Raw genomic sequence first — 56,587 nt, 5'->3', positions numbered from 1 at the left:
TGCGCCGGGGACAGTGCCCGGTCGAGGAAGGCCAGGCCGTCCATCCGGCAGTCGCACGGGTTGGCCTCGGCCGTGTCCTGCGGGAAGCTGCCGCCGATCTTGAGGCCGGCCGGGTCGGTGGGGCTGGTCCGGTCGGGTTCGGGCGGGCCGGCGATCGCCCACGGGTCACCGGCGACGGTGTACCGGCCGGGCAGCGCGCGACCGTCACGGTAGAGGGCCAGTTCGCCGGTGTCGAAGTCGAAGGTGGCGGCCAGGTGGACCCAGGTGTCGCGCGGCAGCAGGGTCTGCCAGTCGGCGTCGGCGGCGAAGGTCTGGGAGGCGGCGCCGTCGACCCGACGGCCCAACGCCACGACCTTCGGCTCGCCGCCGACGTCGATGACCTCCAGCAGCGCGCGCACCGCGTGCCCGTCGGAGCCGCCGGAGAGCACCCCGGCCAGGCCGATGGCGTTGTAGCGGTCGTCGGGGTCGGGGGTGGTGGAGTTGGGCGCCGGCAGGTCACCGGTGACCTTGAACCAGCCCAGCACGGTGATCTCGCGGGCCGCGTTGAACGCGCGCAGCGTCGGCACCCCGCCGGCCGCGTACACGCCGGCCTTCCAGTCGTCGTTGCCGGCGACGGCCGGCTGGACCTGCCGGGTGCGCAGGACCTGCCCGCCCCGGTCGGGCACCCGCATCCGGTGGCCGCCGTTGACCAGCGCGATGTCCGTGCCGGAACGGCCCAGGTCCCTTTCCAGGGCGGGGTTTCCGGCGACCGGGTGCTCGAAGTCGTAGTAGGCGACGAGGTGTCGGGCGAGACCGGGGAGCACGGGGCCGGCGTCCGCCGGAGTGGCGGTGGCGGACACCGGCCCCGTCAGCACCGCCGCCGACGCGCACAGCAACGCTGCCGCGAACGCCGGGAACCGGTGCCCTCTCACTGGTTTCACCCCCGGACCGAGGTGGCGGCGACCGTGAGGTCCCGCACCCGCCCGATGTTGTCGAACGAGCCGAACCCGACCCGCCCCTGGGCGAAGGTCCGGTCGAGCGCGGTCATCACCAGCTCACCGTCGACCCGCACGGCGATCTCGCCGGTGTCCGCGCAGTGCGTGACGGCCACGTCGTGCCAGTCGGCGTCGGTGATGGCCGGGGCGGCGCCGTAGGACAGGGTCTGGTCCCACTGGTCGTCGATGCGCAGCCGGTCGGCGTCGTCGACCACGAAGATGCCGTTGTGCGGGTAGATCGTGTTGTCGGTGGACAGGTGGGCGTAGTAGTAGCGCGTGTCCGACTGGTACCCGAAGACGACGATCACGTCCCGGTTGCTGACCTCGACCGGCGTGTCCAACCGGACCTCGGCACTGATCCTGGCCGAGGTCAGCTCGGGCCCGTCGGTGAGCACCGCGTACTCGAACGGCCGGCGCGGACCGGGCCTTGCCTCCCCGGCCTCCGCCAGGATCGCCTGGTCACCCCGGAAGCGCCACTTCGCCGGCGTCACCGGGGCCCAGTCCCGCGGGCCGTCGGCCGACACCCGCGTGTGCCCGGTGCGGCAGTCGGCGAAGCGCTGGGTGCCGGCGACCTTCCAGATCTTCCCGTTGGCCTTGGCGATCAGGTACAGCTCGCCCTCGGCGTCCTGACCGATGCGCAGGTCCACCCGGTCGTCGCCGACGAGGTCACGCATCGTCGTGCGTTGCCCGTCGGGGGTGTACACCATGAGCTGATAGATCTGCGCCATCGGGCGACCGCGCCGCATCTCGCTCGCCTCGGTGTAGAAGATCCGCCCGTCGACCAGATCGGTGAACAGGTACTTCCCGCGCAGGTGCGGCAGATCGTCGCCCCGGTAGACGAAGCCGCCGCTGATCGCGTGCCCCGAGTCCGAGCACAGCGGATGGCCCGGCGGCGGGTTGTGGTCGAACGCGGCGACCGGGTAGGTGTACCCGTACTGGGCGTCATCGGAGGGCAGGGGATAGACGCCGCACCGCGCGTCGCCGCGCTGGAACAGGAACGGCCCTTCCCGTTCGCTCCACCCGAAGTTGTCGCCGGGCCGCACGTCGTAGACCGACTCGATCCGGTGCTCGCCGATGTGCCCCAGGTACATCCGCCGGGTGGCGGGGTCCCAGCTGAACCGGTGCGGGTCACGCATCCCGATGGCGTAGATCTCCCCCAGCGCACCCGGTCGCCCGACGAACGGGTTGTCGGCCGGGATGCCGTAGGCGCCGCCGGGTCCGTTGTGCCCCAGGGGATCGATGCGCAGCAGCGTGCCGTAGGGGGTGGCGGTGTTCTGCGGGTCGGTGCTGGAGGCACCGAGTCCGCCGTCGCCGGCGGCGAGGTACAGCACGCCGTACTCGGCGTCGCCCGGTCGCGCGGTCGGGTTGAAGTCGATCTGCTGGAACCCGTGGACCTGTGACCGGAACCCGAGGCGCAGCACCTGACGGCTGGTCCCGCTGAACGTGTCGGCCGACGGGTCGGTGGCCGTCCACTCGGTGATGATCCCGTGGAACGCGGCCCCCGGCTGGGCGGGGTAGGTCGTCGGTTCGGTGAGCCCGGCGCCCCATTCGGTGTGCACGGTGTAGAACTTCCCGTTGCGGGTGAAGTCCGGGTGGAAGGTGATGAACCCCGAGCCGGATCCCAGTCCCCGACCGGAGATGAACTCCGGGGCGAACGCGGCACCGATGTCGAGGTAGAGGTGCGCAACGCCGTCGTCGCCGAGCAGGTACATCTTCCCGTTGAGGTCGGGGACGTACATCCGGCCGTCGGGCAGTTCCCCGAGGTGGTTGATCCGCGCGTGGCGCATCAGCCGCTGGTCGGTGGGCGCGGGAACCGGTTCGGTCCTGGGGAACTGCGCGAACTCGTCGACGGTGATGCCCAGGGTCGAGGGGATCGGGTCGGGTAGGGGGTCCTGGATCGGGTCGGCCACCGGGGTGGGTTGCGCCGTCGCGGTGTGCGGGACGGCCAGGGAGGCGGCGACCAGGGCCGCGGAAGCGATCGTTACCAGCCATCGTGCGGGGTTCGACATCTGTCGCCCACCACCTTGTGGGGTCGCATGACGTTAGGAAAGCGCTTGCCTGACAGTACTCACGCACCCTCGGTGCCGCAAGGGCACACACCGGGTCACCGCGACCACCCGACAACCGACATCACAGCGCACTTCCATGATCACCTACAGCAACTTTGTTCAACCTCTGATCGAACATGTGCGAATTTGGCGTGATCACTTGACAGTTAAGTTTCGGATGTGACTGAATTTGATCGGCGAGGTTGCGATGGGACGCGACCTCCGCGATGGCCAGGAGTGAGCCAATGACGGCTTTCCGTTCGCTTCGCCCCGTCCACCTCGCCGGCGCGGCCGTTCTCTGTGCCGCGCTGGTGCTGAGCGCGTGCACCAAGGCCGAGGACTCCGGCGCCGACCCGGCGGCCGACTCCACCGGCGGCGCCCAGGTCGCCGAGCCGGAGACCGCCGACGGCCCGACCTGCACCCTGGACCAGTACGGCGGCGAGCCACTGGACCTCACCGACGCGATCGTCGGCTTCTCCCAGTCGGAGAAGGAGGCCAACCCGTTCCGGATCGCCGAGACCCAGTCGATCAAGGACGAGGCGCAGGCCGCCGGGGTCAGGCAGCTGCTCACCACCAACGCCAACTCCCAGCTGGGCAAACAGATCTCCGACATCCAGGACATGATCAACAAGGGCGCGCAGGCACTGATCGTCGCGCCGCTGAACTCCGACGGGCTGGAGCCGGCGCTGGACGCGGCGCGGGCGAAGAACATCCCCGTGCTCACCATCGACCGGAAGGTCAACTCGACCCCGTGCGAGGACTACGTCGCCTTCCTCGGGTCCGACTTCGTCGAACAGGGCAAGCGCGCCGCGCAGGAGATGGCCGCCGCGCTGGGCGAGAAGGGCAAGGTCGCGATCCTGCTCGGCGCCTCGGGCAACAACGTCACCACCGACCGGACCAACGGGTTCGTCGACGAGCTGGCCAAGATCGCCCCGGACGTCGAGATCGTCGCCCAGCAGACCGGTGAGTTCGCCCGCGACAAGGGCCAGCAGGTGATGGAACAGATCATCCAGGCCCAACCGGACATCACCGGCGTCTACGCCGAGAACGACGAGATGGCCCTCGGCGCGCTGGTGGCCCTCAAGAGCGCCGGCAAGAAGCCCGGCGGCGACATCCACGTCGTGTCCATCGACGGCACGCGCAACGCCGTGCAGAAGATCGTCGACGGCGAGATGTACTCGGTGGTCGAGTCCAACCCCCGGTTCGGGCCGCTCGCGTTCGAGACGCTCCGGACGTTCCTGTCCGGCGAGCCGGTCGCCCAGGACATCGTGATCAGCGACAAGCTCTACGGCAGGGACAACGCCGCCGACGAGGTCGCGAACGCGTACTGACCTCGGACGGGACGGGCGCGCTGATGGAGCCGGTACTGGCCGCGACGGCCGTGAGCAAGCGTTTTCCCGGTGTCGTCGCCCTGTCGGAGGTCGATCTCACCCTCCACGGCGGCGAGGTCCATGCCCTCGTCGGGGAGAACGGCGCCGGCAAGTCGACCCTGATCAAGGTCCTGACCGGGGTGTACACCCCCGACACCGGCGAACTGACCTACCTCGGTGAGACGACCGGCTTCGGCCGCCCGGCCGACGCCCAGAACGCCGGGATCAGCACCGTCTACCAGGAGGTCAACCTCGTCGGCCAGCAGTCGGTGGCCAGCAACCTGTTCCTGGGCCGCGAACCCCGCACCCGCTGGGGCCTGCTCGACTTCCGTGCGATGAACCGCCGCGCGGCCGACCTGCTCGCCGGCTACGGCATCCGGGTCGACGTCACCCGGCCGCTGCGCACGCTGGGCATGGGTGTCCAGCAGATGGTCGCCCTCGCGCGGGCCGCCGACACCCGCGCCAGGGTGGTGATCCTGGACGAGCCGACCTCCTCGCTCGAACCCCGCGAGGTCGACACGCTGTTCACCGTCGTCGAGCGGCTGCGCGCCGACGGCGTCGCCGTCCTCTACGTCAGCCACCGGCTCGACGAGCTGTACCGGATCTGCGACCAGGTCACGGTCCTGCGCGACGGCCGGGTCGTCCACAGTGGACCCCTGGCCGGACTGCCCCGGCTCGGACTGGTCGCCATGATGCTCGGCCGCGACCTGGAGGAGGTCCGGCGCGATGGCGCGACGAAGTTCGAGGGCGAGCACACCGCCGAACGCGCCGAACCCGTGCTCACCGCGACCGGCCTGACCGTCAAGCACCGCCTCGACGGCGTGGACCTGGCCGTACGCCCCGGCGAGATCGTCGGGCTCGGTGGGCTGCTCGGCGCCGGGCGCAGCGAGACCGCCATGGCCATCGCCGGGGCGCTGCCGCTGGACTCCGGCGAGGTCACCGTCGAGGGCACCCGGCTGCGCACCGGCTCGGTGGCCGCCGCGATGCGCGCCGGCGTGGTGCTGCTGCCCGAGGACCGCAAGGCCGACGGCATCCTGCCGGACCTGTCGGTGCGGGAGAACATCGTGCTCGCCGCGCTCCCCCGGCTCTCCGCCGCCGGCCTGGTCTCCCGCCGCCGCCAGGACTCCATCGTGGACACGTTCGTCCGGCGGCTGCGGATCAAGGCCGCCAGCCCCGACCAGCGCGTCGGCGAACTGTCCGGCGGCAACCAGCAGAAGGTGCTGCTGGCCCGCCTGCTGTGCCTGGAACCCCGCCTGCTGCTGCTGGACGAGCCGACCAGGGGCATCGACGTCGGCGCCAAGGCCGAGGTCCAGGCCCTGGTCGACGAACTCGCCCGCGACGGTCTGGGGGTCGTGCTGATCTCCTCGGAGTTCGACGAGGTCGTCGAGGGCTCGGACACCATCGTCGTGCTGCGCGACGGCGCGGTCACCGCCCGCCTGACCGGAGAGGACGTCACCGAGGCCGCCCTGCTCGCCGCGCTGGCCGAGGAGGGCCCGGCGTGACCGCCGACCCGCGCGCCGAACCGCGAACTGGCCGGCTGACGGCGTGGCTGCGCGACAACGGCGTGTACGCGGCGGTGGCCGTCCTGGTCGGGTACAACCTGCTGTTCAGCGCGAACTTCGCCACCTGGGGCAACCTGGGCACCCAGGTCGTGCAGGTCGCGCCGGTGCTGATCGTCGCGCTGGGCATGGCGCTGGTCATCGGGACCGAGGGCGTCGACCTGTCGGTCGGCTCGGTGATGGCGGTCGCGGCGGCGATCCTGCCGCTCTACCTGGGGTACGGGTTCGTGCCGGCCGTCGGGCTCGCACTGGTCGCCGGGGCGCTGTGCGGGGCGTTGAACGGGACGCTGGTCGCGGTCGTCGGGATCCAGCCGATCGTCGCGACGCTGGCGTTGCTGGTCGGCGGGCGCGGCCTGGCGCTGGTGTTCGCCGACGGCCAGCTCACCGACATCCGCAACGACGACCTGCTGGCACTCGGTAGCGGAGAACTGCTGGGAATTCCCACGATCGGGTGGATCGCCGCGGTCCTGGCGGTGGCGGTGTGGCTGGTCGTGCGGTACACGACCTTCGGCCGCCAACTCGTCGCGGTCGGCGGGAACCGGTCGGCCTCGGCGCTGGCGGGGCTGCCGGTGCGCCGGGTCCTGCTGACCACCTACGTCATCAGCGGGGTGCTCGCGGCGGTCGCCGGGATCCTCGCCACCGCGCGGCTCACCGCGTCCGACCCGTCGGCCATCGGCACCCTCTACGAGCTGTCGGCGATCACCGCGGTCGTCGTCGGCGGCACGCCGCTGTCCGGCGGCCGGGTGCGGATCCTGGGCACGGTCGCCGGGGCGGTGCTCATGCAGCTGATCACCGCCACGCTGATCAAGCACAACCTCCCCGACTCCACCGCCCAGATCGTCCAGGCCGCGATCATCCTGGTGGCGGTCCACCTGCAGCGGGGGTCCCGATGACCAGCGCCACCGAGACCAGCGCCGAGACCAGGACCACCGAGACCAGGACCGAGCGGCTCGCCGGGCTCGTGCAGCGACGCGGCTCGATCGTCGTCCTGGCGCTCGTGGTGCTGGTGTCCTCGGTGTCGTTCGACTCGTTCGCCACGCTGGACAACGCGCGCAACATCGCCATCCAGTCCTCGTTCCTGGCGGTCGTCGCGCTCGGCATGACGTTCGTGATCATCTCCGGTGGCATCGACCTGTCGGTCGGCTCGGTGTACGCGCTGGGCGGGGTGCTCGCCGCCTACGGGATCCAGTGGGGCTCGCTGGTCGGGCTGGCGCTGCCGCTGGTGGTGTGTGGCGCGATCGGCCTGCTCAACGGCGTGCTGGTCGCCTACGGCCGGCTCGCGCCGTTCATCGTCACGCTGGCCACGCTGCTCGGCGCGCGCGGCCTGCTGCTGGCGATCACCGACGAGGGCGCCACCACCCGCCTGATGCCGCGCGAGGACTGGCTCACCCACCTCGGCCAGGGCACGTTCCTGGGGCTGGGCCTGCCGGTGTGGATCACGCTGGGCCTGTTCGCCGTCGGGGTCGTCGTCCTGGGCCGCACCCGGTTCGGGCACGCGACGCTGGCGATCGGCGGCAGCCGCGAGGCCGCGACGCTGATGGGCCTGCCGGTCGCCCGCGACACGATGCTGCTCTACCTGGGCAGCGGCCTGCTCGCGGGCCTGGCCGGCACGCTCGCGGCCGCCTACTCCGCCTCCGGCGTGACGATCGTCGGCGAGGGGCTGGAGCTGGACGCGATCGCCGCCGTGGTCATCGGCGGCACGCTGCTCACCGGCGGCGTCGGCACGGTCGGCGGGACGCTGGCCGGGGTGCTGCTGCTGCGCGTCATCCAGAACGTGATCAACCAGGTCGGCACGCTGTCCACGCACTACCAGTCGGTGGTCAGCGGCGCGTTCCTGGCTGTCGTGGTCGCCGTCCAGGCGTACCTGAGCCGCGCGCACCTGCGTGGCCGACGACGTTAGTCACCCACACGAGGAGGTTGCCGGAACTCATGAGGACAACCCTGCGCAGACGGTTGCTCGGCGCGCTCACGGCCACGGTCACCGCCGTGGCCCTGCTGCCCGCCGCCACCGCCACGGCCGCCCCCGACTGGCAGCCGGGCACCCCGCCGCTGAGCACCCCGTGGACCGACGAGGTCGGCCCGGACAACGCGCTGCCGGAGTACCCGCGCCCGCAGCTGACCCGCCCCGACTGGCGCAACCTCAACGGTGTGTGGGAGTTCGCCGGCGCCGGGTCGCTCGGCACGCCGCCGGTCGGGCAGACCCTGGCCGAGCGGATCCTGGTCCCCTACCCGGTCGAGTCGGCGCTGTCGGGGATCCAGCGGTCCGAGGACCGCATGTGGTACCGCCGCACGTTCGACGTGCCGACCGACTGGCGCGGTGACCGGGTGGTGCTGAACTTCGGCGCGGTGGACTACGTGTCGAAGGTGTGGGTCAACGGGAAGCTGGTGGCCGCGCACCAGGGCGGCTACGACAAGTTCAGCGCCGACATCACCGACGCGCTGCGCTCGCGCGGCAGCCAGGAGCTCATCGTCGGCGTCGAGGACCTCACCGACGCCACCTGGCAGCCGGTCGGCAAGCAGCGCCGCACCCCCGACCGGGGCATCTTCTACACCGGCAGTTCCGGGATCTGGCAGACGGTGTGGCTGGAGCCGGTGGCCGCCACGCACGTCACCAAGCTCGACATGACCCCGAAGCTGGCCGCCGGCAGCCTCACGCTCAACGCCAACACCGCCGGCGGCGCCGCGACCGTCGAGGCGGTCGCCTACGACGGCCGGCGCGAGGTCGGCCGGGTGCGGGGCCCGGCGAACAGTGATCTGGCGCTGCCGGTGCCCGACGCCAAGCTGTGGTCACCCGACTCGCCGTTCCTGTACGGCCTGAAGGTCCGGCTGCTCGACGGTCGCAAGAGGACTGTCGACGAGGTCGGTTCGTACTTCGGCATGCGCGAGATCGGCATGGCACCGGGCGCCGACGGCAAGCTGCGGATGACCCTCAACGGCGAGATCCTGTTCCACATGTCCACCCTGGACCAGGGTTTCTGGCCGGACGGCCTCCACACCGCGCCGACCGACGAGGCCCTGCGGTTCGACCTGGAGCAGCACAAGGTTCTCGGGTTCAACACCGTGCGCAAGCACATCAAGGTCGAGCCGGACCGCTGGTTCCACCACGCCGACCAGCTGGGGTTGATGGTCTGGCAGGACATGCCGGCGATGAGGACGTCGTCCACCGTCCCGCCGCCCTACGCGCGAACCCAGTTCGAGGCGGAACTGGCGACGATGGTCGAGCAGCACGACAACTGGACCTCGGTGGTGGCGTGGGTGCCGTTCAACGAGGGCTGGGGCGAGTGGGACCGGGTGGAGACCGGCCGGATCGCCGAGGAGGTGAAGGCCATGGACCCGAGCCGTCTGGTGAACGCCCACTCGGGCGTGAACTGCTGTGCGTCCAAGGGCGACTCCGGCAAGGGCGACATGATCGACCACCACGCCTATGTCGGCCCGGCGCAACCGGTCCCCGACGCCACCCGCGTGTCGGCCGACGGTGAGCACGGCGGTTTCGGTCTGGAGGTCGAGGACCACATGTGGTTCGGCGAGGGCCACGCCTACGAGATGACCCCCGACAGCGCGACGTTGACGCGTCGCTACGTCGAGAACCAGACCGATGTCCTGTCCTCGGCCCGCGACTGCGGCATCTCCGGTGCGATCTACACCCAGATCACCGACGTGGAACACGAGGTCAACGGGTTCTTCACCTACGACCGCCAGGTCGAGAAGATGGACTTCGCCCAGGTGCGGGCGATCAACGAGAAGATCATCGCCGAGGCCGACGGCACCGGCGGCGACGTCGAGCCGCCCGGCCCCGGCACGCCCGGCGCCGACGGCATCCACTACTACCCGTTCTCCGAGGCCACCGGCACCACCACCGCCGACGCCGTCGGCGACGCGGACGCCACCCTGGTCAACGGTCCCACCTGGACCGAGGGCCGCGACGGCACCGGCCTCCAGTTCGCCGGAGAATCCTTTGTGGACACCGGAGCGGCCCTGACCGACACCACCGGGAACTACTCGGTCGCGGCGTGGGTGAAGCTGGACAGCCTCGACGGCTTCGCCACCGCCGTCAGCCAGGACGGCACCAGCAACAGCGGCTACTTCCTCCAGTACTCGGGCGCGGACAACCGTTTCGCGTTCAGCTTCGTCGGCGTTCGGGCGTTGGCCCCGGCCGCCCCGGAGGTCGGCCGCTGGTACCACCTGGTCGGCGTCCGCGACGTCGTGTCCGGCACGCTGCGCCTCTACGTCGACGGCCAGCCGGCGGGTTCGGCCACCGCCTGCACCGCCGGCCCGTCGGAGGGCAACACGGTCATCGGCCGGGCCAAGTTCGGCGGCAACCCCGTCGACCACTGGCGCGGGGCGATCGACCAGGTCCACGTGTACGACCGGGCCCTGCCGGCGGTCGAGGTCGCCGACCTGTACGCGTCCGGTCGCTAGACCCGACTGATCAGCAAGGCCCAACGGCCCGGTGCGAACGTCAGCACCGGGCCGTTGGGGCACTTGCTGTCCCGCACCCCGACAGCCTCCACGCCGAGCGCGACCTCGACGCAGTTGGCGTCCGGCCCGCTGAAGCTACTCTTCCGCCAAACGGTGGGAAACCCCATCGGCTCGGGCATCGCGCTACCTCGCTCTCTCCATCTCTTCGGCGATTGCGAGCAGCAGCTCGCACGACTCCTGCTCGGCAAGCGCGCAGTCAATCGACCTCTCCGCAACCACCCTATATTCCTCCACCTCGTCCGGGGAGTCCGGGAACATCCCGGAACTGCGCCCTTCGATGAAGACAACCGTTGGCTCGTCGACGAAGTTGAGCAGTGCGAAGGCGCCCTGCAACGCAGGATGCGCCGCGACCCTGGTCGGTATGAGCCTCACTGAGACATGGCGCCGTTCGGCCTGTTGTGCCACGTGGCGCAACTGCCTTGCCATGACCCCGTGTCCACCAATCGGCTGGCGAAGGGCTGCCTCGCACATCACGAAGGTCAGTCCGGGTGGCTGCCAGCGGTCGAGGAGTTCCTGTCGGTGGAGTCGTCGCGCGATGCGGCCGGTGATCTGCGACTTGTCCACGCCGAAGGCCATCATCAGGGCGAACATGTACTCCGGGGTCTGGAGGAGTCCGGGCACCAGCAACGGCTCGATGTTGATGATGCGACTGGCTCGGGTCTCGAAGCCGAGGTAGGTGCGGGCCTGGTCGCTCATGTTGGCGTTGTTGACTTCCCACCAACCCTGGTCGGCGACCCCGATGGCCATCCGCATCACCCGGTCACGGTCGGTGCCGACAATGGCCATCGTCGCCAGAAGAGCTGACACCTCTTCGGGTGTGGTGTCGGGGCGTAGTCCGCGTTCCAGGCGACTCATCGTGTTCGGGGACCAGCCGAGCACCGTGCCGACCCGTTCCATGCTCAGGTTCGCCCGCTCCCGCAGTCGACGCAGTTCCATCCCCAGTCCGCGCGCCCCGACGGCCGCCTTCCGCGCCACTGTCATGTTCCACCAGTTCCTTGTCACGCCTCGACAAGAGGCTCACCGAATGCGTTCGCGAACCGCCGGAATTCAGCCATTCGCACATTTACCAACGGCGCACGTCGATGCCAATCTAACCGACGTCACCCACCAGACGACCCAGGCCCAACGCCTTGTCCGTCCCGCACAAGGAATGCAGATGACGCTCACTCCACCAGGAATCGCCCACCGCTGGACCGTTCTCGGTCACACCCCGGACCACTGGGAATGCACGATTATTCTCGACCTGCCCACGAGCGACAGCGAACACGTGACCATCCACCCCGCCGGCGTCACGAAGTACACGATCACCGCCGACCGCACCAGCATCAGGCGCCTGCACGATGCCATCAACACCCGAAACGTGTGCGCGATACCGGTTCAACACCCCGTCCACGGCCCGCGCCTGCTCTGCCTACGCCCCGTCGAAAGGTCATGGACCGAACGCCCGGCGGACGAACCACCGACGTCAGGCCCGGTGATGCTCTACCTCACCCTGCCCGATTCCGAGATCACCATCATCTTCCGGGGCAAACGCCGCCGAAATCTGACCACCGCACTTTCCGAAATCCTGCTGACCGACACCGCCTGAACGACCACCGTCAGTAATCCCCTGCGCTACACTTCCGCACTGGGGGCGTCGCCACGCGAGGGAGGCAACGACACATGTCTATCGACAACACCGCGAATCCCACCGGTCCCGCCCGCATGATCGTCGCCCCGGAGAAACTCCTCCACCTCAAACAGGGCTTCGAGGACGAGCGCGACCGGATCGCCAACTGGTTGCGGGAGAACTGGATGGACCTGCGCCACGTCGACCCGCCGGGCAGCGACCCGAGCAGCAAGGACACCATGGCCTTGATGTCACAGAATGGCGCGGAGGCAGTCAACGCGATCACGTCCTACGTCGACCGGCTCACGAACATCGTCAACAACCTGCACGACGACGCCGTGTCCTACGGACTCATTGAGGACGACAACGCACACGGTTTTCGGCAGGGGCTCACGTGACCATCACCAGAATCGCCGCAGGCCTGCTCGCCCTGCTGCTCAGCGGCTCCCTGGCCGCGTGCACCAGCACGTCCACCGGCGATCCCCGGCCCGCCCATACCTCAACCACGACGAGCGCCGAGACCAGCCGACCTCGCGAGATCAAGCTCGACGGGCTCGACCCCTGCGCCTTGCTACCCGAGGCCGACTACGCCGACTACGCCCTCGACAAGCCCGGGAAACCAGGCACAACCAAACGCGGCGAACCCGAATGCGTCTGGAACGGCGATGCCGGCTTCCTGGGCACAGTCCTCGTGACCTACGAGGGCGTGAACGCCCAACTGGGAAAACTCGGGAAGGTCCAGCTCACCGACCCGATCAACGACTTCCCCGCCTACACCGTCGTCCTGCCCGACACCGACGTCAGTATCTGCGCGGTCCTGGTCGACGTCGCCGACGGGCAGTACCTCGACGTTCAGGCGGGAGTTTTCGGGGACCGGCCAGGCATACCGCCGGCCTGTGAGTACGCACATCAGTTCGCCACCTCGGTCATGAGCACGTTGGTGGCGTCATGACTGGGGGTTCGATGAATGAGGCTGGTCACGCGGTGCTGGGGTACCGGTGGGAAGGCTACGACCACCAGACGCTCTACGACATGGTTCGCCTCGGGGCCGTGGGGTCGGCGGTGATCGACAGTGCCGAGCCGGCATGGGCCGAGGTCGTCACGATGCTCGGTGAGTCCGGGGATCGCCTCGATCGGTTGCAGCGGGAGGTCGGTGTGTCGTGGGAGGGGCGGGCCGCGGGCGCCATGGCGGGCAGCGTGTCACCGTTGAGTGCGTGGGTGTGGGACACCTCGGCGGCGGCCGGGCGCACGAACGCGAGCCTCACCCAGATCGCTGACGGGTTCTCGCGGACGTCGTACTCGATGCCCGAGCCGGTCGCGGTGCCGTCCCGGGACGGCGGGATCGCCGGTGACTTCGCCGGGATCGTGGCGGGCATGGCCGACGAGGACTCCGCCGAGTTCCAGGCCAGGGACGCCAAACAACTCGCCGTCGACCTGATGCACGCCTACGCGGCCAACAACGACGACTCCGTGGCCACCGCCGGGACCTTCACCGAGCCACCGTCGATCAGCACCGGTGGCCAGGAACTCGCCGGCGCGGGCGGTCGCGGCGGCGGGGTCGTCGACGGGCCCACCGCGTCCGGCGAACCGTCCGGTCACCCGTACCGGTCCGATGAGCCGAACGGTTCGGGCAGCGCGGGCAGGTCGGACAATCCGGGAAGGACCACCGCTGCGGAGAGCACCGGTTCGGATGGCGGCGGTCCCGGCACCATCGGAAGACCGGGAGATGTCGACCTGCCGGGAGCGGGCAGTGCCGTCGAACCCCGCGATCCGAGCACGGAGCCCGCCAGCACCACCGCCCAGAACTACCCGCCCACGCGGTCGATCCCCGGCGCGCCGCCCGCCGCCAGCCCGTTCCCGCCCGTCACCGGAGTCCTGAGCGACCCAGGCCGCCCCGGACCGGTCGGCGGCCCGGGAGTCGGACCGGGGATGGGCCCCGGGACCACCTCCGGCGGCAACACCCCTCGAACCTCACCCCACGGCGCCGGCTTCGGACCCCTGGGCACCGGCAAGTCCCACGAGGACAGGGAACACACCTCCCCCGACTACCTCCGCGCCCCCCACGAGGACTTCTGGGACGACCACCCACCCGTCGCGCCCCCGGTCATCGGGGTCGACGAGTAGCGCACGGCGACCATGGGGGAAGCAACCACTCTCAGCCACCTCGAATACGACGTCCTCTGGGAGCATCTGCGGCTCGGCCCGTTCCCACCGGTGCTCACCGTCGCGTCGCCGGGCGTCACGGTCGGGGAGCGGGCGGCGCTGCGGGACGGGGCGTGGGCGTCGCTGGCCGCGAAGGGGCTGCCGGACGACCGGCTCGCGCGTCGGCTCTCCCGCCTCGCCCGGCCGGAGTGGGAGATCGACGCGAGGCTGCGGCTGTCCGCGCACGGCCCGCGCACCTCGGTGCTGGCCGCCCGGGTCGGGCGCAGTGCCACCGTGGCGGTCCTGGACGGGGACGCGCTGGCGTTGTGGGCGGCCCGACCAGACCAGCTGGTGTCCGAGACGGTGGGTCTGCTGCCCGGCCACCCGCCGGGCACCGGTGCCTCGGTCACCCTGCCGGGCGCGGTGCTGGACCACGCCGCCGCCCGTGCGGGGGCCGATCGCCTGCGGTTCGTGCGGGGGCTGGTGTCCCAGGGGCTCGGCCGGGACGAGTCCCGCAAGCTCGGCGACGTGCTCGGTGGCGTGGTCCGGCACGGCAGCTTCGGTGCGGCCCGCACCCCGGCCGGCGGGAGCCGGCGGCGGGCGTCGCACGTCGTCAGTGTCTTCGACACCGCAGACGGCCGGTATGTCGCGGTGCGCAGGAACGACTGGGTGACGTTGCTGCCCGGCACCGAACAAGCCCTCACCCGCCAGCTCGACGAGCTGCTCGACGAGCTGACCCCTCACCCCTGACGGTGGGGAGGTGGGACGCCGAACGCCATCAGCATGGCTCGGTCACGCTCGGCGCCGACCACACCCATCGTCGCCAGCAGGGCCGCGACTTCCTCGGGTGTGGTGTCCGTGCGCCGGCCCCGTTCCAGCCGACTCACCGTGGTGGTCGACCAGCCGAACACCGCGCCGACCCGTTCCCTGCTCAGGTTGGCCCGTTCCCGCAGGCGGCGCAGCTCCATTCCCAGCACGCGTGCCCCGGCGGCCGCTCGACGCGCCATCGCCCCGATCCCCGTCCCGCTCAGTCGGGCAGCACCAGGCCTTCGCCCAGTTGGTAGAGCGTGTCCACCGGCACCGCGCCGCTGAGGTGGACCGGCCGGCCGTCGACGGCGTCGAGCACCGTCAGCACGTGGTAGCCCTTGCCCTGGTCCTCGACGAGGGTCTCGTGGCCCTGCACGGGCTCACCGGGCGTTCCCTCGGGCTTCCCGGCGCTGTCCGGGGTGCTGACCACGATCATCTCGGAGGTCTCGCAGCTGCCGAGCAGGTAGCTCGTGCTGAGTTTCGTCCGCAGGTCCGACGGCGGGTCGACGCTGAAGGCGCACATCCGGATCCCGTCGGGCAGCTCACCCAACCCGTACTCGGGGGTGAGCACGGTGGTGCCGGGGAACTGGAGGTTCTCGGCGATCCGGCGGGCGATCCCGGACAGTTCCTCCTGGGTCGCCGAGGTGTCCCACTGCGCGGACACGAGCACGTAGACCATGCTGCGGTCCGGGCGTTCGACGTAGAGCGTCGAGCTCTCGAACCCCTCCGGAACGTTGAAGACCGTCGACTCGACGGCCCGCTTCCCACCGATGGTGATCCGGCGGCCGGGATCGGGATGGAGGCTGTTCACCGCGTCCTGCAACGAGTACTGCTTGTTCTCGGTCACGGTGATGTTGAGGACCCGCTCGCCGGAGCGGACCGACAGCATGTAGTCGCCGTTGTAGACCGGGGCGTCCGAGTCCGCGGAGCCGCCCACGCTGATCCGCTGCGTGGTGTAGGTGACCTCGCCCGGTGGCAGCCAGCCCAGCGTGAAGGGCATCCGCAGCTGGTCGACGGCCGGCGCGGTGGCCGTTGAGGTGGCCGGTGCGGCGGTGTCGCCGGGAGTCGGTTCGGTCCGGTTGAGCCCGATGACGGTCACGCCGGCGACGGTCAGCGCGACCACCCCGGCGGCGACGGTCAGCGGTCGGATCACCGGGCGCCGGCGGTCGATGCGCTTCCTGGCGCCGGCCAGGACCCGTTCGCTGTCGGGGGCGTCCGGTTCGTGGGCGGTGAACGTGTCGGTGATCAGCTTCTCGAGGTTCATCAGCTCTCCCCCGCCTGGACCAGGTGCTCGGCGGCCAGGCCGTGTCGCAGTGTCGTCAGTGCCTTGTGGGCGTGGGCGCGCACGGTCGACCGCGCGCAGCCCAGCAGGTCGGCGATCTCGACGTCGTCGAGCCGCTCGTAGTAGCGCAGGACCAGCACGGCCCGCTGGCGCCGGGGCAGCCGGGCGAGGCGCTGCCACAGGTCCTCGCGCAGGGCGTGCTCGGCGGTGAAGTCGTCGGGGCGGGCGCGGTCGGGCACCTCGTCGGCCACCACCAGTCGGGTGGACCGGCGGCGCCGCCACGACAGGTAGCCGTTGGTGACCATCCGCAGCACGTAGCGGTCGGGGTGGTCGGCGTCACTGATCCGCGACCAGCGCCGGTAGAGGGTGACCAGCACGTCCTGCACCAGATCGGCGGCCTGCTCCCGCTCCCCGGTGAGCATGGTCGCGTACCGCAGCAGCCGCGGCAGGTGCGCCCGGACGAAGTTCTCGTAGTCAGTCATCACTGACTTGGACTCCGCCGGCGAGCGAACTGTTTACCCGCGCCTAGGGTGGAGGCATGCTGTTCGTGGTCATGGGGGTCACCGGGTCCGGCAAGTCGACGGTGGGCAGGGCGCTGGCCGACCGGTTGGGCGTGCCGTTCCGGGACGCCGACGACTTCCACACCGACGCCAACATCGCCAAGATGCGCTCCGGCACGCCGCTGACCGACGACGATCGGCTGCCGTGGCTGCGGTCGATCGGCGAGTGGCTGGCCGCGCACCGCGACAGCGGCGCCGTCGCCACGTCCTCGGCGCTGCGCCGCCGCTACCGCGACATCCTGCGGGAGCGGGCGCCGGACGCGTTCTTCGTGCACCTCGACGGCGATCCGAGGACCGCCCGGGTGCGGGTCGCCGGGCGGCCCGACCATTTCATGCCACCGTCGCTGGTGGACTCCCAGTACGCCGCGCTCGAACCGCTGGAGGCGGACGAGCGCGGCGTCGTGCTGGACATGACCTGGCACGTCGACGATCAGGTTGACGAGGCGGTCAGAACTTCTTCACCTGGTCGATGACCGTCAGCACGCTCAGCACGCCGAACAGCGCGAACGACCACACCAGCACCCCGACCCGGAAGCCGCGGATCCGGATCTCCGGCGGCAGGACCTTGCGGTTGAGCAGCAACAGCAGCGCCGAGTAGACGAACATCATCACGCCGCCGACCGAGGCGGAGATCACCAGCAGCACCAGCGGCTGGGCGAACCCGGCGACCATGATGACGCAGCCGACCAGCACCAGCACCCACACGATTCCGAAGTAGAGGGTGCTTTCGGTGGTGCGGGGCGCGTAGGAGGTTTTGATCACGTCGGCGACCAGCCGCGCCGAGTAGTCGACGATGCCCAGCGCGGCGGCGAACAACGCGAACGCGCCGACGATCCAGAAGAACGTGCCGAACCAGGCGCCGACGGTCTCGGCGAGCACGTTGCCCTCGATCTCCAGGAAACCGATGCCGTTGGGCAGGTCCTCGCGTCCGTACACAGTGGAGTAGGCGAGCAGCGAGGTGAACGTGATGGACAGGAACGTGATCAACACGAAGGTGTACAGCTGCTCACGGTTGGCGAAGCGCCACCACGCGCGCCAGTGCCCGAGGTTCTCCTCGGTCGGCTCGAAGATGAACCCGGTGCTCGGCGCGGCCTCCGGCTTGCCGGTGACCGGGCTGGTGATCCGGGGGACGTACCGTCCCATGCCGAAGCCCTTGTCCCGGATCCAGTTGCTCTGCACCAGGTTCTGCCCGCCGCCGGCACCGGCGAAGGCCAGCGCGCCGAGCAGCAGCGCGAACCCGAGCGGCTCGATCGGGATGTCTGCCTCGGTGATCACCTTCGGCACGTCGCTCCACGCCTGCGCCGAGATCGCCACGAACGCGCCGACGACCACCAGCACGATCACGGCGGCGACCTTGAGCATCTCGGCCCGTTCGAGGGCGACGTAGACCACCGGGGCGAGGGTGAGGATCAGGCCGATGGCGACCAGCATGCCCAGGGAGATCCACTTGACGTCGCCGCCCCACAGGTAGGTGACGAGGGTGGCGGAGGAGGAGGCCCAGCCGGGCCAGAGGTTGGCGAGCACGGTGAGGACGGCGAAGACCAGTCCCCAGTGTCGCCAGAAGCGGCTGAACCCGGTGAGGGCGGTCTCACCGGTGGCGAGGGTGTAGCGCTCGATCTCCATGTTGATGAAGAACTGGGTGGCCAGGCCGAGTAAGGCCGCCCACACGAAGACCAGTCCGACCTGCGAGGCGATGTAGGGAAAGAGGATGAACTCGCCGGAGGCCAACCCGACACCGGCGGCGATCACGCCAGGGCCGATGATTTTCCAGGTGCTGGCCGGGGCTTCGGGCAGGGGCCTGATCTCGGGTTTTGCCAGGTGTTTGGCGGGGAACCGGTCGATCACCGAAGACATGTGCGCTCACCTTCCCGTTCGGGTGAAACGATCTTTGGATCGTACCGAGCGGACGTGGGCTAGCGTTAACGTCGATGAAGACGATGATCGACTTTCACGAGGCACGGACGTTCGCCATCCCGCTGACCACCCGGTTCCGCGGCATCGACGTCCGCGAAGGCATGCTGATCGAGGGGCCGGCGGGGTGGGGCGAGTTCTCCCCGTTCCCCGAGTACGACGACCGCGAGTCGGCCAACTGGCTGACCTCGGCCATCGAGGCCTGCACCGTCGGCTGGCCCGACCCGGTACGCGGGCGTATTCCGATCAACGCGACCGTCCCCGCCGTCGGTCCGGAGGCGGCGCGCGAGATCGCCGCGACCTCGGGCTGCTCCACCGTCAAGGTGAAGGTAGCCGACCACCCGGAGTCGCTGGCCGAGGACCTGGCGCGGCTGGAAGCGGTCCGTGACGGTCTCGGCCCGTCCGGGGCCGTTCGCTGTGACGCCAACGGCGCGTGGGACGTCGACACGGCGGTGCGGGTGATCCCGGCGCTGGACCGGGCGGCCGGCGGGCTGGAGTACGTCGAGCAGCCGTGCGCGACGGTGGCGGAGTTGGCGACGGTGCGGCGGCGGGTGGACGTCCGGATCGCGGCCGACGAGTCGATCCGGCGGGCCGAGGACCCGTTGCGGGTGGCTGTCGCGGAGGCCGCCGACATCGCGGTGATCAAGGTGGCGCCGCTGGGCGGCGTTCGGCGGGCACTGCGGGTGGCGGAGGCCTGTGGGTTGCCGTGCGTGGTGTCCTCGGCGTTGGAGACGAGCGTGGGCCTTGCCGCGGGGTTGGCGCTGGCCGGCGCTCTGCCGTCGTTGGATTTCGCTTGCGGGTTGGGGACGTTGTCGTTGTTGGGTTCGGATGTCGTTGGGGGGGCTCGGTCCCTGGTTCCCGTCGACGGGTTCCTGCCGGTCTCCCCGGTGTCCCCTACGCCCGATCCCGGGTTGGTTCGGGCGTCGGAGCGGGAGGGGTGGTGGCGGGAGCGGCTCGACCGGCTGGTCGTTCAGGGTCGTGTTCTGGACTGACCGCACGATCACCGCAGGTCGGCGCGAGTCGGCATTCCTCCCTGCGCACCCCACCGCGTGGTCGACACCCCGGCGACCCGGACGGCCCACCCCGTGGCGTCCACAAGCGACTCGCCCCTGGCCAGCCCGTCGGCCAGCGCCCCGCAGAACGCGTCGCCCGCCCCGGTGGCGTCCACGGCCTCCACCGCCACCGCCGGGACGTGCTCCACCACGTCCCCCTGGACGACCACGGCCCCGTCGGCGCCCAACGTCACCACGACGGCCCTGTCCAACCCGCGAGCCAACGCCACGGCCTCGTCCACACTCACCGGTTCGGGCGCCCCGGCCAGGAAACCCAGCTCCGACCGGTTGGGCACCAACACGTCCACACCGGACAGCAACTCCCGCGACAGTCCGCGCGCCGGCGCCGGATTGAGAACCACCAGTCCCCCGGCGGCCCGGACGGTCGCCTCGACGACGTCCAGGGAGATCTCCAGCTGGACCAACGTCACCTCGGCCCCGGCCAACAGTCCCGCCGCCTCGGCGACGTCCTCGACGCCCAGACGCGCGTTCGCACCGGGACTGACGGCGATGGTGTTCTCCCCGCCGTCGGCGACCGTGATCAACGCGATCCCGCTCGGCGTGTCCGGCACACAGCCCAGCCACGTCAGGTCGACACCGGCGGCCGACAGCGCGGTGGTGATCGTCGGCGCCAGTTCGTCGTCACCGACGCGGCCGACGAACGCCACCTCGCTGCCCAAACGGGCCGCCGCGACCGACTGGTTGGCGCCCTTGCCGCCCGGGGTACGCAGATGGTCACCGCCGAGGACCGTCTCCCCGGCGGCGGGCAGAGCCGCCACCGGGATGACGAAGTCGACGTTGCACGAGCCGACGACAGCGATCATGTCGCCGACGACCTCGCCCACAGGTTGATCCCGCTGTCCACCGCGTACCGGTCGATCTCGGTCAGCTCCTCGGCGGACAGCGACAACGACGACAGCGTGTCCAGGTTGTCGTCCAGCTGACGGACACTGGACGCGCCGATCAGCGTCGAGGTCATCCTGGGGTCACGCAGCGTCCACGCCAACGCCAGCTGGGCCAGGGTCTGGCCGCGCCTGCCGGCGATCTCGTTCAACGCCCTGATCCGGCCCAGGTTCTCGTCGTTGAGCATGTCCTGGGACAGCGAACCCGGCCGGCTCGCGCGCGAACCCTCGGGAACGCCGTTGAGGTACCGGTCGGTCAGCATTCCCTGCGCCAGCGGGGAGAACCCGATACAGCCCACGCCCAGCTCGCCGAGCGTGTCCAGCAGGTCGGGCTCGATCCAGCGGTTGAGCATCGAGTACGACGGCTGGTGGATCAGCAGCGGCACCCCCTCGGCCGCCAGCAGGGCGTGCGCCTCGCGGGTCCGGTCCGGGGAGTACGACGAGATCCCCACGTACAGCGCCTTGCCGGACCGTACGGCCGACGCCAGCGCGCCCATCGTCTCCGCCAGCGGAGTGTCCGGGTCGTAGCGGTGGGAGTAGAAGATGTCGACGTGGTCCAGGCCCATCCTGGCCAGGCTCTGGTCAAGGCTGGCCAGCACGTACTTGCGCGAACCGCCGCCCTGACCGTACGGGCCAGGCCACATGTCGTAGCCGGCCTTCGTCGAGATGATCAGCTCGTCGCGGTACGGGCGGAAGTCCTGGGCCAGCAGCGTGCCGAAGTTCGACTCGGCCGAACCGTAGGGCGGGCCGTAGTTGTTGGCCAGGTCGAAGTGCGTCACGCCCCGGTCGAACGCCCGGCGCAGGATCGCCCGGCACTGCTCCAGCGGCACCTCGGTGCCGAAGTTCTGCCACAGACCCAGCGACACCTCCGGCAGCACCAGACCACTCGCACCGCTGCGCCGGTAGCCCATCCGCTCGTAGCGGTCCTGTTCGGCGACGTAGGTCATCGGCTCAGCCGTCCTGCAGGTCGGCCAGGGCCTGCTTGACCTTGGACAGCTCGGCCTCCAGCTCGGCCAGCCGCGCCTGGTGCTGCTCGCGCGCCGCGTCGAGCACCGACTCGATGGCCTTGGAAATGTCCTCGTGCAGCTCGGCGGCGGCCCGCGACACGGCCGCCGCCGGCACCGCGACGCCCTGCAACAGACGCGTGCCGGACTTGGTCAGCTCCGCCTGCCACTCACCGTCGAGGGTCCCGGTGACGGTGAGGGTCAGCTCGACCGTGCGGGTCTTGCGGGCCGTGCTGCCCGGCTTGCGACCGCGCTTCTTCGGTGCCTCGGCCGGGGACTGCGCCGAGTTCTCCGCCGGCTGCTCGACCTGCGCGTCGGTGGACTCGCTCGTTGGGGACGACACCCTCACACTCCTTCGATCACGACAACTCCCTGCGGTAGGCAACGGTAGCGGAACCGCCTGCGTCCACTACGGTGTGCCGTTCTGGGGAAGGAGTGTCACAGTGACTGTCACGGTGACTCGTTTCGCGGTGTCGTTACTGGTCGCGGGCCTGGTGGTGACCGGCTGCTCGGCAGGCGTGTCCGGCACCCCGGCGAGTCGCCAGGACACGACCGGGCCGTTCACCGCCCAGCGGGCCTTCGGTGACCCCCGCACCGTCGACCCGTGCAGCCTCACCGGGCCCTTCGCGTTCCAGGAGCACGGCCAGGCCCAGATGCCGGCCAAGGTCACCATGGACGAGTGCCATGTCACGGTGCTCGTCGGTGAGGAGAAGGTCACGGTCGAGCTGGGGCTGCTGCGCCACGTCGACACCCTGCCCAGCGGGCAGCGGGAGCTCCGGGCGCTGCCGGGCAACGCGGCGATCGTCGAGGTGCCGACCCAGGTCACCGGCAGTTGTGTGGTGGCGCTGCGGCTGGCCGACGACATCGCGGTGTCGGCGACCGCCGAGGCCGAACTGGTCGACACCGTGCCGTCGACGACCCTGTGCGCGCTGGCCCGCTCGGGCGCGGAGGGCATCGCCGAGGTGGCCCGCACCAACCGGGTGCGGCACTGGGAGCCGCCGCACAACTCGCTGGCCCGGCAGTCGGCGTGCGGGCTGCTGCCGGCCGACGACGTGGCGTCACTGCTGGGGATCACCGAGCGGGTGTCGCTGTACCCGGCCGAGCACCAGTGCCGGTGGGGCCGCTCGGGCGGGGCGAGTGCCACGGTCAAGGTCGACTTCCCGGTCGGCGCGGACGAGGGCGTCGCGGGGGTGCCGGGCGGCACGCCGGTGGAGGAGCTCGGCGGGCGGCCGACGTGGGTCTCGCAGGCCGGCACGGGCGACATCGACACCTGCACGCTGGTCACCCGGCACATCGCGTTCGCCCCGCAGCGCGGCGAGGTCGAGTTCGCCGCGCTGCGGGTGGCGGTGCCGACCAGCGAGGGCAAGGACCCGTGCGCGATCGGCCGCCAGCTCACCGACTACGCGTGGCCGCGCCTGCCGGCGGGCGACTGACGGCCACGACTGACAGCGGCGACGACCAGCCCGACGACCAGCGCGACGGCCAGGGCCGCCGCCACCAGGCCGGCGCTGACCCAGGCCGGGCCGAGGACCCCGCCGCCCAGGGCCGCCCCGGCCAGCAGCGGTCCGCCGACGGCGCCCAGGTTCAGCGCCGAGGTGGCGTAGGCACCGCCCATGGTCGGCGCGCCGGCCGCCTCGTGCAGCACCCGCGCGATCAGCGTGGCGCCCACGGCGAAGGACAACGCGCCCTGGGTGAACACCAGCACCAGCAACGCGGCCGGCTCGCCGGCCAGCAGGGCCAGCGCGACCCAGCCGAGCAGCGCCAGCGGCCCACCGACGCCCACGACCAGGCCGGGTCGCCGGTCGGCCAGCCGGCCGGCGACCGTGACCCCGGCGAAGGACCCGAGCCCGAACAGCACCAGGGTGACCGCGACCCACAGGCCGGCGAGCCCGGCGGCGCCGGTGACGATCGGGCCGAGGTAGGTGAACGTGGCGAAGGTGGCCGCGTTGACCAGCGCACCCAGCAGCATCACCACCGCGAGCCTCGGCCGCGCCAACCGCGACAGCTCGTCGCGCAGGCCGGGCGCGGCGGTCGCCGCCGGGCGCCGGAGACGGTCGCGGCCCAGCAGCGCGATGGCCGTCGGGACGCACAGCAGGGCCACGGTCCAGAACGTGGCGCGCCAGCCGAGCAGGGTGCCGACGACCGCGCCGCCGGGGACCCCGGCGACGGTCGCCAGCGTCGTCCCGGACAGCAGCACGGCCAGGGCGCGGCCGTGCCGGCCGGGCGCGACCAGGGTGGTCACGGTGGTGAGCGCGACCGCCAGGAAACCGGCGTTGGCCAGGGCCGCCAGGACGCGGGTGGCGAGCAGCACCGGGAAGGTCGTGGCGAGCGCGCCGACGACGTGGGTGGCGGCGAAGGCCAGCAGGAACGCGAGCAGCGTGGCGCGGGGCGGCCAGCGGCGGGCCAGCGCGGCGGTGACCGGCGCACCGAGCACCATGCCGGCGGCGAACGCCGAGGTGAGCAGGCCGGCGGCGCCCAGCGAGACGTCGAGGGTGGCGGCGATGTCCGGCAGCAGGCCGGCAAGCATGAACTCCGAGGTGCCCATGGCGAACACGGCCAGGGCGAGCAGGTACAGGACTGTAGGCATGGCGGGGCTCCGAGGTGGGCAGACGAGCAGAACGGCGTCTGGTCACCACGGTCAGCGGCGCTGGAAGGTCAGGGGCTGACGGTTCAGGGACTGACGGTGGGACCGGCAGCCCGCGCCCTGGATGCCTCGGGGCTCGACATGTCCGCCACGCTACCCAGGCGGCACAACCGAATTAGTCCCGGCGGCCGGTCACCGCGATGCTCGCGCCCAGGCCGATCATCATCAGGCCGCCGGTGCCGCCGACGAGCTCCAGCCGACGCGGCGAGTGGGCGAACCAGGTGCGGGCGGTGGCCGCCGCGTAGGCCCAGACGCTGTCCAGCAGCAGGGCGATCACCGGGAACAGCGTGCCGAGGACCAGCATCTGCAACGGCACGGCGCCCGCGGCCGGGTCGGTGAACTGGGGCAGCGCCACCACGAAGAACACGATCGTCTTCGGGTTGAGCAGGCCGACGACGAACCCGTCGCGCAGCGAACGGCGGGAGGAGAACTCCGGCGTCCCGCCCAGCGCCTCGGTGATCCGGCGGCGGTGCCGGATCGCCTGGACCCCCAGGTAGCCCAGGTACAGCGCGCCGGCGAACTTCACCACGGTGAACACCGCGGCCGACCGTTCGACGACCGCGCCGACGCCCACCGCGACCGCGATCACCTGCACGTAGCAGCCGGCGGCGTTGCCGGCGACGGTCAGCAGCGCGGCGCGCCGCCCGACGCTCAGCGCCCGGCCGATGGTGAACAGCACGCTCGGGCCGGGGACCAGTACCAGCAGGACGGTCAGCGCGGCGAATCCGAGAACCTGGGTCAACGACATCACGGCACGCAGGTTAGGCCGCCGCCGGGGACAGCTCCTCCGATTTTCCGGCGCGCACCAGCGAGCCGAGCACCACCACGACGATCGCCGCGACCCCGCTGAACGCGATCGCCCGTTCCACCAGGCCCAGCGGCACGAACGTCCACCACGGTCCGCCGCCGGCCGCCATGCGCACCGCGCCGATCACGATCAGGCCGAAGAACCCCAGTGACAGCGCGCCGAGGCCCTGGGCGGCGGCCCGCCAGCCCGGCGCGGTGGCGAACACCGCCCTGGCGATGACCAGGACCGCGATCGGCAGCGAGACGAACGCCACGACGCTGGCGTAGCGGTGGATCGTGCCGCCCAGCGACGGGCCGACCGACCAGTCGGTCTTGGTGAAGTACACCAGCACCAGCAGGCTGACCACCCACAGCGAGCCGAACAGCGTCCCGGCCGAGCGCGCCCGCACGGCGCGGGCGCGGACCAGGGCGTGCAGGGCCAGCGCCGAGCCGAGCGCGACCAGCAGCACGGCGATGTCGAAGGCCCACTTGCCGGGGCCGAGCGCGTACTGGCTCAGGGTGCTCCGGATCGGGTTGACCTCGTTGGTCGGCGGGACAACGTGCAGGGCGAGCATCAGCGTGACACCGAGCAGCAGCGCGGCGAGACTCGCCGTCGTGACGGCTCTGGCCTGGGGCATGCCGATGACGTTAGCGACCGAACATATGAGGAACGTAAGACAAATCAGGCACCGCGGAGGTTCATCAGCGCCTCGAAGCCGTCCATGAGCCGGTCCAGGCCGAAGACGAAGTCGTCGTCGAGGTCGTCGCCCTGGCCGGGGGTGAACGAGTGGGCGTCCAGGACCTCGTAGAGCGCGGGGAAGTGTTCGCGGTCGGCGACCGAGCGCAGGGCACGCTCGTAGTCCTGCATCAGCTCACGGTCGTTGGTGCCGTACTCCGGGTCGAGCTGCGCGCCGAGCATCGCCCAGGCGCGGGTGAAGCTGGACAGGGTCAGGCACGCGGAGAGCTTGTCCTGGGGGGTGAGCGGGGTGCCGGCCATGCACCGCAGCCCCTGTTCGAGGAAGGCGATGGTGTGTGGGGTGACCGGCGGGCCGTGAATGGGGACCTGCAGCGACCAGGGGTTGTTGCCGTAGGCGTTGAGTTCGGCCCAGGCCCAGCGCTTGAGCTCCACCCGCCAGCCGCCGTCGCCGGCGGTGAACGCGACCTCACCGATGGCCAGGTCGCCCATCAGGGCGAGCAGTTCGTCCTTGGAGGCGACGTAGCGGTAGAGGGCCATGGCCGAGGTGCCGACCTCCTTGGCGACCCGGCTCATCGACACCGCGCCGAGGCCGTCGGCGGCGGCGAGCCGCACCGCGGCGGCGACGATCTGTTCCAGGCTCAGGCCGCGCCGGGGGCCCTTGGTCGGCCGTTCGCGTACGCCCCACGCCATCTCGAAGCTCGCCGGCAGCTCGCCGCCGCCGGTGTCCTCACCCATGGACCCTGACCTCCAACCCTGAACTCGACCTCAGGGATTTCCCCTGATGTACTGTTTACGACGTACTCAGTAGAGTTTATCTCGTAAACAGAAGCTCGACCAGGGGGTTCCCTCATGCCTGAACAACCAGCGATCGAGGCTACCGGCCTCGAGAAGGCCTACGGCGAGGTACGGGTCCTGCGCGGGGTCGACCTCCAGGTCGCCCGCGGCAGCGTCTTCTCGCTGCTGGGCCCCAACGGCGCCGGCAAGACCACCACCGTGCGCATCCTCACCACCCTGCTGCCGGCCGACGCCGGCCGCGCGCTCGTCGCCGGGTACGACGTGCGCGAGCAGCGCTCGCTGGTGCGCCGCAGCATCAGCCTCACCGGCCAGGACACCGCCATCGACGAACTACAGACCGGCGAGGAGAACCTGCGCATGATGGGCCGGCTGTGCCGGCTGCCACGCCGCCGGGCCGCCGCGCGCGCCACCGAACTGCTCGACCAGTTCGACCTGACCGAATCCGGCTCCCGGCGCGTCGGCACCTACTCCGGCGGCATGCGCCGGCGCCTGGACCTGGCCGCGAGCCTCATCGTGCGCCCCGAGGTCCTCTTCCTCGACGAACCCACCACCGGCCTCGACCCGCGCAGCCGCCAGCAGGTCTGGGAGGTCGTCACCGACCTCACCCGCTCCGGCGTGACGATCTTCCTCACCACCCAGTACCTGGAGGAGGCCGACCGCCTCGCCGACCAGATCGCCGTCGTCGACGGTGGCCGGATCGTCGCCCAGGGCACCGCCGCCCAGCTCAAGCAGCAGGTCGCCGGCCACCGCCTTGACCTGGTCGCCGCCGACCGCCGGGCCTTCGACGCGCTCACCGGCCACCTCGGCGCCCGCGTCGTCGCACCGGTGCCCGAGCGGCTGACCTTCTCGGTCGCCACCGACGGCACCGCCAACCACGTCCGAGCCGTGCTCGACGAGATCGACCCCGCCCGCCGCGCGGTCGCCCGGTTCACCGTGCACAGCGCCACCCTCGACGACGTGTTCCTCGCCCTCACCGGGCACACCACCACCCAGCAGGAGAAGGAGACCGCCGGTGTCTGACACAGCGCTTCGCCCCACGTCGCTGCTCGGCGACGCCTCGGTCATGCTCGGCCGCTCGGTTCGGCTCTCGGTGCGCAACATGGACGCGCTGTTCACCGCGCTGTTCCTGCCGGTGATGCTGATGCTGCTGTTCGTGTACCTGTTCGGCGGGGCGATCAACACCGGCACCGAGTACGTCACCTACGTGGTGCCCGGCGTGCTCATCCTGTGTGCCGGCTTCGGCTCGTCGCTCACGGCGGTCGGGGTGTCCCAGGACATGAACGGCGGCATCATGGACCGCTTCCGGTCCATGGACATCAAGGGCGCCTCGGTGCTCACCGGGCACGTGATCTCCAGCATGGCCCGCAACCTGCTGTCCACGGTGCTGGTGCTCGCCGTCGCGTTCCTGATCGGCTTCCGCCCGGAGGCCAATCCGTTGCAGGTGCTCGGCGCGATCGGCATCCTGCTGCTGTTCGTGCTGGCGTTCTCCTGGATCTCGGCGGCCATCGGCGTGGTGAGCCGCTCGGTCGAGGCGGCCAACGGCTTCGGCTTCTTCGTCCTGTTCCTGCCCTACCCCAGCAGCGCGTTCGTGCCGATCGAGACGATGCCGACGTGGATCCACGGCTTCGCCGAGCACCAGCCGATGACCCCGGTGATCGAGACGATGCGCGCGCTGCTGCTCGACCAGCCGCTGGGCAACAGCGCCTGGCTCGCCCTGGCGTGGTGCGGCGGGCTCCTGGTCGCCGGCGTGCTGGCCGCCACCTTCGCCTACCGCCGCCGCGTCTCCTGACCGGTGCGCGTGAGCGCGCCCTCCGCCCGCGCGGCGGAGGGCGCGCTCTACGAATCCAGGGTGAGCACGGCCGGGGCCTGGTCGGCGAACACCAGCAGCCGGTCCTGCGCCCAGGACAGCCGGCGGCCGTCCGAGGCGCCGTAGGACGTCTCGGCCCTGCGCAGCTCCCTGGCCTGGCCGCCGGGCTCGTCGACGACCATCAGCCGGTCGGGGAACTCGACGTAGGCCAGGGCGTGCCCCTCGGGCGACCAGGTGGGGAAGCCGGCCTGGTCCGAGATCGGCACCGGGTCGCCGCCGCCCTCGGCCGGGACCACCCGGGCGTGCCCACCCTCCGGCCGCCCGGCGGTCCCGTAGTGGCGCAGCGAGTCGGCCAGCAGCCACTGGCCGTCCGGGGAGAACGACAGCAGCATCCAGTCCTGGCCGTCCTTGGCCTCGAACACCCGCTCCGGCTCGCCACCGGTCACGTCGCCCAGGTACAGGTCGGCCTCCTCCAGCCCGCAGCTCCACGCCACCCGCGTGTCCGACCAGGCCAGCCCGATCAGCTTGGTCGTCGCGCAGTCGACCTCGCGCAGCGTCGACACGTCACCGCCGTCGGCCGGCACGCTCACCAGCTCGACCGACTCCCCCTTGGCCCGCCCCCGGACGAAGCGGATCGTGTCCCCGTCGGACGACCAGGACGGCAGCAGGTCGATCAGCGCGTCGTCGTTGTCGCCGGAGAAGTCGTACCGGTCCTGGCCGTCGTCGGTGAGGTTGCGCAGGTCCCCGGACTCCACCTCGAACACCCACAGGTCCGGCTCGTGGGCCAGGCGCCAGAAGTCGTTGGTGAACGCCACCTTGCTGCCGTCGGGCGACCACACGGCGTTGAGCAGGTCCGGGGCGACGTCGTCGTCCTCGACGCACCACCGGCCGTCCCCGGACACCTCGCGCACGCACGGCTCCCGGTTGGTCTCCAGCACCCGGGTCCCGTCGGGCGAGAGCCGGCCGGCGACCGGGGGATCCAGGGTCGTGGAGTCGGTCACCCGCAGACTGTCCACATCGGGACCGCTCCCGGAACAGCCGGCGACGAACAGGCCGGCGACGATCAGACACACCAGACGCGACATCGGCCCATGCTGTCAGGTTCAGTCCTCGATCGTGAGCAGAATTCGCTTCTTGCCGGCGTGGACCAGCAGTTTTCCCGTCCCCCAGCTCAGCCGCACACCGTCGGGACCCTCGGCCTCGTCCGCGGTGTAGAGGGTGCGCGGCTCGCCCCGCGGCCCGTCGACGATCCGCAGCGTGCCCGGGTGCTGGACGTAGGCCAGTGTGTGGTCGGCGCCCGGGACCCAGGTCGGGAAGCCGATCCGGCCGTCGGCCGCTGGCCGCGCCCGGCCGCCGTCGACCGGGATGACCTGCGGGGTCCCGTTCCACAGGGCGAAGGTGGTGGCGTACATCGAGTCGGCCAGCAGCCACCGGCCGTCCGGGGAGAACGACAGCATCCGCCGGTCCTCGGTGGACCCGATCGCCAGCACCGGCCGGTCCCTGGTCGTGTCGGCGTGCTCGCCGAGCCAGACCATCGCGTCGTCGGCACAGTTCCAGGCGACGCGGTCGGCCGACCAGACCAGTGCCCGCAGCGCGGTGAACCGGCACGGGATGGCGCGCAGCATCTGCGGCTGCCCACCGTCGGCCGGGATCGACAGCAGGGCCATGAACGCCGACCCGTCGCCGGCGCGGGCGAACCGGATCGACTCGCCGTCGGGCGACCAGGACGCGAACGCGTCGTAGCTCAGGCCCTGCGGCGGGTTCTCCGGATCGATGCGGTCGACGCCGTCGTCGGTCAGGTTGGTCAACGCACCGGTCCGCACGTCGAAGACCCACACGTCGGCCTCGTGGTAGCCCCACACGTTGTCGGTGAAGGCGAGCCGGGTGCCGTCGGGCGACCAGGAGGCGAACCGGCCGTCGGTGAGCACCCGCTGCCCGTCGACGCACCGCTCGCCGGAACCGTCCAGCCCGGACACACAGACCTGGCCGTCCATCCGCAACAGCCGGGTGCCGTCCGGGGACAACCGGACCAGGCCCAGGGCCTCCTCGCCGTCGGCCTCACCGATCGTGGCCACGTCGGCGACCCGGGGGCCGGGCACCTCGGGGCCGCGCCGGGAGACACAGCCGGTGGCGAGCAGGACGACGAGCAGGGCGGTGAACCAACGCTTCGTTCTCAGCGCGACCTCACTTCGAGCGTGCCGCCGTGACGCACGTCGGCCCGAACCTCCGATCCCCGACTCGACGGGACGAGATCATAGGCCACCGGGCGACCGTCGAAGGTCACGCTCACGGGTGCGGTACCGGCCGGCAGGACCGCGCCCACGGTCAGCTCCGCGCGCACCCGGTGCGTGCCGACGTCCACCCGCAGCCGGTCGCCGTGCCGGCGCACCGCGACGTCGACCGAACCGGCGCCGACGCGGATGTTGTGCCCGGCGATCCGGTCGCGGTCCTCGGCCAGCTGCGGGACCACCGCGAGCCGGCCGTTGCCCAGGTCCGGCGCGACACCGAGGTGCTGGTGCACCACCGGCCACAGCACGCCGTAGGAACCCCACGCCTGCAACGACATCGACCGGTCGTGGAACGGGCGGTCGATGTTGGCCACGAAGTCCGGCGACGGCGCGACCTCGGGCATCGCCCCCGGGGTTTCCCACACCGACGGGTCGAGCTGGATCCGCGCGTTGCCGGTGGTGTAGGTCCGCTGTGGACCGAGCCGGCCGAAGTTGCCCTCCGCCACGGCCATCACCGCGGTGTTCAGCGAGTAGGTCGACCGTTCGCCGCGCACGGTCGACACCACGCCGTCGCAGGACGGGCCGGGGTTGCCCTCCGGAGCGGAGGTCGGGCCGGAACCGGTGTGGTACAGGCCGAACTCGCCCGTGTAGCAGTCCTTCTCCCGCTGCGCCAACGCCGTGGTGCCGTGGGCCGGGTCGGCCAGCGGGGTGCCGCCGGGCAGCTCGATCTCCATCGGCGACACGCCCGTCCAGTGCCGCTGGAACACCGGGCGGTTGTCGTTGGCCGGGTCGGCCGGGTCGTCGATGGACTCGGCGTAGGCGTTCGCGTCGGCGTTCGTACCGCCGCCGGCCCACCAGGTCCGCTCGAACCGCGTCCGCAGGTCCTCGGCGCGCCCGGCGGCCCAGTCCCGCGTGGCCCGGTCGCCCTTGCTGGCCGCCAGGTCGGCCAGGTCGAGCAGGCCGCGCACGAGGTAGGCGGTGCTGTCCAGCTTCTCCTCGCCCATGCCGGCGCGCTCGACGTTGCCCAGGCCCTCCGGCCAGCCGTCGCCGTCAGCATCCAGGTGCTCGTCGACGTAACGCAGGTTGCGCACGGCGAAGTCGTAGAGGTCGTCGCGGAAACGGTCGTCGCCGGTCCAGCGCCACACCAGGGCGACCGCGCTGGGGAACTTCACCGTCTCGTCGGTGTTCCCCGCGTCGTCGTTGGCTCCGAAGTAGACGTCGCCGGTGGACACGATCTCGTGGACGAGCTTGCCACTGCCCTCGTTGACGATCTCGGACACGTCGCGCAACGCGCGCAGGTGGTCCTTGATCGGCTCGAACTGGCCGGCGGCGACCGCGGCGAACGCCGTGTACTCGCCGTCGGTGCCGAAGATCCACGGGTAGTCGGGGAACCCTGCGCCCAACCAGCGGGCCCCGTCCAGGGTGCCGGCGGCGGGCGGGAACGCCCTGCCCTCGTCGGTGTCGCGCAGCCGCAGGCCGGCGGCGTACTGCACCGAGTCGGCCAGGTTCTGCTTGCTCCACTCCACACTGCGCGCCAGCAGCGCGTCGCCCGGCAGGTCCACGACCGTGGTGGCCGCCAGTGCCTGGCGGCCCGCCACCACCGACCGCAGGGCCGCCGCCGGGTCGCGGGAGGCCTTCGCGTACTCGGCGCTCGCGGCACCCGGGCCGGCGTCGGAGCCGGCGACGGTGAACCACACGGTGGTGGCCTTCCCCGGCCGCAGCGCGATCTCGTAGTCCAGCCGCCCGCCGGTGCCCTTGCCGAACGCCGAGTCGTCGCAGCGCGGCGGCGCGTCGCCCTCGGCCGGGCAGACCACGGCCGGGTCCTGCGGACCACGGTGGCCCTGCCCGAGCGCGTGCCCGACGGGGCTGGCCGACGAGCCGACCAGCGCCGCGTAGTCGTGCGCGCCGGTTCCCGGGGAGGTGCCGCGCTCACGGAAGGCCAGCCGGCCCTGGTCGTAGGCACCGGTGTCGGGGAGGTTGACCTCGGCGGCGCCGGGGGTGGTCCAGCCCCACGGGTAGGCCGGCATCAGCTCGGAGTGCGCGTCCAGCGCGAGGTCCACCGTGCGGTGCCGGTCGCTGCGCAGGGTCAGGCCGATGACGGTGGCCCGGGTGCCCTCGGGCACGAAGTCCAGGCGGTCGACGGAAAGGCCGCCGGAGGTGCCGTAGTCGAAGCGGTGGTAGCCCCAGCCGGTGGTGTAGCGCGTGGCCGGGCGCCGCGCACCCAGCCACGCGCCGTCGACGGCGAACCAGATGCCGTCGAGCAGTTTCACCGGCGGGGACCACACCCCACCCATCTCGCCCCGGATGTGCCAGCCGCTGGCCGGGTACAGGCCGTTGGCATCGCCCAGGGCGATGGCCCGCTCGCCGGTGACCAGCGCCCGCCGGTCACCGAGCCGGGCCGTCTCGGACAGCTCCACCGGTGCCCTCCCGGCCAGCGCACCACCACCCACGACGTCCACAATGGACTGTTCGGCCCCGGCGACGGGTGCGCCCAGGACGGTCGAGGTGGTGGCCAGCACGGCCAGGACGACAACGGCTCGGCTCCCGCGCACGTTACTTGACGCCTCCCGCGGTCAGGCCGGCGATGATCCGGCGCTGGAAGATCAGCACCACGATCACCAGCGGCACGGTGACGATCACGCCCGCCGCCATCTTGGTGCCGAACGGGCTGTCGTAGCCGGTGATGCCGGTGAACTGGGAGATCGCGACCGTCGCGGTCTTCATCTCCCGGTCGGTCACCATCGCCAGCGCGATCGCGAACTCGTTCCACGCCGCGATGAACGTGATGATCGCGGTGGTGAACATGCCCGGCGCGGCCAGCGGCAGGATCACCTTGCGGAACGCCTGCCCCCGGGTGAGGCCGTCCACCATGGCCGCCTCCTCCAGCTCCTTGGGCATCTGCCGGAAGAACGTCGCCAGCGTCCACACCGCCAACGGCAGCGCGAAGGACAGGCTCGGCAGGATCATCGCCTGGTAGCTGTTGATCCAGCCGATCTCGGTGAACAGCTTCAGCAGCGGCACGATCAGCGAGATCACCGGGAACATCGAGGTGGCGATGATGATGCCGGCCACGAAGTTCTTGAACCGGAAGTTCAGCCGCGCCAGCGTGTAGGCGGCGAACGTGCCGACCACCAGCGTGAGCAGCGTCGTGATCCCGGCGACGATCACACTGTTGAGCAGCGACCGGCCGAACCCGACGTCCGGACCGAACACACCCTTGAAGTTCTCCAGCGAGATCGGGCTCGGGAAGAACGAGTTGTCGGCCTGGTCGTTGGGCCGGCGCAGCGCCGAGACCACCATCCAGTAGAACGGCGCCAGACAGTAGATGACGATGATGATGATGCCGACGTTGAGCAACCATCGCCGCCCGCGCGGCGCACCGGAACCGGTACTCATGCCGCCACCACCTCCCGCTGGCGCTTCTTCGCTTCCTTGGTCCGCACCCGTGCCTCACCGATCAGGTCGGCGCCCAGCAGCTTGACGAACGCGTACGCGGCGAGCGCCACGTAGACGAACAGCATCGTGGCGTAGGCCGCCGCCGGTCCGTATCTGGTCTGGCCGGCCTCCTCGAAGGCCAGCATCGACAGTGTCTCCACCGACTGTTTCCGTGGACCGATCAGCACGTAGGGCAGGTCGAAGATCCGCAGGACGTCCATCACGCGGAACAGGATCGCCACCATCAGTGCCGGGCGGACCAGCGGCAACGTGATCCGCCAGAACTGGAGCCAACCGCTGGCCCCGTCCACCCTGGCCGCCTCGTAGACGTCGTTGGGGATGACCTGAAGACCCGCGAGGGTCAGCAGGCCGACGAACGGCGCGGTCTTCCACACGTCGGCGATCAGCACCGCGATCTTGGCCTGGAAGCCCTCGGTGGTCCACAGGATCTGGGTGTTGAGCAGTTCGTTCGCCACGCCGTCCGCCTGGAAGATCCACTGCCAGAGGACGGCGGACATCGCCGTGGGCACCGCCCACGGCACCAGGATGCTGGCCCGGACGAAACCCCGGCCGCGCAGCGCGTGGTGCATCACCAGCGCCATCGCCACGCCGAGCACCGTCGCGAAGGTCACGCCGACGACGGTGAAGAAGGTGGTGTTGAAGAAGGCGTTCCAGAACCGGTCGGCGGTGTCGCCCTGGAACATCTGGGCGAAGTTCTCGACGCCGACGAAGTTGTCACCCTCGACGACGAAACCGTTCTCGTCGAGGCCTTCCTCCTTGCGGTACAGCGACTCACGCAACGATGCGATGAGCGGGTAGAGCACGATCAGGCCGAGGACCAGGAACGTTGGCGAGAGCAGCCACGCGGCGAGGCGGCCGTGGCGCTGCGGGCTGGTGGTCGCGTCACCGCCCTGGGTCGGCGGCAGAGCAGGCGCTGTCACGAGATCTCCCTGTCGTACTTCAGCGAGGGGTGCCCGGCCGGGCGGCGCGTAGGGGGCGCGCCACCCGACCGGCACGTCAGCCCTACTCCGCCGTCAGCTTCTCCAGCTCCGACTGCAGGGTCTCCAGCGCCTCGTCGGTGGACTTCTCACCGGTGATGGCACCGTAGGCGGCCTCCTGCATGGCGGCCGTCACGTCGCCGTACTTGACCACGCGGGGGCGCGGCACGGCGTTCTCGATGGACGCGAGCAGGGTCGGCAGGTAGGGGAACTTCGTGATCAGTTCCTGCTCCTCGTAGAGCGCCGTGCGGGTCGGGGCCTGCGAGGTGGCGAGCAGGTTGGACCGCTGGGCGTCCTCCGAGGCGAAGTACTTGATGAAGTCCAGCGCGGTGGCCTTGTTCTTCGCGAACGAGGAGATGGCGAAGTTGTGCCCACCGAGGGTGGACACACCGGGGCCGTCCTTGCCGGGCAGCGGGGCGACACCGAACTTGTTGGCGACCTTCGACGAGCCGTCGGTGGCGTTGGCCAGCGCGTACTGGTAGGGCCACTGGCGGTGGAAGACCAGCTGGCCCTCCTGGAACGCCCGGCGGCCCTCCTCCTCCTTGTAGGTGATGGCGGCCTCGGGGATCTGGCCGTTCTTCTTCGCCTCGACCAGGAAGTTCAGGCCGTCCTTGGCCTCCTGGGAGGTGACGGTCGGCTTGCCGCTGTCGTCGACGATGCTGCCGCCGGCCGACTGCACGGCCTCGGAGAAGTTGACCGTCAGGCCCTCGTACTTGTCGAACTGGCCGGCGTAGCAGCCGATGTTCTTGTTCGCCGGGGCGGCCTTGACCTTGTCACACGCGGCGGTCAGCTCGGCCCAGGTCTTGGGGGCCTCGGTGACGCCGGCCGCGTCGAGCAGGTCCTTGCGGTAGAACAGCAGGCCGCCGTCGGAGTACACCGGCATCGCGTACATCTTGTCGCGGTACTTGCCGGTCTCGACGGCCGGCGCGAGGAACTGGTCGAGCTCGAACTCGCCCTGGGGCAGCTCGGTGATCCACCGGTTCGCGGCGAACTCGGCGGTCCAGATGACGTCCAGGTTGAGCACCGCGAACTCGTCGGACTCGGTCTGCGCGTTCTGGATCATCCGGTTGCGCTGGTCGTCGGCCGACTCGGGCAGCTCGGTGATCGTCACCTTCTCGTCGGGGTGGTCGGCGTTCCACTCGTCGACCAGCTTCTGCATGTTCCCGGAGGTGTCCTTGCCGGTCGCGAACGTGATGGGTCCGCGGCCCTCCAGCGCGGTCGAGCCACCGCCGCCACCTCCGCCGCCCCCGGCGTCACCGCCGTCGTCACCGCACGCGGTCAACACCAGCGCCGCGACGGCAAGCAGGGCAGCAGTGCGCACCCTTGCTCCAGCAATCATTTCTGTTACTCCTGTCAATCCGTGACTGACTGCACCGCACCTGATTCGCTTCCGGGCCCACCTGCGCCTGGAACAGGTGCTCAGTCAAGGGCTTCCCGAATGCGCACGCGAAGAGATCGCGGCGCGAACCGCCACCGGGCGAACGTCCGCCGTCTGGTGACGGGTCCACCGTTGAGTCATCCTCGACTCCATCCACGCCGGTCCTTTTCGGACCCGCTCGCCTTGGGCTGCACAACCGGTGGCACAGGTGGCCGACTTGATCGGTTAATGGCGGACAAGCCTGGACCAGCACAAGGTTTGAAGTCAACCCCCGGACGGCCGTATTCGATCACACCCCGGCAACAACGGCACCGGCCGACCGTTCTGGTGTCAGCAAACCGGCGTTGGTTGCTGTTCGGCAACGAAAAGGCGCCGTGCGCGGTTCACGACCGTTCACCTCGGGAAATAGCGTTACCCGGCTGTCCGGTCGCTGCCAACCGGGGCCCTTCCCGGCAGCGTGAACCGGGCGATCGAGCGTTGCTGGAGGCTGCCCAGATACACCCTTCCCGAACTCTCCCGAACCCCGGTCACCATGTGGTAATCGGGCCGGGTGCCGTGGAAGTCGTGCACCGTGCGCCCGGTCACGCCGTCCACCGCACGCACCCACACCACCCGCTTCTCCTTGACCCGCAACGGCTCCGGCAGCGCCCACGCGGCCTTGCGCAGCACCGGGTGCAGCCGGCTGACCAGGTCGAGCACCGCCAGCCGGGGGCTGGCCACGGCGATCCACAGCAGACCGTCCGAGCCGGTGGAGATGTTGTCCGGGAAGCCGGGCAGCCCGTCGACGAGCACCTCGGCCACGCCCTGCCGCTCGCCGGTCAGCGGCACCCGGTCCAGCCGGTAGGCCCCGGTCTGCGCGACGACCACGGCCGACTCGTCCGGCGCGAGCGCCACCCCGTTGGCGAAGTGCAGCCCGTCGAGCACGGTGTCCACCGTGCCGTCGGGGTCGCGGCGCAGCAGCCGGCCCGTCCCCCGGTGTTCTAGCAGGTCGGCCTGCCAGTGCTCCAGGTCGAACCGGCTGGTGGAATCGGTGAAGTAGACCGTGCCGTCGGCGGCGACCGCGGCGTTGTTGCACACCCGCAGGCCGGGGCCGCGCTCGACGAGCACCTCGATCCCGCCGCTGACCCGGTCGACCAGCAGCAGCCCGCGCGCTGCGTCGCAGACCAGCAGCCGGCCGTCCGGGTAGCGCTCGATGCCCAGCGGCCGGCCGCCGGTGTCGGCGATGATGTCCAGCCGCCGGCCGTCGGGGGTCAGCCGCAGCACGCGGCCGTCCTCGACCCCGGTGAACAGGTGTCCCTTGTCGACCAGGACGTCCTCCGGGCCCAGCCCGTTGACGTGCAGGACCTCCAGGTCCGGCAGGCTGTTCCTGGCCGGCCGGGCGGACCTGGGTGTCCTGGGCGGGCGCCAGGTGACCGGGTCGATGCTGGGACGTCGCATCAGCCCTGCCTACTCCACCACCGGCCGGCCGGCAACTACCGGTAGGTCAGCAGGTCCCGGTGGCGGCCCTCGAAGTGCCCGTGCTCGTTGTAGGACAGCAGGTTCAGCCCGGAACGACCGCTGACCAGCTTGGTGATCGAGGCGTTGGCCATGGTGCGGTTGAGCGCGAGGAACCCGGCCGGCGGCAGGCCGAGCAGCCGCGCGCACACCGCGCTGATCACCCCGGCCGAGGTGAACACCAGCGCCGCGCCACCCGTGGGCAGCCCGTCGACGGCCTCACCGACGGCCGCCAGCGCACCGCTGCTGAATCGTTCCCAGGTGCCGGTACCGGCCGGGCCGTCGCCGGCCAGCCACCGCGACAGGGCGTCGTCGAGGGCGGCCTGGAACCGGCGTGCCGACGCGGCGACGTCGGACGGGTCGGTCAGCTGGCCCTCCGGCACCAGCCCGAGGTGGTCGTACTCGTTCCACCGCTCGTCGCGGCGAACCTCCAGGTCGGCGCCGGCGGCCGGCAGGCAGGTGGTGGCGGTGGCGACCTGGCGGCGCAGGGTGCCCGACCAGACCGAGGCCACCCGCACCTCCCGGCGGCGCAGTTCCTCGCCGAGGACCTTGGCCTGGAGCTCACCGGTCGCCGACAGCACGTCGTAGTCGGCCGAGCCGAAGCTGGCCTGGCCGTGGCGCAGCAGGTAGACGACGGCCACCTCAGCGGCCGATCGCCGCGCGGCAGCGCTGGTGGAGGTAGTCGACGAACCGGCCGAAGTGCTGGAAGGCCGGGTTGTGGGTCTGGCCGGCGCGGTAGCGGTAGTAGATCTGCTGCATGATCACCGCCAGCCGGAACTGGCCGAAGACCTCGTAGAAGGTCCAGTTCGCCGTGGACAGGCCCATCCGCGAGCAGTAGTGGTCGACCAGTTCGGCTCTGGTCGGCATGCCGGGCAGGTGCGACGGCTGGCGGCGCAGCAGCTGCGCGGTCTCGTCGTCGTCACCCTGGACCCAGTAGGCCACGCTGCCGGCCAGGTCCATCAGCGGGTCCCCGAGAGTGGCCATCTCCCAGTCCAGCACCCCAACGACGTCCAATGTGGACGAACCGTCGAGCACCACGTTGTCGAACCGGAAGTCGTTGTGGATCACGCAGATCCGCACGTCGTCCGGCCGGTTGGCGGCCAGCCAGGCCATCACCTCCGAGCAGTCCGGCGAGTCGTCGGTGCGGGCCAGGGTGTAGCGGTCGTTCCAGCCAAGCACCTGACGCTCGACGTAGCCCGCGCCCTTGCCGAGGTCGGTCAGGCCGGCGACCTCCGGGTCGACCTCGTGCAGCTCGATCAGCCGGTCGAACACCCGGAAGGCCAGCTCACGGGCCCGCTCGGGCGCCAGCGTCAGCCCGTCGGGCAGGTCCCCGCGCAGGATGATGCCCTCCAGGCGCTCCATGACGTAGAAGTCCGAGCCGAGCACGGCCAGGTCCTCACACAGCGCCAGCACGTTCGGCACGTACGGGTACACCGGCCGCAGCTGGCGCTGGACCCGGTACTCGCGCCGCATGTCGTGCGCCGAGCGCGCCTTGTGCCCGGCCGGCGGACGGCGCAGGATCAGCTCCCGGCCGGTGCCGGCGAAGCGCAGCAGGTAGGTGAGGTTCGACGCGCCACCGGGGTACTGGCGAACCTCGGTCAACTCCCCCAGACCGTCCACAGTGGAACCCAGCCAGGCGGCGACGGCGACGGTGTCGAACGCGTCCTCGTCCCGGACAACCCCAGGCTGGTCAGTCAGACCACTCACGACGCCCCCTCGCAGGCTCGGTGACGCCGCTCGCGGTCGCCCTGTGCTGAATGGTTCGCTCCGCAAGCTCCGCTCACGACGACTTCCCGGGCAGGTAGCCAGCCAGCTCCTGGCGGGCGACCAGGTTCAGGTGCACCTCGTCCGGGCCGTCGGCCAGCCGCAGCGACCGGGCGCCGGAGTAGGCGGCGGCCAACGGGAAGTCCTCGGACAGGCCGGCCGCGCCGTGCAGCTGGATGGCCATGTCGATCACGTCCAGAGCCATCGCCGGCACCGCGACCTTGATCTGCGAGACCTCGCTGCGCGCCCCCGCCAGCCCCTGGGTGTCCAGCAGCCACGCGGTGTGCAGCACCAGCAGCCGCGCCTGGTTGATGGCGATCCTGGCCCGCGCGATCCGCTCCCGGTTCCCGCCAAGGTTGGCCAGCGGCTTGCCGAACGCGACCCGCTCGCTCGCCCGCGTGCACGCCAGTTCCAGCGCCCGCTCGGCCAGCCCGATCAGCCGCATGCAGTGGTGGATGCGCCCCGGCCCCAACCGGCCCTGGGCGATCTCGAACCCGCGCCCCGGCCCGGCGATCACCGCCGAGAGCGGCAGCCGCACATCCGTGAAGCTGACCTCGCCGTGCCCGAACGGCTCGTCCTGGTGGCCGAACACCGACAGCATCCGCTCCACCCGCACGCCCGGCGCGTCCATCGGCACCAGCACCATCGAGTGCTGCTGGTAGCGGTGCGCCTCCGGGTCGGTCAGACCCATGAAGATCACGAACGCGCACTGCGGGTGGCCGACACCGGTACTCCACCACTTCCGTCCGTTGAGGACGATCTGGTCCCCGTCGACGGTGGCCGTGGCCGCCATGTTGGTGGCGTCCGAGGACGCCACGGCCGGCTCGGTCATGCAGAACGCCGAGCGGATCTCCCCACGCAGCAACGGTTCCAGCCACTGCCGCTGCTGGTCCTGGCTGCCGTACCTGACCAGCACCTCGGCGTTGCCGGTGTCCGGGGCGTTGCAGTTGAACACCACCGGCGCGATCGCCGAACGGCCCATCAGCTCGGCCAGCGGCGCGTACTCCACATTGGACAGACCGGCGCCGCCGTGCTCCCGCTCGGGCAGGAACAGGTTCCACAGGCCCTGGGAGCGGGCCTTGTCCTTGAGCTCGTCGATGACCGGCAACACCACCCAGGGATCACCGCTGTCCCGCAACGCTCGGTGGTAGTCGGCCTCGACGGGCTCGATCCGCGCGCTGATGAAGTCGCCGACACGCGCCAGGTAGTCGGCCGCCGTGGCCGAGTGCGAGAAGTCCACCCCAGCACACTAGGCCACCACAGCCCCGGTGCGAGCCCCCAACAGGACCCAGCTCACCATCACCGGACCCAGAACTGGGCTGCGCGCACAAGGCCCCCGCACCACGCCAGCGGTGCGGGGGCCTCGCGCAGGGGTGCTTACTCGCCCACGTAGAGCAGGAGGTTGGGCGTGTCACCGGTGGGGTCGGTGATCTTGTCCGGCGACGCGGCCTCGACCAGGCCGGCCGACACGTCCGCCGGGGTGGCGTCCGGGTTGGCCTCCAGGTAGAGCGCCGCCGCGCCCGCCACGTGCGGCGAGGCCATCGACGTGCCGCTGATGGTGTCGGTGCCGCCGTCGTTCCAGGACGAGGTGATGTCCACGCCCGGCGCGTACAGGTCGACCAGCGAGCCGAAGTTGGAGAAGTAGGCCTGCGCGTCGCCGTCGTCGGAGGCGGCGACGGTGATCGCGTCCTCGACCCTGGCCGGCGAGAAGCCCGACGCGTCGGCCGAGGAGTTGCCGGCCGCCACGGCGAAGGTGATGCCGGCGTCGATGGCGCCCTGGGTCGCGGCGTCCAGGACGTCGTCGACCGGGCCACCGAGGCTCATGTTGGCCACCGACGGACCCTCGGCGTTCTGCGCCACCCAGTCGATGCCCGCCGCGACCTGCGCGGTCGTGCCGGAGCCGTTGTCGTCGAGCACCCGGACGGCGACGATGTCGGCACCCTTGGCCACGCCGTACTCGGCGCCGCCGACCGTGCCGGCGACGTGCGTGCCGTGACCGTGGCCGTCGGCCGGGTCGTCGTCACCGTCGATGGCGTCGAAGCCGCCGGTAGCCCGGCCCTCGAAGGTCGGGTGGTCGATCATCACGCCGGTGTCGATGACGTAGGCGGTGACGCCCGCGCCGGTGGTGGCGTAGGTGTAGGACTCGTCCAGCGGCAGGTCACGCTGGTCGATGCGGTCCAGGCCCCACGACGGCGGGTTCTCCTGGGTGTCGCTGATGGTGAACCGCTGGTTCTGCTGGACGTAGGCCACCGAGTCGTCCGCGGCCAACCGCTTGGCCTCCTCGGCCGACGCGGCGACCGCGAACCCCTGCAGGGCGGTGGTGTAGGTGAACTCGACCTGGGCGCCGTACTCGGCGGCCAGGGTGGTGGCCTGACTGGACACCGTGGTCCTCAGCTCGTCCTTGAGCACCACGATGTAGCTGTCGGCCACGGCGGCTTCGGTGTCCGCCAGCCTGATCGTGCCTTCCTGTGCCTGCGCGGGAATCGCGACGACGGTGGTGACGACCACCGCCGCTGCCGCGAGCCCCACACCGGCGATGAGCCGGCCCCGACGATTGCGCGTCATGACGTTGCTGCCCTTTCTTGTCCCCGACGAAGTGGGCGACCGCATTAGTGGAACAATGCCCGTTGCCCAAACTCATGCAACACTTTCGATTGAACTTCGGGCAATGCTTGCCACTTACCCTTACTGGGCTGACCGGCCCAATCGCCCTACTGCGTCCGGCCCAGCGGCGCACTCGCCGGTGACCAGCCCCTGATTATCCGGCGAATCGATTCACCCCAGGGTTGACCAGGGAAAACGTCGAACACTGTTCCGTATTTCCGCACAGGTCGGGTTTATTCGACGGAAGAATAGAATTCGAATATCGACGATTCGAGTTCCGCCTGTTATTCACCCCGATCCCCAACTATGGGGTCTTGCTCGGGAAAAATATGTGTGATATCAGGGCAACCGCTCGCGCAGCAGTTTGCCGGTGGCGTTGCGCGGCAGCTCCTCGACGAAGACCACCTCGCGCGGCACCTTGTACCGGGCGAGGTTGGCCCGCACGTGCTCGCGCACCCCCTCCACGTCCAGGCTCGCGCCCTGGCGCAGCACCACGTGGGCCTTGAGCCGCTGGCCGAACTCCTCGTCGGGCACCCCGGTCACCGCCGCCTCGGCCACCGCCTCGTGCTCCAGCAGCAGGTTCTCGATCTCGCCGGGGAAGACGTTCTCGCCACCGGAGACGATCATGTCGTCGTCCCGGCCGTCGATGAACAGCAGGCCCCGCTCGTCGAGGTGGCCGAGGTCGCCGGTGGCGAGCAGCCCGTCGAGGACGTCCTTGTGCCGCCCGTCGGTGTAGCCCTCGAAGGCCAGCACGCTGCCGACGAACACCCGCGCGACCACGTTCGGCACGGTGATCCGGCGGTCCTGGTCGTCGTAGAGCGCGACCGTGCAGCCGACCGGCGGGCGCCCGACCGTGCCCGGCGCCTCCCGCCAGTCCTGGGGCGTGGCCACCGTCGCCACCGCGACCTCGGTCGACCCGTACAGGTTGTGCACGACCTCGCCGAACGCCTCGGTCGCCCGGTTGCCCAGCTCCGGCGGCAGCGCGGAGCCGGCGGTGAACACGATCCGCAGGCTGGAGGTGTCGTAGCGGGCCAGCACCTCGGGCCCGAGGTCGAGGATGCGGCGCAGCATCGTCGGCACCACCACCAGCGCGGTGACCCGGTTGTCCTGGATCGCACGCAGCGTCTCCTCCGGGTCGAACCGGCGGCGCATCACGACCGTGGACCCCAGCCCGAAGGAGAGCAGGAACTGCGACAGGCCGGTCCCGTGGAACAGCGGCGCCGCCAGCATCGTCGCCTCGCCGACGCGCAGCGGGACCCGGTCGAGGAACTGCGCGATCGCCAGCGGCGACCTGACCTGGCGCGGCGCGCCCTTGGGGGTGCCGGTGGTGCCGCTGGTCAGCAGGACCAGTCCGCCGGGCCGGCGCGGGTTGGGCAGCCTGCCGTCGTCGACCCCGTCGACCAGCTCCTCCAGGGTCCGCCCGGTGCCCGGCTCGTCGGCCCAGGACAGGAAGGTGGGCACGTCGATGGCGTCCACCAGTCGGGTGAACTCCTGGTCGTGCACGACCGCCGAGACGCCTTCGCGCCGGGCGACGTCGACGAACTGCGGGCGGGCGAACCCGGTGTTCATCAGCAGCAGCCGCGCGCCGAGCTTGCTGGCGGCGATCATGGTGAGCACCGCGCCCCGGTGGTCGCGGGCCAGCAGGGCGATCACCGAGTCCGGCCCGAGCCCGTGGTTGGCGAACACCCTGGCCAGCGCGTTGGACCGGGTGTCGAGTTCGGCGTAGGTGAGCGGGCCGCGTTCGTCGACCAGGCCGACGGCGGTGCTGTCGCGGCCGGCGGCGATCCTGGCCGCGCCGGCGATCGGGCCGAGCTGGCGCAGCCGCACCAGCGAGAGCAGTGCCTGGTCGGGGCGGGTGACGGGCACCAGGCCCGACCGGCGGATGACGTTGAGCCCGCGGACCAGTACCGGAACCTGCGTGAGCGCGTGCCTGACCCGAGTCACCCGTGACCTCCTCGTCGGCTGCCCCTGAACCTACTGGAGAGTTAACTAACGGTCCACCGCCGAACTGTCGGTGCGAGCGCGCACAATGCCGAACATGCAGGTCGTGCAGGTTGTCGTGGTGTCGCCGGAGGCCGACGGTGCCGGCCGGGTACGCGTGCTCCCGTCCGGCGTCGACACCAGTGTGCCCGACCTGGCCTCCTGGATGGCCGCCACGGAGGCCGAGCACGCACCCCGCTGGGTACTGCCCTCGGCCGAGGCGCTCTACCCCGACCTGCTGGCCGCCGGCGTGCGCCTGGCCCGCTGCCACGACCTGCGGCTGGCCGAGGCCATCCTGCTGGCCCACACCGGCACCCCCGCCCGCCCGCGCAACCTGGCCGCCGCCTGGGCCAGGCTGCGCGGCCTGCCCGAACCCGACGACCCGCCCCCGACGACCCGCGACGAGCAGCCGACCCTGTTCGAACCGGACCGCGACCGCCACCCCGCCGGCACCGACCAACTGACCGCCGCCACCGCCGTCCACGACGACCAGCTGCGGCGCCTCGCGCAGGCACCAGGCCTGCGCCTGCTGGTCGCCGCCGAGTCCGCCGGAGCCCTGGCCGCCGCCGAGATGCGCCACCACGGCCTGCCGTGGCGCGCCGACGTGCACGACGACCTGCTCACGCGGCTGCTGGGCCCGCGCACGCCGCCCGGGGTGCGCCCGGCGGTGCTGGCCGGCCTGGCGGAGGAGATCACCGCCGCGTTCGGCCTGACCGGGGCACCGGAGAGCCGCCAGGTCAACCCGGACAACCCGGCGAGCGTGGTGCGCGCGTTCGGCCGGGCCGGCATCGACGTCGCGTCGACCAGGGCCCACGTGCTGCGCGAGATCGACCATCCGGCCGTGGAACCGTTGCTGCGCTACAAGGAGCTGGCCAGGCTGTGGGTGGCCAACGGCTGGACGTGGCTGGACTCGTGGGTGCGCGAGGGCCGGTTCCGCCCCGAGTACGTCGTCGGCGGCGTGGTCTCCGGCCGCTGGGCCACCCGGGGCGGCGCCGCGTTGCAGCTGCCCAAGGCGCTGCGCACCGCCGTGCGCGCCGACCCCGGCTGGTCGCTGGTCGTGGCCGACGCCGCCCAGCTGGAACCCCGCGTCCTGGCGGCGCTGTCCGGCGACCAGGGCCTGGCCTCGGTGTCCACCGGCGTCGACCTCTACGCCCGGCTGGCCGCCGAGGCGTTCGACGGCGACCGCGACCACGCCAAGATCGCCATGCTCTCCGCGATGTACGGCGGCACCGCCGGGGGCGCCGCTGCCCTGCTCGCCACCCTGCGCAAACGCTTTCCCCAGGCGGTCGACTACGTCGAACGCGCCGCGCGGGCCGGCGAGGAGGGCCGAATGGTCCGCTCCCGGCTGGGCCGCACCAGCCCGCCGCCGAGCGAGGCCTGGCGCAACCTGACCGGCGCGTCGGCCACCGACGAGGGCGCCGAACGCCGCTCCCGCCAGGCCGCCCGCGAGTGGGGCCGCTTCACCCGCAACTTCGTCGTCCAGGCCAGTGCGTCGGACTGGGCGCTGACCCTGCTGGCCACCCTCCGCCGCCACCTGTCCGGCGCGCGGGCCCACCTGGTGTTCTTCCAGCACGACGAGGTCATGGTCCACTGCCCGACCGCCGAGGCCGAGGCGGTGACCGAGGCCATCACCGCCGCCGCCGAGGAAGCCACCACGCTGGTCTTCCCCGACACGTCCGTCCACTTCCCCCTGCAGGTCACCACGGTGACCACCTACGCCGACGCCAAGTGACTACGCTCGTCCGCTGTGGACACCACACGTCTGGACCTGGCCCGGATCCGAGCGGCTCAGGACGTGATCGACCCGATCTTCCGCGACACGCCCCTCTACCGCTGTGAGGCCCTGGAGCCGGTGCTCGGCTGTGTCCTGAGCATCAAGCTGGAGACGGCGAACCCGGTCCGCAGCTTCAAGGGCCGCGGAACGGAACTGGTGACGGACCAGGTCGCGGCCGGCGGCCGGCTGGTGTGCGCCAGCGCCGGCAACCTGGGCCAGGCCCTGGCCTGGTCCGCCCGCGCCAGGGGACTGTCGGTGACGGTGGTGGCCTCCCGGTCGGCCCCCGCCACGAAACTCGACCGGATCCGCGCCCTGGGCGCCACCCTGCACGTGGTCCCCGGCGACTTCGACGAGGCCAGGGCCCGCGCCGCCGAGATCGCGCACGAGTCCGGCGCGCGGCTGGTGGAGGACAGCCAGGACCTGGAAACCTGTGAGGGCGCGGGCACGATCGGCCTGGAGTTGGTCGGGCACGCGTTCGACACGGTGCTGATCGCGCTGGGCGGTGGCGCGATGGCCACCGGCGTCGGCCACGTGGTGAAGACCCTCACCGAGGCCGAGGTCGTCTGCGTCCAACCGGCCGGCGCCCCGGCGATGACGCTGTCCTGGCGGGCCGGCCGGGTGATCACCACGCCCACCACCGACACGATCGCCGACGGCGTGGCCGGCCGCCTGCCCATCCCGGAGGTCCTGGACGATCTCCGCTCCACCATCGACGACGCGGTGCTGGTGGAGGAGTCGTCGATCATCACGGCGATGCGCCTGCTGCACGACCACGCCGGCCTGATCGTGGAACCGTCGGCGGCACTGGGCGTGGCGGCGGTGCTCGAGGCGCCCGCCCGGTTCGCGGGCAGGCACGTGGTCACCATCATCTGCGGCAGCAACGTCGACGTCCCCGCCTACCGGGACTGGCTCACCCGCGCCGAAGCACCCCGGAGTCCAGTTCGGTGACGGTCCGATGCCCCGACAGCCCCACGGTGAGGTCGAGGTCGGCCAGCAGGCTCCGCACGACGTGCCGGACCCCGTCCTCGCCGCCCAGCCCCAGCCCGTACACGTAGGGCCGCCCGAGCAGCACGGCGCGGGCCCCCAACGCCAACGCCTTCACCACGTCGGCCCCGGTCCGGATCCCGGAGTCGAACAGCACGGCCATCCGGTCGCCGACGGCCGCGGCGATCTCCGGCAGCACGTCGAGTGAGCCGACGGCGCCGTCGACCTGCCGCCCACCGTGGTTGGACACCACGATCCCGTCCATCCCGGCGTCCCCGGCGCGACGGGCGTCGTCCACGTGCTGGATGCCCTTGAGGACGATCGGCCCGTCCCAGTGCTCACGCAGGAACGGCAGCTGGTCCCACCGCTTGTCGGTGCCGGTGAACATCGGAATCCAGTGCAGGATCGCCGCCGTCGGGTCGTCCTCCGGGGTCGCGGCCAGCCCGGCGCGGAAGGCCGGGTCGGAGAACGGGATCGCCGTCCCGATGCCCCGGATGAACGGCAGGTAGGCGCCGTCGAGGTCACGGGTGCGCCACGCCAGCGTCCACGTGTCCAGCGTGACGACCAGCACCGAGAACCCGGCCGCCTTGGCCCGCGACAGGATGCTGACGGTCACCTCGTTGTCGTTGGGCCAGTACAGCTGGAACCACCGCTGACCGTCCCCATTGGACTCAGCAACCTCTTCGATGGTGTGCGACGAGGCGGTGGACAGCACCATCGGCACGCCGAGCGAGGCCGCCGCCCTGGCCGTGGCCAGTTCGCCGTCCGCATGCACGATCGACTGGACCCCGACGGGCCCGAGCATCACCGGTGCCACCATCGACGTTCCCAGAACCGTGGTCGACAGGTCGCGCTGGGTGGCGTCGGTCAACATCCGGGGAACGATCCGCCACCGGTCGAAGGCCTCCCGATTGGCCAGAACCGTGGCCCCGCTGCCGGCCCCACCCTCGACGTAACCGAACGGCCCGCTCTCGAACCGCTCCCGCGCGACGGCCTCCAGCGCGGTGGCGTCAGTGGTGAAGATCGGCAGCTGCCCCCCGAGCCCCTGCAGATAAATCTCGTTCTGATAACCACCCAGGTTGGTCATCCCGCTTCTCCCTGGGGTCCGAGGGAATCCCCGGGCCCCATCTGCCGAGGCGGAAACTGCGGCACCCCCGGAGGCGGCCCCTGCTGGTTACGCCCCCGCGGCACAGCCGCGACCTGCGGCGCGAACTGCGGGCGCCCCAACACCGGCTCCCCCGGCATCGACTGTCCCCGTGCCCGGCCTTCGGCGCCCGAGCCCGCCGGCGCACGCGGCCCGGCCTGGGGTCCCGGACCGGTCTGCGCACCCGCCTGCGCGCCCGGCATTCCCGGACCTGCCGGCCCTGGACCCGCCTGAGCCGGTGAACCCGGCCCTGCCGGCGATCCCGTTCCGCCCTGGGATCCCGGGCCCGCCTCCACCCAGGCGCTCCACCCGGCCGGCGAACCCGCGGGTGGGGGCGGCTGCGACGACGACTGCGACTGTGGCATCCCCGGCTGCGCCGGCGAGTGCGGCGACCCGACCGGCGGCTGCGAACCCGGCCCGCCCTGGGAACCCGGCTGCGGCAACGAACCCGGTTGCGCCAGCGGACCCGGGCCCATCGGCGCCGGCCTTGCGGACCCCGGCTGCGCGAACGGCTGCCCGGGTGTCATCGGCGTCTGCTGGCCAGGCCCACCGAACCCACCGCCGGGAGCAAACCCTTGCCCCGGCGGGAAACCCTGGCCGCGTTGGACGGTGGGCGGTGGGGCGTACCCGCCCGGCGGCGGCGCGATCGGCTGCCCGCCAGGCCCGGGCTGGGCGGCCGGCGCCTCGCTGGCGGCCCCGCCGAGGAACTTCACGCCGAGTAAGGCGACCCCCACGAGTCCGAGGACCACCCCGAGCCAGGGCTGCATGGGCTCGGCCCATTCGAGGATTCGGAACTGCATGTCGAACGAGTACAACAGCACCGAACCGAGCCCAAAGAAGGTGAGCAAACCACCGATCCGAACCACGATCTTCCCCTATCCCCGCGCCAATTCGCGCACCCTAGTCCCTGGCACGCCAGATCCGCCACAGTCCGATCCAACTGTTTGCGGCTGCGACCGACCCGCCACCGAGCGCCGTCAGCAACGCCGCCCGAGACCCCGATCCCAGCACCAGCAACACAATCCACCCGAGAATCGACAGTACCGACACTGCCGCGAACGCGGCCGACACCGTCACCGCTGGCTCCCGTGTGGACAGTTCGGACAGTGGCACCCGCACCGGCAGCTCCCGCCACCCGCGCCAGGCCAACAATGCCACGAACGCCACGACGCCCAGCCCGAGCCACGCCAGCGAACGGCTCGGCGCCGGCGCTCCGGCGATCACCAGCGCCAGCGCGCCGACCGCCAGCCACGCCCCGATCCGCCGCACCAGCATCAGCGACGCCACCCGCTCGATCCGGCCGAACCGGGCGGTGCCCAACCGGACGGTCGGGCGGGTGACCCGGCGCGGGTCGCCCGGTGGCCGGGCGGCGATCGTGGCCAGTTTGACCGCGATCTCCTCGTTGTCCTGGTCGAGCCGGCTGGCCTCGGTGTAGGCGGCCTCGGCCACGCGCCAGTCGTGCGCCAGGGTCGCGGTGTCGCCGAGAATCTCGTGCGCGCGGGCCTCGTCCGGGGCGAGGGACACCGCCACGCCGGCCGAGCGGACCGCGTCCGCCGGCGTGTCGTGGGCCAGCGCCTCGGCCAGCGTCACGTGGCAGCGCCAGTCGGCGGCGTCGCGGCGCACGGCCTCGCGCGCGGACACCACGGCCTCGTCGTGGCGGCCCAACTCGACCAGCGCGAGACTGGCCAGCCGGTGCGCCCACGACCACTCGCCGAGCACCATCGCGCGTGTGGCCGCGGCGAGCGACTCGTCGGGATCGCCGGCCTCGAGATGGGCGGCCGCGAGCCGGCACCACGCCGCCGCGTGCTCCGGGAACCGGTCGAGGGCGGCGACCAGCATCGCGATCGCCGAGTGCTGGCGCCCCTGGGCGGCCAGCTCGTCCGCCCGGACCAGCACGGATTCGATCGTCCCCACCATCGTGATCCTCCCCGGAGCTACCCCATCATGCTGGCGAGGTCGCCCGCAACGAGCTTGGCCGGTTCCACCCGGACACCGTTGTCGACCAGCGCGCCCAGCGCCTCGCCGTCGTCCCACAGGTTCACGTTCATCGCCGCGCGGACGGCGCCGTCGCGCAGCCAGAACGCGATGAACTCGCGGGCGGCGAGGTCGCCGCGCACGACGAGTTCGTCGGTGGCCGGGTCGGCCAGGCCGCGGAACTCCATGCCCAGGTCGTACTGGTCGGAGAAGAAGTACGGGCTCGCGGTGTACGGGTCGTGCGCGCCGAGCAGGTTGCGGGCCACGTGCGCGCCCTGGTCCTTGGCGTTGGCCCAGTGTTCGATCCGCAGCCGGCCCGGGTGGCGCGGGTGGTCGTGGGCGGCGAGGTCGCCCACGGCGTACACGTCCGGCGCCGAGGTGCGCAGGCCGGCGTCGACGGCGACACCGCCCTCGGCGAGGTCCAGTCCCATCGCCCGCGCCAGCTCGACCCTCGGCGCCGCGCCGACGGCGAGCAGCACCAGGTCGGCGGGCAGGGTGGTGCCGTCGTCCAGGCTGACGCCGGTGACGGTGCTCTCGCCGGTGAACCCGGTGACGCCGGTCCCGAGCCGCCAGGTGACGCCGTGTTCGGTGTGCAGGTCGCGGAACACGCCGGCGACGGTGTCGCCGAGCACGCCGCGCAGCGGCAGCGACACCGGGTCGATCACGGTGACCTCGGCGCCGTGGGACCGGGCGGCTGCCGCGACCTCGCACCCGATCCAGCCGCCGCCGACGATCACGACGCGGGTGCCGGCGGTCAGTTCGGCGCGCAGCGCGCGGGAGTCGTCGAGGGTGCGCAGCGTGCGCAGGCCGGCGAGCCCGGCGCCGGGGAGTTGTTCCAGGCGGCGCGGGGTGGAGCCGGTGGCCAGCAGCAGCCGGTCGAACGGGTGGCGGGTGCCGCCGGCCTCGACGACCTCGTGGTCGCCGACCGAGCTGACCACGGTCGACAGGCGCAGGTCGATGTCGCGCTCGGCGTAGAAGGACTCGTCGTGCACCCAGTCCGGGTCGGTGGCCTCGCCCAGGAGAATGCCCTTGGACAGGGCCGGCAGCTCGTAGGGCCGGTGGGTGTCCTGGCCCAGCAGGACCAGCTGCCCTGAGTAGCCCTGGGCACGCAGTTCGCCGGCCGCCGTCGCACCGGCGAGCCCGGTGCCGATGATCACGATACGGGTCGGATCGGCCATGGTGATCACACCCTTTCGAGAGTATTGCCTGGTTCTGAACGAAGGTGGACGAACCGCCGTCACGTAGGCTGCGCCGACACGTCCCATGGGTATACGGCGCCAGCGTTGGCGTAGTTCAGTAACGGTCCGAGGATGGGGATAGTGGACAACCACAAGGAGTGGTCGATCACGTGTCGCGACGTCGCCGGGCGGCGCCGGGACCTCACGGTGTTCGTCCGACAGGGACGGGTCGTGCTGGTCGCGCCGCCGGGTGAGACAGCGGTGCTCGCGCCACTGGACGTCGGCCGGTTGCGTGCCGCCCTGCGCGACGCCGTGCTCGACGCCTCGGTGGTCGAGGGCGGATAGGTCACACCCCTGGCCAGGTGTGGACGGGTTCGTTGCTGTGCATGTGGGTGGCGTAGCGACGGGTCATCTCGCGCAGTGCCTGCCCGCGGCTGACCGAGGTGGTCTGCTCGAGCGCGTGCACGGTGTCGACCTGCCAGGTCGCGCCGTTTCGACCGCTGATACAGCGCTGTTCGATGACGCCCAGCAACCGGTCGCGGTCGGCCGGGTCGACGCCCCAGGCGTCGAGGCCGTCGTGGGCCAGGGGCAGCAGCCGGCGCAGCACCAGTTCGTTGACCGGCACCTCGCCGATGCCCGGCCAGTACACCCGCGCCCCGATTCCCTCCCGCGCCGCGGCGTGGAAGTTCTCCTCCGCGGCCGAGAAGCTCATTTGTGTCCACAGTGGACGATCTTGGTCGGCGAGCGCCCTGACCAGCCCGAAGTAGAGCGCCGCGTTGGCCATCACGTCCACGACGGTCGGCCCGGCGGGCAGCACCCGGTTCTCCACCCGCACGTGCGGCCGCCCGTCGACGACGTCGTAGATGGGCCGGTTCCACCGGTAGACGGTGCCGTTGTGCAGCCGAAGCTCGGACAGCGACGGAGTTCCGCCGCTGGCGAGCACCTCGGCCGGGTCCTCGTCGTCGCTGAGCGGCAGCAGCGCCGAGTAGTAGCGGACGTTCTCCTCGAACAGGTCGAAGATCGAGGTGATCCACCGGTCGCCGAACCAGACCCTCGGCCGCACGCCCTGGGCCTTGAGTTCCTCGGAGCGGGTGTCGGTGCTCTGCTCGAACAGGATGATCCGGCTCTCCGCCCACAGCTGTTTGCCGTACAGGTAGGGCGAGTTGGCGCCGACCGCGACCTGCACGCCGGCGATGGCCTGGCTGGCGTTCCAGTAGCGGTCGAAGGTGTCCGGCGCGACCTGCAGGTGGTACTGGACGCTGGTGCAGGCGCTTTCCGGGGCGATCGTGTCGGCCTGGGTGGTCAACCGCTCCCGCCCGGCGATGTCGATCTCCAGGTTCTCGCCCCGGGCAGCGAAGATCTGCTGGTCGAGCAGCTTGTAGCGCTGGTTCTCGGAGAGGGTGTCGGGGCCCATGTGCTCGTCCTGGAGGGTGGGCAGGATCCCGATCATGACGATGTTCGAGCCGGACAGCTCGGCCTTGTGCTCGGCGGCGTTGAGGCTGGCGCGCAGGCTGGACTCGAAGTCGGCGAGCCCGGCGGGCCCGAGCGGCCGGGGCGAGAGGTTGATCTCGATGTTGAACCGCCCGAGCTCGGTCTGGAAGGCCGGGTCGGCGATGGCCGCGAGGACGTCGGAGTTGCGCATGGCCGGCTCACCGGCGGCGTCGACCAGGTTGAGTTCGACCTCGAGCCCGGTCATCGGCCGTTCGGTATCGAACCGTGACTCGGACAGCATCTGGGCGAACACGTCCAGGCACTGCCGGACCTTCTGCCGGAACCGCTGCCGGTCGGCACGGGTGAACTCGGTCCGCTCGACATCCTTGCCCATCGGCCTCGCCTCCGGTTCCGAGATCAAACAAGCGTAGCGGGCTAAGCTCCCTCGGGTGACGGACAACCTGGTCTGGATTGACTGCGAGATGACCGGCCTCGACCTGGGCAAAGATGCCCTGATCGAGATCGCCGTCCTCGTCACCGACTCCGAACTCACCATCCTCGACGACGGCCTGGACGTGGTCATCCACGCCGAGGACGACGTCCTGGACGGGATGCCCGATGTCGTGCGGGACATGCATGCCAGGTCCGGCCTGACCGAGGCCGTCCGCCAGTCGACGGTCACTCTGGAGGACGCCGAGAAACAGGTGCTGGACTATGTGCGCCGGCACGTCCCCGAGGCCCGCACGGCGCCACTGTGCGGGAACTCGATCGCCACGGACCGCGGGTACATCGCCCGGGACATGCCGGCCCTGGACGCGCACCTGCACTACCGGATGGTCGACGTGTCGTCCGTCAAGGAGCTGTCCCGCCGCTGGTACCCGAGGGTGTACTACGCCCAGCCCGACAAGGGCCTCACCCACCGGGCCCTGGCCGACATCCGCGAGTCGATCCGCGAACTGCGCTACTACCGGAGCACGGTTTTCGTCCCGCTGCCCGGCCCCACCAGCGACCAGGCCAAGGCCGCCGCCGAAGCCCTGGTCAACAACGACAAGTAACCGATTGCGAGCCCCGCCGGGGCACGCGTTACGATGATGTCCGCCGCCAGACCTTGGCGGTGATGGTGGGTGTAGCTCAGCTGGTAGAGCACCTGGTTGTGGTCCAGGATGTCGCGGGTTCAAGTCCCGTCACTCACCCCAAGTTTTCGCAGGTCAGAGGGGGTACGGGGCAGGCCGTATCCCCCACGGGAACCAGCAGTGTCCCCCAGGTGAGCTTTGTGATCTCGCACACATCTTCCTTTCTGTCTCGGGTCACAGTCACAGCGCTCCGCCGTCACATCGCAGCGCCGACCAGCCGCCGACCAGCCGCACAGTCGACCCGCCCACCCAGCCGCCGCGCCCACGAGCGACACCACCCGCACAGCCGCCGCGCCCACGGGTGACACCACTCGCACAGCCGAAGACTCCGCATGGCCGCCACACCGCGCGGAAGGCCCGTTGGTCGGGCGGTGGCCACGCCCTAGACACAACGGCCGCGGTCGGCTCGGATCGGCGGTTCTGGTTCTGGCAGCGATGGCATGGACGTGACGGGGTCTCGGCCCTGTGGCGGGTCGAATTCAGCTTGGCACCCACAGTCGACTCGACCTGGTCTCTCGGGCGCGACGGGGGACGTCGTCGATGGAGCGCAAGCGCCGAACGCTCCGGATCGAACGGCGGCTGCGTCTCATCGGGACCGCAACGTCGTCCGTGGTGACGCCGCGGAACTGCGGGGTTGTGGGGTTACTCGTCTTCAGGACCTCCTTGGGGTCGAAATTGGTTGGTCACCAGGCGATCGCGCCTCCCGCTCCGACGAACGTTCCCGTTTCGGCGGTGGCGGGGAGGGTGGCGGCCTGGACGACCACTTCCGCTGCTTCCTCGGGGCTGGTGGGGGCCTGTTCGCGGCTGATGGGGGTCAGGTCGGTGCGGACAAAACCGGGGCAGACCGAGGTGACCTTGATGGTGGTGTCGGTCAGTTGCTTGGCCAGGGCGATCGTGATGTTGTTCAGGGCCGCCTTGGAGCTTTGGTAGGCCGGCATGACCATCGAGTAGTACGGCGACGACGGGTTGGTCTGGTCGGCGAGTGAGCCCATCGTCGAGCTGACGTTGACGACGCGGCCCCCGGCGGAGCGCCGTAACAGCGGGAGCATCGCTTCCAGTACGGCTACCGGGCCGAACAGGTTCGTGGCGAACGTGCGCTCGAACATGGCGAGGTCGACGATCTCCTTCGGCTCGGAGTTGGTGACCTCCGGGAGGATGCCCGCGTTGTTGACCAGGACGTCGAGGCTGCCGAACTCGTCGTCGATCCAGCGCGCGGCGGCGTGGATCGTGGCGGGGACGGTGACGTCCAGGACGACGCCGCGGGCGCCCACCTCCTCGGCGGCGGCCCGGGCGTCCTGTTCCCGGCGGGCGGCGATGATGACGGTCAGGTCGAGGGCGGCGAGGCGGCGGGCGACCGCCAGGCCGATGCCACGGTTGCCGCCGGTGATGAGTGCTGTCTGCATGGTGGGAAGACGCGTGGGGGTGCCGAAACGTGAGGTCCGGATTTCGGATCTCACGTTCTCCCTCTCCCACGCGTCTACGGTGTGATGAACATGCAGGAGCCATTCGAACGAGCCGTCGAGCAGCACGGGGCCACCGTGCTGCGAGTGTGCCGCGCGGTGCTCGGGCCCGAGGCGGACGCTGACGACGCCTGGTCGGAGACGTTCCTCGCCGCGATGCGCGCGTGGCCGGAGTTGCCGGAGGACACCAACGTCGAGGCCTGGCTGGTGCGCGTCGCCAAACGCAAGGCGATCGACCTGGCCAGGGCGCGCTCCAGACAGGCGATCCCCACCGACGAACCGCCGGAGGGCCCGGCGCCGGCCGACCATCCCGACGCGGAGGGCCTGTGGGACGCGGTGGCCGCGCTCCCCGAGCGACAACGCCTCGCCGTGGCCTACCACTACCTGGGTGGGCTGCCGCACGCCGAGACGGCGGAACTGATCGGCAGCAACGCCGAGGCGGTACGCCGCGCCACGGCGGACGGGATCAAAGGCCTGCGCCGGACCTATCACACGGACACATCACCGAAAGGAGCACCCCGATGACCGCAGACCAGTACACACCCCCCGACGGACACCTCGGGGGCCACACCGACGACCAACCCGACCACACCACGCACACCGACACGCACACCGACCCCGACGACGAGAGCACGGGCGGGGACGAGGGCACGGACGGCACGCCGGGCGAGATCCAGTACACCGACAGCGTCGAGGAGAACCTCACGAGGCACCTGATGGCGCTGAAGATGGATCTGGCCACGCGCGCGGAGCGGGGCGGCGTGCTCGACATCGCCTTTCACGAAGTGGACAGTCCGGTCGGCCGGTTGCTGCTCGCCGCCACGGCCAAGGGGGTCGTGCGGGTCGCCTTCGAGCGCGAGGGGTTCGACGACGTCCTGGAAACCCTCGCCGAGAAGATCAGCCCGCGGGTGCTGTCCTCACCCCGGCGTCTCGAACCGGTCGCCAGGGAGCTGGACCAGTACTTCGACGGTCAGCTCCGTGAGTTCACCGTCCCCAAGGACTACTCGCTGTCCGAAGGGTTCCGGCTGGCCGTCCAACAGCACCTGACCGACATCGGGTACGGGCACACCGCCTCCTACAAGGAGGTCGCCGATCTGGTCGGCAATCCCAAGGCGGTTCGGGCGGTCGGCACGGCGTGTGCCACCAACCCGTTGCCGGTCGTCGTCCCCTGCCACCGGGTCGTGCGTTCCGACGGCACCC

53 protein-coding genes and 1 tRNA gene (2 of these 54 cut by a window edge) are annotated in these 56,587 nt (G+C 71.1%); 22 read left to right on the top strand and 32 right to left on the bottom strand.

Translation table 11 applies throughout. The annotated features are described in order from the left end of the window. Window positions 1–911 carry the 5' portion of a LamG-like jellyroll fold domain-containing protein gene (locus tag BLA60_RS12015; RefSeq protein WP_075132888.1) on the bottom strand. 37 nt of this gene lie to the left of the window's left edge, so 911 of the gene's 948 nt are visible here — the first part of the coding sequence; the start codon lies at window positions 909–911; its stop codon lies beyond the left edge, outside the window. A gap of 5 nt (window positions 912–916) precedes the next feature. Next, window positions 917–2,983 (bottom strand): PQQ-dependent sugar dehydrogenase, encoded by a 2,067-nt coding sequence (locus BLA60_RS12010; RefSeq protein WP_075132887.1) that lies wholly within the window; start codon window positions 2,981–2,983, stop codon window positions 917–919. 284 nt (window positions 2,984–3,267) lie between these two features. On the opposite strand from BLA60_RS12010, the gene BLA60_RS12005 reads away from it, so the two are divergent. From BLA60_RS12005 to BLA60_RS11985, 5 genes are read left to right on the top strand one after another with little or no spacing between them, the layout of a single operon-like run. Next, a complete protein-coding gene (locus BLA60_RS12005) occupies window positions 3,268–4,353 on the top strand; it encodes an ABC transporter substrate-binding protein (RefSeq protein ID WP_075132886.1) in 1,086 nt (361 codons plus the stop codon). Between the two features lie 23 nt (window positions 4,354–4,376). Continuing rightward, complete coding sequence (locus tag BLA60_RS12000; RefSeq protein ID WP_075132885.1) at window positions 4,377–5,894, top strand: sugar ABC transporter ATP-binding protein; 1,518 nt, start codon at window positions 4,377–4,379, stop codon at window positions 5,892–5,894. Next, the gene (locus BLA60_RS11995; protein WP_075132884.1) at window positions 5,891–6,844 is read left to right on the top strand and encodes an ABC transporter permease; all 954 of its coding nucleotides are present in this window, start codon (window positions 5,891–5,893) and stop codon (window positions 6,842–6,844) included. The genes BLA60_RS12000 and BLA60_RS11995 overlap by 4 nt, the downstream gene beginning before the upstream one ends. Beyond that, a complete protein-coding gene (locus tag BLA60_RS11990; protein ID WP_075132883.1) occupies window positions 6,841–7,851 on the top strand; it encodes an ABC transporter permease in 1,011 nt (336 codons plus the stop codon). Before BLA60_RS11995 ends, BLA60_RS11990 begins: the two co-directional genes overlap by 4 nt. A gap of 29 nt (window positions 7,852–7,880) precedes the next feature. Beyond that, window positions 7,881–10,370: a LamG-like jellyroll fold domain-containing protein gene (locus tag BLA60_RS11985; protein WP_075132882.1), complete on the top strand. Its 2,490-nt coding sequence runs from the start codon at window positions 7,881–7,883 to the stop codon at window positions 10,368–10,370. Here the strand turns inward: BLA60_RS11985 and BLA60_RS11980 are convergent. Both BLA60_RS11980 and BLA60_RS11975 read right to left on the bottom strand, forming a co-directional pair. Further along, window positions 10,367–10,537: a DUF397 domain-containing protein gene (locus BLA60_RS11980; RefSeq protein ID WP_154814303.1), complete on the bottom strand. Its 171-nt coding sequence runs from the start codon at window positions 10,535–10,537 to the stop codon at window positions 10,367–10,369. The two genes, BLA60_RS11985 and BLA60_RS11980, sit on opposite strands and share 4 nt — an antisense overlap. A gap of 16 nt (window positions 10,538–10,553) precedes the next feature. Then, window positions 10,554–11,432: a helix-turn-helix domain-containing protein gene (locus BLA60_RS11975; protein WP_154814289.1), complete on the bottom strand. Its 879-nt coding sequence runs from the start codon at window positions 11,430–11,432 to the stop codon at window positions 10,554–10,556. Window positions 11,433–11,586: 154 nt separating this feature from the next. Between BLA60_RS11975 and BLA60_RS11970 the strand changes: the two genes are divergently transcribed. From BLA60_RS11970 to BLA60_RS11950, 5 genes are all read left to right on the top strand, one after another. Then, window positions 11,587–12,018: a hypothetical protein gene (locus BLA60_RS11970; protein ID WP_154814288.1), complete on the top strand. Its 432-nt coding sequence runs from the start codon at window positions 11,587–11,589 to the stop codon at window positions 12,016–12,018. A gap of 74 nt (window positions 12,019–12,092) precedes the next feature. Continuing rightward, on the top strand, window positions 12,093–12,437 hold the full coding sequence (locus tag BLA60_RS11965) for a PE domain-containing protein (protein WP_075132878.1): 345 nt from the start codon (window positions 12,093–12,095) through the stop codon (window positions 12,435–12,437). Further along, complete coding sequence (locus BLA60_RS11960; protein WP_075132877.1) at window positions 12,434–12,991, top strand: DUF3558 domain-containing protein; 558 nt, start codon at window positions 12,434–12,436, stop codon at window positions 12,989–12,991. Before BLA60_RS11965 ends, BLA60_RS11960 begins: the two co-directional genes overlap by 4 nt. A gap of 11 nt (window positions 12,992–13,002) precedes the next feature. Next, complete coding sequence (locus BLA60_RS11955) at window positions 13,003–14,163, top strand: PPE domain-containing protein (protein WP_162292945.1); 1,161 nt, start codon at window positions 13,003–13,005, stop codon at window positions 14,161–14,163. A 12-nt stretch (window positions 14,164–14,175) separates the two neighbouring features. Next, window positions 14,176–14,931, top strand: coding sequence for an ESX secretion-associated protein EspG (locus BLA60_RS11950; protein ID WP_075132875.1), 756 nt, complete (start codon window positions 14,176–14,178; stop codon window positions 14,929–14,931). Here the strand turns inward: BLA60_RS11950 and BLA60_RS11945 are convergent. The 3 genes from BLA60_RS11945 to BLA60_RS11935 are packed head-to-tail and all read right to left on the bottom strand — an operon-like array spanning window position 14,922 to window position 16,752. Next, on the bottom strand, window positions 14,922–15,188 hold the full coding sequence (locus BLA60_RS11945) for a helix-turn-helix domain-containing protein (protein WP_084734852.1): 267 nt from the start codon (window positions 15,186–15,188) through the stop codon (window positions 14,922–14,924). The two genes, BLA60_RS11950 and BLA60_RS11945, sit on opposite strands and share 10 nt — an antisense overlap. A 20-nt stretch (window positions 15,189–15,208) precedes the next feature. Next, entirely contained in the window at window positions 15,209–16,252 is a 1,044-nt protein-coding gene (locus BLA60_RS11940; RefSeq protein WP_075132873.1) for a hypothetical protein, read from the bottom strand. Continuing rightward, the gene (locus BLA60_RS11935) at window positions 16,252–16,752 is read right to left on the bottom strand and encodes a SigE family RNA polymerase sigma factor (RefSeq protein ID WP_075132872.1); all 501 of its coding nucleotides are present in this window, start codon (window positions 16,750–16,752) and stop codon (window positions 16,252–16,254) included. The genes BLA60_RS11940 and BLA60_RS11935 overlap by 1 nt, the downstream gene beginning before the upstream one ends. 56 nt (window positions 16,753–16,808) lie before the next feature. Here BLA60_RS11935 and BLA60_RS11930 point away from each other — a divergent pair, with 56 nt between their 5' ends. Beyond that, window positions 16,809–17,303, top strand: a complete 495-nt coding sequence (locus BLA60_RS11930; protein WP_075132871.1) for a gluconokinase — start codon at window positions 16,809–16,811, stop codon at window positions 17,301–17,303. Here BLA60_RS11930 and BLA60_RS11925 read toward each other — a convergent pair. After that, complete coding sequence (locus BLA60_RS11925) at window positions 17,278–18,684, bottom strand: Nramp family divalent metal transporter (protein WP_075132870.1); 1,407 nt, start codon at window positions 18,682–18,684, stop codon at window positions 17,278–17,280. The genes BLA60_RS11930 and BLA60_RS11925 overlap by 26 nt on opposite strands. A 74-nt stretch (window positions 18,685–18,758) precedes the next feature. On the opposite strand from BLA60_RS11925, the gene BLA60_RS11920 reads away from it, so the two are divergent. Next, the gene (locus BLA60_RS11920; protein WP_075132869.1) at window positions 18,759–19,733 is read left to right on the top strand and encodes an o-succinylbenzoate synthase; all 975 of its coding nucleotides are present in this window, start codon (window positions 18,759–18,761) and stop codon (window positions 19,731–19,733) included. An 8-nt stretch (window positions 19,734–19,741) separates the two neighbouring features. Here BLA60_RS11920 and BLA60_RS11915 read toward each other — a convergent pair whose 3' ends face one another. The 3 genes from BLA60_RS11915 to BLA60_RS11905 are packed head-to-tail and all read right to left on the bottom strand — an operon-like array spanning window position 19,742 to window position 22,042. Then, window positions 19,742–20,617, bottom strand: coding sequence for a ribokinase (locus BLA60_RS11915; RefSeq protein ID WP_075133009.1), 876 nt, complete (start codon window positions 20,615–20,617; stop codon window positions 19,742–19,744). After that, window positions 20,614–21,642: an L-glyceraldehyde 3-phosphate reductase gene (gene mgrA, locus BLA60_RS11910; RefSeq protein WP_075132868.1), complete on the bottom strand. Its 1,029-nt coding sequence runs from the start codon at window positions 21,640–21,642 to the stop codon at window positions 20,614–20,616. Before mgrA ends, BLA60_RS11915 begins: the two co-directional genes overlap by 4 nt. Window positions 21,643–21,646: 4 nt before the next feature. Next, entirely contained in the window at window positions 21,647–22,042 is a 396-nt protein-coding gene (locus BLA60_RS11905; RefSeq protein WP_342744728.1) for a DUF6319 family protein, read from the bottom strand. Window positions 22,043–22,142: 100 nt separating this feature from the next. On the opposite strand from BLA60_RS11905, the gene BLA60_RS11900 reads away from it, so the two are divergent. Then, on the top strand, window positions 22,143–23,132 hold the full coding sequence (locus BLA60_RS11900) for a hypothetical protein (protein WP_154814286.1): 990 nt from the start codon (window positions 22,143–22,145) through the stop codon (window positions 23,130–23,132). Here the strand turns inward: BLA60_RS11900 and BLA60_RS11895 are convergent. From BLA60_RS11895 to BLA60_RS11880, 4 genes are all read right to left on the bottom strand, one after another. Continuing rightward, on the bottom strand, window positions 23,099–24,286 hold the full coding sequence (locus BLA60_RS11895; RefSeq protein WP_075132865.1) for a Cmx/CmrA family chloramphenicol efflux MFS transporter: 1,188 nt from the start codon (window positions 24,284–24,286) through the stop codon (window positions 23,099–23,101). The genes BLA60_RS11900 and BLA60_RS11895 overlap by 34 nt on opposite strands. Before the next feature lie 172 nt (window positions 24,287–24,458). After that, window positions 24,459–25,091 carry a LysE family translocator gene (locus BLA60_RS11890; RefSeq protein ID WP_425427054.1) on the bottom strand — a complete coding sequence of 211 codons (633 nt, stop codon included), beginning with the start codon at window positions 25,089–25,091 and terminating at the stop codon, window positions 24,459–24,461. A gap of 13 nt (window positions 25,092–25,104) precedes the next feature. After that, window positions 25,105–25,767: a DUF998 domain-containing protein gene (locus tag BLA60_RS11885; RefSeq protein ID WP_075132863.1), complete on the bottom strand. Its 663-nt coding sequence runs from the start codon at window positions 25,765–25,767 to the stop codon at window positions 25,105–25,107. A 44-nt stretch (window positions 25,768–25,811) separates the two neighbouring features. After that, window positions 25,812–26,561, bottom strand: coding sequence for a TetR/AcrR family transcriptional regulator (locus BLA60_RS11880; protein ID WP_075132862.1), 750 nt, complete (start codon window positions 26,559–26,561; stop codon window positions 25,812–25,814). A gap of 114 nt (window positions 26,562–26,675) precedes the next feature. On the opposite strand from BLA60_RS11880, the gene BLA60_RS11875 reads away from it, so the two are divergent. Next, window positions 26,676–27,641, top strand: coding sequence for an ATP-binding cassette domain-containing protein (locus tag BLA60_RS11875; protein ID WP_075132861.1), 966 nt, complete (start codon window positions 26,676–26,678; stop codon window positions 27,639–27,641). Continuing rightward, window positions 27,634–28,410 carry an ABC transporter permease gene (locus BLA60_RS11870; protein WP_245811943.1) on the top strand — a complete coding sequence of 259 codons (777 nt, stop codon included), beginning with the start codon at window positions 27,634–27,636 and terminating at the stop codon, window positions 28,408–28,410. The genes BLA60_RS11875 and BLA60_RS11870 overlap by 8 nt, the downstream gene beginning before the upstream one ends. Window positions 28,411–28,457: 47 nt before the next feature. On the opposite strand, the gene BLA60_RS11865 is transcribed toward BLA60_RS11870, so the two are convergent. The 12 genes from BLA60_RS11865 to BLA60_RS11810 all read right to left on the bottom strand — a co-directional run bounded on the left by BLA60_RS11865 (window position 28,458) and on the right by BLA60_RS11810 (window position 44,273). Then, a complete protein-coding gene (locus tag BLA60_RS11865) occupies window positions 28,458–29,513 on the bottom strand; it encodes a TolB family protein (protein WP_075132860.1) in 1,056 nt (351 codons plus the stop codon). Between the two features lie 18 nt (window positions 29,514–29,531). Continuing rightward, a complete protein-coding gene (locus tag BLA60_RS11860; RefSeq protein WP_154814285.1) occupies window positions 29,532–30,503 on the bottom strand; it encodes a TolB family protein in 972 nt (323 codons plus the stop codon). A gap of 98 nt (window positions 30,504–30,601) precedes the next feature. Next, complete coding sequence (locus BLA60_RS11855) at window positions 30,602–33,208, bottom strand: glucosidase family protein (RefSeq protein ID WP_211288694.1); 2,607 nt, start codon at window positions 33,206–33,208, stop codon at window positions 30,602–30,604. A gap of 1 nt (window position 33,209) precedes the next feature. After that, the gene (locus tag BLA60_RS11850; RefSeq protein ID WP_075132858.1) at window positions 33,210–34,052 is read right to left on the bottom strand and encodes a carbohydrate ABC transporter permease; all 843 of its coding nucleotides are present in this window, start codon (window positions 34,050–34,052) and stop codon (window positions 33,210–33,212) included. Then, window positions 34,049–35,032, bottom strand: coding sequence for a carbohydrate ABC transporter permease (locus BLA60_RS11845; RefSeq protein WP_245811942.1), 984 nt, complete (start codon window positions 35,030–35,032; stop codon window positions 34,049–34,051). Before BLA60_RS11845 ends, BLA60_RS11850 begins: the two co-directional genes overlap by 4 nt. Window positions 35,033–35,114: 82 nt before the next feature. Further along, on the bottom strand, window positions 35,115–36,410 hold the full coding sequence (locus tag BLA60_RS11840) for an ABC transporter substrate-binding protein (RefSeq protein WP_245811941.1): 1,296 nt from the start codon (window positions 36,408–36,410) through the stop codon (window positions 35,115–35,117). A gap of 468 nt (window positions 36,411–36,878) precedes the next feature. Continuing rightward, on the bottom strand, window positions 36,879–37,904 hold the full coding sequence (locus BLA60_RS11835) for an SMP-30/gluconolactonase/LRE family protein (protein WP_084734851.1): 1,026 nt from the start codon (window positions 37,902–37,904) through the stop codon (window positions 36,879–36,881). A gap of 35 nt (window positions 37,905–37,939) precedes the next feature. Beyond that, window positions 37,940–38,602 carry a histidine phosphatase family protein gene (locus BLA60_RS11830; protein WP_075132856.1) on the bottom strand — a complete coding sequence of 221 codons (663 nt, stop codon included), beginning with the start codon at window positions 38,600–38,602 and terminating at the stop codon, window positions 37,940–37,942. A 1-nt stretch (window position 38,603) separates the two neighbouring features. Further along, window positions 38,604–39,668, bottom strand: a complete 1,065-nt coding sequence (locus BLA60_RS11825; protein WP_075132855.1) for a phosphotransferase family protein — start codon at window positions 39,666–39,668, stop codon at window positions 38,604–38,606. Between the two features lie 73 nt (window positions 39,669–39,741). After that, window positions 39,742–40,965: an acyl-CoA dehydrogenase family protein gene (locus BLA60_RS11820; RefSeq protein WP_075132854.1), complete on the bottom strand. Its 1,224-nt coding sequence runs from the start codon at window positions 40,963–40,965 to the stop codon at window positions 39,742–39,744. Window positions 40,966–41,102: 137 nt separating this feature from the next. Then, window positions 41,103–42,290 carry a S8 family peptidase gene (locus BLA60_RS11815; RefSeq protein ID WP_075132853.1) on the bottom strand — a complete coding sequence of 396 codons (1,188 nt, stop codon included), beginning with the start codon at window positions 42,288–42,290 and terminating at the stop codon, window positions 41,103–41,105. Window positions 42,291–42,668: 378 nt separating this feature from the next. Further along, on the bottom strand, window positions 42,669–44,273 hold the full coding sequence (locus BLA60_RS11810) for an acyl-CoA synthetase (RefSeq protein WP_075132852.1): 1,605 nt from the start codon (window positions 44,271–44,273) through the stop codon (window positions 42,669–42,671). A gap of 94 nt (window positions 44,274–44,367) precedes the next feature. On the opposite strand from BLA60_RS11810, the gene BLA60_RS11805 reads away from it, so the two are divergent. Beyond that, entirely contained in the window at window positions 44,368–46,041 is a 1,674-nt protein-coding gene (locus BLA60_RS11805; RefSeq protein ID WP_075133004.1) for a bifunctional 3'-5' exonuclease/DNA polymerase, read from the top strand. A 15-nt stretch (window positions 46,042–46,056) separates the two neighbouring features. Continuing rightward, window positions 46,057–47,031, top strand: a complete 975-nt coding sequence (locus tag BLA60_RS11800) for a threonine ammonia-lyase (protein WP_075132851.1) — start codon at window positions 46,057–46,059, stop codon at window positions 47,029–47,031. On the opposite strand, the gene BLA60_RS11795 is transcribed toward BLA60_RS11800, so the two are convergent. From BLA60_RS11795 to BLA60_RS11785, 3 genes are all read right to left on the bottom strand, one after another. Then, on the bottom strand, window positions 46,994–48,154 hold the full coding sequence (locus tag BLA60_RS11795; protein WP_075132850.1) for a lactate 2-monooxygenase: 1,161 nt from the start codon (window positions 48,152–48,154) through the stop codon (window positions 46,994–46,996). The two genes, BLA60_RS11800 and BLA60_RS11795, sit on opposite strands and share 38 nt — an antisense overlap. Before the next feature lie 957 nt (window positions 48,155–49,111). Beyond that, window positions 49,112–50,128: a tetratricopeptide repeat protein gene (locus tag BLA60_RS11790; RefSeq protein ID WP_075132849.1), complete on the bottom strand. Its 1,017-nt coding sequence runs from the start codon at window positions 50,126–50,128 to the stop codon at window positions 49,112–49,114. Between the two features lie 17 nt (window positions 50,129–50,145). Next, a complete protein-coding gene (locus tag BLA60_RS11785) occupies window positions 50,146–51,363 on the bottom strand; it encodes an NAD(P)/FAD-dependent oxidoreductase (protein ID WP_075133003.1) in 1,218 nt (405 codons plus the stop codon). Window positions 51,364–51,495: 132 nt separating this feature from the next. Here BLA60_RS11785 and BLA60_RS11780 point away from each other — a divergent pair, with 132 nt between their 5' ends. After that, window positions 51,496–51,708 carry a hypothetical protein gene (locus BLA60_RS11780; RefSeq protein ID WP_075132848.1) on the top strand — a complete coding sequence of 71 codons (213 nt, stop codon included), beginning with the start codon at window positions 51,496–51,498 and terminating at the stop codon, window positions 51,706–51,708. A 1-nt stretch (window position 51,709) separates the two neighbouring features. Here the strand turns inward: BLA60_RS11780 and BLA60_RS11775 are convergent, their stop codons facing one another. After that, on the bottom strand, window positions 51,710–53,188 hold the full coding sequence (locus BLA60_RS11775) for a glutamate-cysteine ligase family protein (RefSeq protein ID WP_075132847.1): 1,479 nt from the start codon (window positions 53,186–53,188) through the stop codon (window positions 51,710–51,712). Window positions 53,189–53,243: 55 nt separating this feature from the next. Here BLA60_RS11775 and orn point away from each other — a divergent pair, with 55 nt between their 5' ends. After that, on the top strand, window positions 53,244–53,849 hold the full coding sequence (orn, locus tag BLA60_RS11770; protein WP_075132846.1) for an oligoribonuclease: 606 nt from the start codon (window positions 53,244–53,246) through the stop codon (window positions 53,847–53,849). 65 nt (window positions 53,850–53,914) lie between these two features. Next, window positions 53,915–53,990: transfer RNA gene (locus tag BLA60_RS11765), tRNA-His, on the top strand. Between the two features lie 620 nt (window positions 53,991–54,610). Here the strand turns inward: BLA60_RS11765 and BLA60_RS11760 are convergent. Next, on the bottom strand, window positions 54,611–55,456 hold the full coding sequence (locus BLA60_RS11760; RefSeq protein WP_211288693.1) for an SDR family NAD(P)-dependent oxidoreductase: 846 nt from the start codon (window positions 55,454–55,456) through the stop codon (window positions 54,611–54,613). Between BLA60_RS11760 and BLA60_RS11755 the strand changes: the two genes are divergently transcribed. Together BLA60_RS11755 and BLA60_RS11750 are read left to right on the top strand one after the other, a co-directional pair. Beyond that, window positions 55,421–55,912 (top strand): RNA polymerase sigma factor, encoded by a 492-nt coding sequence (locus BLA60_RS11755; RefSeq protein WP_075133002.1) that lies wholly within the window; start codon window positions 55,421–55,423, stop codon window positions 55,910–55,912. The two genes, BLA60_RS11760 and BLA60_RS11755, sit on opposite strands and share 36 nt — an antisense overlap. Then, window positions 55,909–56,587, top strand: partial view of a methylated-DNA--[protein]-cysteine S-methyltransferase gene (locus BLA60_RS11750; RefSeq protein WP_425427050.1) — the 5' portion only. The gene runs 80 nt beyond the window's last position; only the first 679 of its 759 coding nucleotides appear in the window; it begins with the start codon at window positions 55,909–55,911; the stop codon falls past the right edge of the window. The genes BLA60_RS11755 and BLA60_RS11750 overlap by 4 nt, the downstream gene beginning before the upstream one ends.

This window comes from Actinophytocola xinjiangensis, from assembly GCF_001921215.1.
Classification (GTDB): domain Bacteria; phylum Actinomycetota; class Actinomycetes; order Mycobacteriales; family Pseudonocardiaceae; genus Actinophytocola; species Actinophytocola xinjiangensis.
The sequence above is the reverse complement of the archived record's forward strand: the minus strand, read 5'-3'. Positions and strand labels throughout refer to the sequence as shown.

Excerpts from the sequence above, each read along its gene's own strand:
- BLA60_RS11890 (WP_425427054.1), bottom strand. The coding sequence starts at position 25,091 with ATGTCGTTGACCCAGGTTCTCGGATTCGCCGCGCTGACCGTCCTGCTG.
- BLA60_RS12000 (WP_075132885.1), top strand. The coding sequence starts at position 4,377 with ATGGAGCCGGTACTGGCCGCGACGGCCGTGAGCAAGCGTTTTCCCGGT.
- BLA60_RS12010 (WP_075132887.1), bottom strand. The coding sequence starts at position 2,983 with ATGTCGAACCCCGCACGATGGCTGGTAACGATCGCTTCCGCGGCCCTG.
- BLA60_RS11980 (WP_154814303.1), bottom strand. The coding sequence starts at position 10,537 with ATGGGGTTTCCCACCGTTTGGCGGAAGAGTAGCTTCAGCGGGCCGGAC.
- BLA60_RS11795 (WP_075132850.1), bottom strand. The coding sequence starts at position 48,154 with ATGACCAACCTGGGTGGTTATCAGAACGAGATTTATCTGCAGGGGCTC.
- BLA60_RS11925 (WP_075132870.1), bottom strand. The coding sequence starts at position 18,684 with ATGTCTTCGGTGATCGACCGGTTCCCCGCCAAACACCTGGCAAAACCC.
- BLA60_RS11935 (WP_075132872.1), bottom strand. The coding sequence starts at position 16,752 with ATGACTGACTACGAGAACTTCGTCCGGGCGCACCTGCCGCGGCTGCTG.
- BLA60_RS11895 (WP_075132865.1), bottom strand. The coding sequence starts at position 24,286 with ATGCCTACAGTCCTGTACCTGCTCGCCCTGGCCGTGTTCGCCATGGGC.
- BLA60_RS11865 (WP_075132860.1), bottom strand. The coding sequence starts at position 29,513 with ATGTCGCGTCTGGTGTGTCTGATCGTCGCCGGCCTGTTCGTCGCCGGC.
- BLA60_RS11930 (WP_075132871.1), top strand. The coding sequence starts at position 16,809 with ATGCTGTTCGTGGTCATGGGGGTCACCGGGTCCGGCAAGTCGACGGTG.
- BLA60_RS11955 (WP_162292945.1), top strand. The coding sequence starts at position 13,003 with ATGAATGAGGCTGGTCACGCGGTGCTGGGGTACCGGTGGGAAGGCTAC.
- BLA60_RS12005 (WP_075132886.1), top strand. The coding sequence starts at position 3,268 with ATGACGGCTTTCCGTTCGCTTCGCCCCGTCCACCTCGCCGGCGCGGCC.
- BLA60_RS11945 (WP_084734852.1), bottom strand. The coding sequence starts at position 15,188 with ATGGCGCGTCGAGCGGCCGCCGGGGCACGCGTGCTGGGAATGGAGCTG.
- BLA60_RS11815 (WP_075132853.1), bottom strand. The coding sequence starts at position 42,290 with ATGACGCGCAATCGTCGGGGCCGGCTCATCGCCGGTGTGGGGCTCGCG.
- BLA60_RS11950 (WP_075132875.1), top strand. The coding sequence starts at position 14,176 with ATGGGGGAAGCAACCACTCTCAGCCACCTCGAATACGACGTCCTCTGG.
- BLA60_RS11965 (WP_075132878.1), top strand. The coding sequence starts at position 12,093 with ATGTCTATCGACAACACCGCGAATCCCACCGGTCCCGCCCGCATGATC.
- BLA60_RS11985 (WP_075132882.1), top strand. The coding sequence starts at position 7,881 with ATGAGGACAACCCTGCGCAGACGGTTGCTCGGCGCGCTCACGGCCACG.
- BLA60_RS11875 (WP_075132861.1), top strand. The coding sequence starts at position 26,676 with ATGCCTGAACAACCAGCGATCGAGGCTACCGGCCTCGAGAAGGCCTAC.
- BLA60_RS11805 (WP_075133004.1), top strand. The coding sequence starts at position 44,368 with ATGCAGGTCGTGCAGGTTGTCGTGGTGTCGCCGGAGGCCGACGGTGCC.
- BLA60_RS11850 (WP_075132858.1), bottom strand. The coding sequence starts at position 34,052 with ATGAGTACCGGTTCCGGTGCGCCGCGCGGGCGGCGATGGTTGCTCAAC.
- BLA60_RS11920 (WP_075132869.1), top strand. The coding sequence starts at position 18,759 with ATGAAGACGATGATCGACTTTCACGAGGCACGGACGTTCGCCATCCCG.
- BLA60_RS11775 (WP_075132847.1), bottom strand. The coding sequence starts at position 53,188 with ATGGGCAAGGATGTCGAGCGGACCGAGTTCACCCGTGCCGACCGGCAG.
- BLA60_RS11880 (WP_075132862.1), bottom strand. The coding sequence starts at position 26,561 with ATGGGTGAGGACACCGGCGGCGGCGAGCTGCCGGCGAGCTTCGAGATG.
- BLA60_RS11790 (WP_075132849.1), bottom strand. The coding sequence starts at position 50,128 with ATGGTGGGGACGATCGAATCCGTGCTGGTCCGGGCGGACGAGCTGGCC.
- BLA60_RS11915 (WP_075133009.1), bottom strand. The coding sequence starts at position 20,617 with ATGATCGCTGTCGTCGGCTCGTGCAACGTCGACTTCGTCATCCCGGTG.
- BLA60_RS11885 (WP_075132863.1), bottom strand. The coding sequence starts at position 25,767 with ATGCCCCAGGCCAGAGCCGTCACGACGGCGAGTCTCGCCGCGCTGCTG.
- BLA60_RS11940 (WP_075132873.1), bottom strand. The coding sequence starts at position 16,252 with ATGAACCTCGAGAAGCTGATCACCGACACGTTCACCGCCCACGAACCG.
- BLA60_RS11785 (WP_075133003.1), bottom strand. The coding sequence starts at position 51,363 with ATGGCCGATCCGACCCGTATCGTGATCATCGGCACCGGGCTCGCCGGT.
- BLA60_RS11780 (WP_075132848.1), top strand. The coding sequence starts at position 51,496 with ATGGGGATAGTGGACAACCACAAGGAGTGGTCGATCACGTGTCGCGAC.
- BLA60_RS11970 (WP_154814288.1), top strand. The coding sequence starts at position 11,587 with ATGACGCTCACTCCACCAGGAATCGCCCACCGCTGGACCGTTCTCGGT.
- mgrA (WP_075132868.1), bottom strand. The coding sequence starts at position 21,642 with ATGACCTACGTCGCCGAACAGGACCGCTACGAGCGGATGGGCTACCGG.
- BLA60_RS11755 (WP_075133002.1), top strand. The coding sequence starts at position 55,421 with ATGCAGGAGCCATTCGAACGAGCCGTCGAGCAGCACGGGGCCACCGTG.
- BLA60_RS11835 (WP_084734851.1), bottom strand. The coding sequence starts at position 37,904 with ATGCGACGTCCCAGCATCGACCCGGTCACCTGGCGCCCGCCCAGGACA.
- BLA60_RS11990 (WP_075132883.1), top strand. The coding sequence starts at position 6,841 with ATGACCAGCGCCACCGAGACCAGCGCCGAGACCAGGACCACCGAGACC.